This window comes from Amycolatopsis thermalba, from assembly GCF_003385215.1.
GTDB lineage: Bacteria > Actinomycetota > Actinomycetes > Mycobacteriales > Pseudonocardiaceae > Amycolatopsis_E > Amycolatopsis_E thermalba.
The window spans coordinates 1-54,389 of sequence record NZ_PQHW01000035.1 but is presented as its reverse complement, the minus strand read 5'-3'; the positions used below and the strand labels follow the sequence as shown (position 1 = coordinate 54,389).

65 protein-coding genes and 2 tRNA genes (1 of these 67 running past the window's edge) are annotated in these 54,389 nt (G+C 71.8%); 27 read left to right on the top strand and 40 right to left on the bottom strand.

Annotated elements, in window-relative coordinates:
* The 3 genes in view from accD to D0D15_RS16375 are tightly spaced (at most 34 nt apart) and all read right to left on the bottom strand, a layout consistent with a single transcriptional unit that may run on beyond the window.
* Positions 1-1,219, bottom strand: partial view of an acetyl-CoA carboxylase, carboxyltransferase subunit beta gene (gene accD, locus D0D15_RS16385; RefSeq protein ID WP_094008821.1) — the 5' portion only. 464 nt of this gene lie to the left of the window's left edge; 1,219 of the gene's 1,683 nt are visible here — the first part of the coding sequence; its start codon is at positions 1,217-1,219; its stop codon lies beyond the left edge, outside the window.
* Positions 1,216-1,416, bottom strand: a complete 201-nt coding sequence (locus D0D15_RS16380; RefSeq protein ID WP_094008820.1) for a hypothetical protein — start codon at positions 1,414-1,416, stop codon at positions 1,216-1,218. Before D0D15_RS16380 ends, accD begins: the two co-directional genes overlap by 4 nt.
* 34 nt (positions 1,417-1,450) lie before the next feature.
* Positions 1,451-2,608, bottom strand: coding sequence for a nucleotide disphospho-sugar-binding domain-containing protein (locus D0D15_RS16375; RefSeq protein ID WP_094008819.1), 1,158 nt, complete (start codon positions 2,606-2,608; stop codon positions 1,451-1,453).
* 161 nt (positions 2,609-2,769) lie between these two features.
* On the opposite strand from D0D15_RS16375, the gene D0D15_RS16370 reads away from it, so the two are divergent.
* Positions 2,770-3,447, top strand: a complete 678-nt coding sequence (locus D0D15_RS16370; RefSeq protein WP_094008818.1) for an SDR family NAD(P)-dependent oxidoreductase — start codon at positions 2,770-2,772, stop codon at positions 3,445-3,447.
* A 3-nt stretch (positions 3,448-3,450) separates the two neighbouring features.
* Here the strand turns inward: D0D15_RS16370 and D0D15_RS16365 are convergent, their stop codons facing one another.
* The 10 genes from D0D15_RS16365 to D0D15_RS16320 form a co-directional block, all read right to left on the bottom strand.
* Positions 3,451-3,876 (bottom strand): MarR family transcriptional regulator, encoded by a 426-nt coding sequence (locus D0D15_RS16365; RefSeq protein ID WP_094008817.1) that lies wholly within the window; start codon positions 3,874-3,876, stop codon positions 3,451-3,453.
* On the bottom strand, positions 3,873-4,334 hold the full coding sequence (locus D0D15_RS16360; RefSeq protein ID WP_094008816.1) for an anthrone oxygenase family protein: 462 nt from the start codon (positions 4,332-4,334) through the stop codon (positions 3,873-3,875). The genes D0D15_RS16365 and D0D15_RS16360 overlap by 4 nt, the downstream gene beginning before the upstream one ends.
* Before the next feature lie 29 nt (positions 4,335-4,363).
* Positions 4,364-4,825, bottom strand: coding sequence for an SRPBCC family protein (locus D0D15_RS16355; protein WP_094008815.1), 462 nt, complete (start codon positions 4,823-4,825; stop codon positions 4,364-4,366).
* Between the two features lies 1 nt (position 4,826).
* Complete coding sequence (locus D0D15_RS16350; protein ID WP_094008814.1) at positions 4,827-5,087, bottom strand: acyl carrier protein; 261 nt, start codon at positions 5,085-5,087, stop codon at positions 4,827-4,829.
* Positions 5,088-5,181: 94 nt separating this feature from the next.
* Complete coding sequence (locus D0D15_RS16345) at positions 5,182-5,637, bottom strand: anthrone oxygenase family protein (RefSeq protein WP_233157532.1); 456 nt, start codon at positions 5,635-5,637, stop codon at positions 5,182-5,184.
* Positions 5,634-6,476: an NAD(P)-dependent oxidoreductase gene (locus D0D15_RS16340; RefSeq protein WP_233157531.1), complete on the bottom strand. Its 843-nt coding sequence runs from the start codon at positions 6,474-6,476 to the stop codon at positions 5,634-5,636. Before D0D15_RS16340 ends, D0D15_RS16345 begins: the two co-directional genes overlap by 4 nt.
* A gap of 21 nt (positions 6,477-6,497) precedes the next feature.
* Entirely contained in the window at positions 6,498-6,878 is a 381-nt protein-coding gene (locus D0D15_RS16335) for a SchA/CurD-like domain-containing protein (protein ID WP_094008812.1), read from the bottom strand.
* A 17-nt stretch (positions 6,879-6,895) separates the two neighbouring features.
* Positions 6,896-7,753 (bottom strand): LLM class flavin-dependent oxidoreductase, encoded by an 858-nt coding sequence (locus D0D15_RS16330; RefSeq protein WP_094008811.1) that lies wholly within the window; start codon positions 7,751-7,753, stop codon positions 6,896-6,898.
* A 32-nt stretch (positions 7,754-7,785) separates the two neighbouring features.
* Positions 7,786-9,033, bottom strand: coding sequence for an FAD-dependent oxidoreductase (locus D0D15_RS16325; protein WP_094008810.1), 1,248 nt, complete (start codon positions 9,031-9,033; stop codon positions 7,786-7,788).
* 30 nt (positions 9,034-9,063) lie between these two features.
* Positions 9,064-9,801: an SDR family NAD(P)-dependent oxidoreductase gene (locus D0D15_RS16320; RefSeq protein WP_115944542.1), complete on the bottom strand. Its 738-nt coding sequence runs from the start codon at positions 9,799-9,801 to the stop codon at positions 9,064-9,066.
* A 207-nt stretch (positions 9,802-10,008) separates the two neighbouring features.
* Here D0D15_RS16320 and D0D15_RS16315 point away from each other — a divergent pair, with 207 nt between their 5' ends.
* Positions 10,009-11,019 carry a methyltransferase gene (locus D0D15_RS16315; RefSeq protein WP_094008808.1) on the top strand — a complete coding sequence of 337 codons (1,011 nt, stop codon included), beginning with the start codon at positions 10,009-10,011 and terminating at the stop codon, positions 11,017-11,019.
* Between the two features lie 55 nt (positions 11,020-11,074).
* On the opposite strand, the gene D0D15_RS16310 is transcribed toward D0D15_RS16315, so the two are convergent.
* The 5 genes from D0D15_RS16310 to D0D15_RS16290 all read right to left on the bottom strand — a co-directional run bounded on the left by D0D15_RS16310 (position 11,075) and on the right by D0D15_RS16290 (position 16,410).
* The gene (locus D0D15_RS16310) at positions 11,075-11,455 is read right to left on the bottom strand and encodes a SchA/CurD-like domain-containing protein (RefSeq protein WP_094008807.1); all 381 of its coding nucleotides are present in this window, start codon (positions 11,453-11,455) and stop codon (positions 11,075-11,077) included.
* Between the two features lie 19 nt (positions 11,456-11,474).
* Positions 11,475-12,500 (bottom strand): methyltransferase, encoded by a 1,026-nt coding sequence (locus D0D15_RS16305; RefSeq protein WP_158224482.1) that lies wholly within the window; start codon positions 12,498-12,500, stop codon positions 11,475-11,477.
* Between the two features lie 5 nt (positions 12,501-12,505).
* Positions 12,506-13,744, bottom strand: coding sequence for a cytochrome P450 (locus tag D0D15_RS16300; protein ID WP_198958392.1), 1,239 nt, complete (start codon positions 13,742-13,744; stop codon positions 12,506-12,508).
* A gap of 67 nt (positions 13,745-13,811) precedes the next feature.
* A complete protein-coding gene (gene asnB, locus D0D15_RS16295) occupies positions 13,812-15,671 on the bottom strand; it encodes an asparagine synthase (glutamine-hydrolyzing) (RefSeq protein ID WP_094008805.1) in 1,860 nt (619 codons plus the stop codon).
* 100 nt (positions 15,672-15,771) lie between these two features.
* A complete protein-coding gene (locus D0D15_RS16290; RefSeq protein WP_233157530.1) occupies positions 15,772-16,410 on the bottom strand; it encodes a TetR family transcriptional regulator in 639 nt (212 codons plus the stop codon).
* Between the two features lie 99 nt (positions 16,411-16,509).
* Here D0D15_RS16290 and D0D15_RS16285 point away from each other — a divergent pair, with 99 nt between their 5' ends.
* The 4 genes from D0D15_RS16285 to D0D15_RS16270 are packed head-to-tail and all read left to right on the top strand — an operon-like array spanning position 16,510 to position 20,001.
* Positions 16,510-17,958, top strand: a complete 1,449-nt coding sequence (locus D0D15_RS16285; protein ID WP_158224481.1) for an MFS transporter — start codon at positions 16,510-16,512, stop codon at positions 17,956-17,958.
* An 11-nt stretch (positions 17,959-17,969) separates the two neighbouring features.
* Positions 17,970-18,305, top strand: coding sequence for a TcmI family type II polyketide cyclase (locus tag D0D15_RS16280; RefSeq protein ID WP_094008802.1), 336 nt, complete (start codon positions 17,970-17,972; stop codon positions 18,303-18,305).
* Entirely contained in the window at positions 18,302-18,748 is a 447-nt protein-coding gene (locus D0D15_RS16275) for a cupin domain-containing protein (protein WP_369806854.1), read from the top strand. The genes D0D15_RS16280 and D0D15_RS16275 overlap by 4 nt, the downstream gene beginning before the upstream one ends.
* The gene (locus D0D15_RS16270; RefSeq protein WP_094008801.1) at positions 18,745-20,001 is read left to right on the top strand and encodes a beta-ketoacyl-[acyl-carrier-protein] synthase family protein; all 1,257 of its coding nucleotides are present in this window, start codon (positions 18,745-18,747) and stop codon (positions 19,999-20,001) included. The genes D0D15_RS16275 and D0D15_RS16270 overlap by 4 nt, the downstream gene beginning before the upstream one ends.
* A gap of 52 nt (positions 20,002-20,053) precedes the next feature.
* Here D0D15_RS16270 and D0D15_RS16265 read toward each other — a convergent pair whose 3' ends face one another.
* The 14 genes from D0D15_RS16265 to hemW all read right to left on the bottom strand — a co-directional run bounded on the left by D0D15_RS16265 (position 20,054) and on the right by hemW (position 31,072).
* Positions 20,054-20,545 carry an acetyl-CoA carboxylase biotin carboxyl carrier protein gene (locus D0D15_RS16265; RefSeq protein ID WP_198958391.1) on the bottom strand — a complete coding sequence of 164 codons (492 nt, stop codon included), beginning with the start codon at positions 20,543-20,545 and terminating at the stop codon, positions 20,054-20,056.
* Between the two features lie 23 nt (positions 20,546-20,568).
* Entirely contained in the window at positions 20,569-20,871 is a 303-nt protein-coding gene (locus D0D15_RS16260; RefSeq protein WP_094008799.1) for an antibiotic biosynthesis monooxygenase family protein, read from the bottom strand.
* On the bottom strand, positions 20,868-21,218 hold the full coding sequence (locus D0D15_RS16255; RefSeq protein ID WP_255407964.1) for an antibiotic biosynthesis monooxygenase family protein: 351 nt from the start codon (positions 21,216-21,218) through the stop codon (positions 20,868-20,870). The genes D0D15_RS16260 and D0D15_RS16255 overlap by 4 nt, the downstream gene beginning before the upstream one ends.
* On the bottom strand, positions 21,215-21,967 hold the full coding sequence (locus D0D15_RS16250; RefSeq protein WP_094008798.1) for an SDR family NAD(P)-dependent oxidoreductase: 753 nt from the start codon (positions 21,965-21,967) through the stop codon (positions 21,215-21,217). Before D0D15_RS16250 ends, D0D15_RS16255 begins: the two co-directional genes overlap by 4 nt.
* Positions 21,952-23,208, bottom strand: coding sequence for a ketosynthase chain-length factor (locus D0D15_RS16245; RefSeq protein ID WP_094008797.1), 1,257 nt, complete (start codon positions 23,206-23,208; stop codon positions 21,952-21,954). Before D0D15_RS16245 ends, D0D15_RS16250 begins: the two co-directional genes overlap by 16 nt.
* A complete protein-coding gene (locus D0D15_RS16240; RefSeq protein ID WP_094008796.1) occupies positions 23,205-24,707 on the bottom strand; it encodes a peptide MFS transporter in 1,503 nt (500 codons plus the stop codon). The genes D0D15_RS16245 and D0D15_RS16240 overlap by 4 nt, the downstream gene beginning before the upstream one ends.
* On the bottom strand, positions 24,704-26,344 hold the full coding sequence (locus D0D15_RS16235; RefSeq protein WP_094008795.1) for an FAD-dependent monooxygenase: 1,641 nt from the start codon (positions 26,342-26,344) through the stop codon (positions 24,704-24,706). Before D0D15_RS16235 ends, D0D15_RS16240 begins: the two co-directional genes overlap by 4 nt.
* A 144-nt stretch (positions 26,345-26,488) precedes the next feature.
* Positions 26,489-26,560, bottom strand: a tRNA-Val gene (locus D0D15_RS16230).
* Between the two features lie 25 nt (positions 26,561-26,585).
* Positions 26,586-26,658 (bottom strand) — tRNA-Gly (locus D0D15_RS16225).
* Positions 26,659-26,761: 103 nt separating this feature from the next.
* Positions 26,762-27,574 carry a siderophore-interacting protein gene (locus D0D15_RS16220; RefSeq protein ID WP_094008794.1) on the bottom strand — a complete coding sequence of 271 codons (813 nt, stop codon included), beginning with the start codon at positions 27,572-27,574 and terminating at the stop codon, positions 26,762-26,764.
* A 203-nt stretch (positions 27,575-27,777) separates the two neighbouring features.
* Positions 27,778-28,650 (bottom strand): hypothetical protein, encoded by an 873-nt coding sequence (locus D0D15_RS16215; protein ID WP_162830586.1) that lies wholly within the window; start codon positions 28,648-28,650, stop codon positions 27,778-27,780.
* Between the two features lie 11 nt (positions 28,651-28,661).
* Positions 28,662-29,156: a SigE family RNA polymerase sigma factor gene (locus tag D0D15_RS16210; RefSeq protein WP_094008831.1), complete on the bottom strand. Its 495-nt coding sequence runs from the start codon at positions 29,154-29,156 to the stop codon at positions 28,662-28,664.
* 109 nt (positions 29,157-29,265) lie between these two features.
* Positions 29,266-29,730, bottom strand: a complete 465-nt coding sequence (locus D0D15_RS16205) for a GNAT family N-acetyltransferase (protein WP_094008792.1) — start codon at positions 29,728-29,730, stop codon at positions 29,266-29,268.
* A 136-nt stretch (positions 29,731-29,866) separates the two neighbouring features.
* Positions 29,867-31,072, bottom strand: coding sequence for a radical SAM family heme chaperone HemW (hemW, locus tag D0D15_RS16200; RefSeq protein ID WP_162830588.1), 1,206 nt, complete (start codon positions 31,070-31,072; stop codon positions 29,867-29,869).
* 121 nt (positions 31,073-31,193) lie between these two features.
* Between hemW and D0D15_RS37815 the strand changes: the two genes are divergently transcribed.
* The 11 genes from D0D15_RS37815 to D0D15_RS16150 all read left to right on the top strand — a co-directional run bounded on the left by D0D15_RS37815 (position 31,194) and on the right by D0D15_RS16150 (position 40,618).
* Entirely contained in the window at positions 31,194-31,280 is an 87-nt protein-coding gene (locus tag D0D15_RS37815) for a putative leader peptide (RefSeq protein WP_369794296.1), read from the top strand.
* Between the two features lie 132 nt (positions 31,281-31,412).
* Positions 31,413-33,113: a nitrite/sulfite reductase gene (locus tag D0D15_RS16195; protein WP_115944541.1), complete on the top strand. Its 1,701-nt coding sequence runs from the start codon at positions 31,413-31,415 to the stop codon at positions 33,111-33,113.
* Positions 33,110-33,262, top strand: a complete 153-nt coding sequence (locus tag D0D15_RS37020) for an Insertion element protein (RefSeq protein WP_094008790.1) — start codon at positions 33,110-33,112, stop codon at positions 33,260-33,262. Before D0D15_RS16195 ends, D0D15_RS37020 begins: the two co-directional genes overlap by 4 nt.
* The gene (locus D0D15_RS16185) at positions 33,259-33,963 is read left to right on the top strand and encodes a phosphoadenylyl-sulfate reductase (protein ID WP_094008789.1); all 705 of its coding nucleotides are present in this window, start codon (positions 33,259-33,261) and stop codon (positions 33,961-33,963) included. Before D0D15_RS37020 ends, D0D15_RS16185 begins: the two co-directional genes overlap by 4 nt.
* Before the next feature lie 10 nt (positions 33,964-33,973).
* A complete protein-coding gene (cysD, locus tag D0D15_RS16180; RefSeq protein WP_094008788.1) occupies positions 33,974-34,888 on the top strand; it encodes a sulfate adenylyltransferase subunit CysD in 915 nt (304 codons plus the stop codon).
* On the top strand, positions 34,888-36,189 hold the full coding sequence (locus tag D0D15_RS16175; RefSeq protein ID WP_115944540.1) for a sulfate adenylyltransferase subunit 1: 1,302 nt from the start codon (positions 34,888-34,890) through the stop codon (positions 36,187-36,189). Before cysD ends, D0D15_RS16175 begins: the two co-directional genes overlap by 1 nt.
* Before the next feature lie 81 nt (positions 36,190-36,270).
* Positions 36,271-37,275, top strand: a complete 1,005-nt coding sequence (locus tag D0D15_RS16170; RefSeq protein WP_094008829.1) for an ABC transporter substrate-binding protein — start codon at positions 36,271-36,273, stop codon at positions 37,273-37,275.
* Positions 37,276-37,285: 10 nt separating this feature from the next.
* Positions 37,286-38,086, top strand: a complete 801-nt coding sequence (locus D0D15_RS16165; RefSeq protein ID WP_094008786.1) for an ABC transporter ATP-binding protein — start codon at positions 37,286-37,288, stop codon at positions 38,084-38,086.
* A complete protein-coding gene (locus tag D0D15_RS16160; protein WP_094008785.1) occupies positions 38,073-38,960 on the top strand; it encodes an ABC transporter permease in 888 nt (295 codons plus the stop codon). Before D0D15_RS16165 ends, D0D15_RS16160 begins: the two co-directional genes overlap by 14 nt.
* Positions 38,957-39,676 carry a sirohydrochlorin chelatase gene (locus D0D15_RS16155; protein WP_115944539.1) on the top strand — a complete coding sequence of 240 codons (720 nt, stop codon included), beginning with the start codon at positions 38,957-38,959 and terminating at the stop codon, positions 39,674-39,676. Before D0D15_RS16160 ends, D0D15_RS16155 begins: the two co-directional genes overlap by 4 nt.
* Positions 39,677-39,739: 63 nt before the next feature.
* The gene (locus D0D15_RS16150; protein WP_094008783.1) at positions 39,740-40,618 is read left to right on the top strand and encodes a TIGR03854 family LLM class F420-dependent oxidoreductase; all 879 of its coding nucleotides are present in this window, start codon (positions 39,740-39,742) and stop codon (positions 40,616-40,618) included.
* Between the two features lie 3 nt (positions 40,619-40,621).
* Here D0D15_RS16150 and D0D15_RS16145 read toward each other — a convergent pair whose 3' ends face one another.
* Positions 40,622-41,140, bottom strand: a complete 519-nt coding sequence (locus D0D15_RS16145; RefSeq protein ID WP_094008782.1) for a DUF3558 domain-containing protein — start codon at positions 41,138-41,140, stop codon at positions 40,622-40,624.
* Positions 41,137-41,583: a hypothetical protein gene (locus D0D15_RS16140; RefSeq protein ID WP_094008828.1), complete on the bottom strand. Its 447-nt coding sequence runs from the start codon at positions 41,581-41,583 to the stop codon at positions 41,137-41,139. Before D0D15_RS16140 ends, D0D15_RS16145 begins: the two co-directional genes overlap by 4 nt.
* 125 nt (positions 41,584-41,708) lie before the next feature.
* Here D0D15_RS16140 and D0D15_RS16135 point away from each other — a divergent pair, with 125 nt between their 5' ends.
* Positions 41,709-42,482: an enoyl-CoA hydratase-related protein gene (locus D0D15_RS16135; RefSeq protein ID WP_094008781.1), complete on the top strand. Its 774-nt coding sequence runs from the start codon at positions 41,709-41,711 to the stop codon at positions 42,480-42,482.
* Here D0D15_RS16135 and D0D15_RS16130 read toward each other — a convergent pair.
* From D0D15_RS16130 to D0D15_RS16120, 3 genes are read right to left on the bottom strand one after another with little or no spacing between them, the layout of a single operon-like run.
* Positions 42,479-42,835, bottom strand: coding sequence for a barstar family protein (locus D0D15_RS16130; protein ID WP_094008780.1), 357 nt, complete (start codon positions 42,833-42,835; stop codon positions 42,479-42,481). The two genes, D0D15_RS16135 and D0D15_RS16130, sit on opposite strands and share 4 nt — an antisense overlap.
* 10 nt (positions 42,836-42,845) lie before the next feature.
* Entirely contained in the window at positions 42,846-43,229 is a 384-nt protein-coding gene (locus tag D0D15_RS16125) for a guanyl-specific ribonuclease (protein ID WP_198958388.1), read from the bottom strand.
* A gap of 10 nt (positions 43,230-43,239) precedes the next feature.
* On the bottom strand, positions 43,240-43,440 hold the full coding sequence (locus D0D15_RS16120; protein WP_094008778.1) for a hypothetical protein: 201 nt from the start codon (positions 43,438-43,440) through the stop codon (positions 43,240-43,242).
* A 44-nt stretch (positions 43,441-43,484) separates the two neighbouring features.
* Between D0D15_RS16120 and D0D15_RS16115 the strand changes: the two genes are divergently transcribed.
* The 4 genes from D0D15_RS16115 (at position 43,485) to D0D15_RS16100 (ending at position 47,787) form a co-directional block, all read left to right on the top strand.
* Complete coding sequence (locus D0D15_RS16115; protein WP_094008777.1) at positions 43,485-44,450, top strand: quinone oxidoreductase family protein; 966 nt, start codon at positions 43,485-43,487, stop codon at positions 44,448-44,450.
* A gap of 103 nt (positions 44,451-44,553) precedes the next feature.
* Positions 44,554-45,525: an alpha/beta fold hydrolase gene (locus D0D15_RS16110; RefSeq protein ID WP_094008776.1), complete on the top strand. Its 972-nt coding sequence runs from the start codon at positions 44,554-44,556 to the stop codon at positions 45,523-45,525.
* A 270-nt stretch (positions 45,526-45,795) separates the two neighbouring features.
* Complete coding sequence (locus D0D15_RS16105) at positions 45,796-46,269, top strand: carboxymuconolactone decarboxylase family protein (protein ID WP_094008775.1); 474 nt, start codon at positions 45,796-45,798, stop codon at positions 46,267-46,269.
* A 99-nt stretch (positions 46,270-46,368) separates the two neighbouring features.
* A complete protein-coding gene (locus D0D15_RS16100) occupies positions 46,369-47,787 on the top strand; it encodes an amino acid permease (protein ID WP_094008774.1) in 1,419 nt (472 codons plus the stop codon).
* Here D0D15_RS16100 and D0D15_RS16095 read toward each other — a convergent pair.
* Positions 47,772-48,398: a glycine-rich domain-containing protein gene (locus tag D0D15_RS16095; protein ID WP_162830587.1), complete on the bottom strand. Its 627-nt coding sequence runs from the start codon at positions 48,396-48,398 to the stop codon at positions 47,772-47,774. The genes D0D15_RS16100 and D0D15_RS16095 overlap by 16 nt on opposite strands.
* A 134-nt stretch (positions 48,399-48,532) precedes the next feature.
* Here D0D15_RS16095 and D0D15_RS16090 point away from each other — a divergent pair, with 134 nt between their 5' ends.
* The 3 genes from D0D15_RS16090 to D0D15_RS16080 are packed head-to-tail and all read left to right on the top strand — an operon-like array spanning position 48,533 to position 50,426.
* Positions 48,533-49,255, top strand: coding sequence for a DsbA family oxidoreductase (locus tag D0D15_RS16090; RefSeq protein WP_094008772.1), 723 nt, complete (start codon positions 48,533-48,535; stop codon positions 49,253-49,255).
* Positions 49,252-49,728, top strand: coding sequence for a TIGR03618 family F420-dependent PPOX class oxidoreductase (locus D0D15_RS16085; RefSeq protein ID WP_338024669.1), 477 nt, complete (start codon positions 49,252-49,254; stop codon positions 49,726-49,728). Before D0D15_RS16090 ends, D0D15_RS16085 begins: the two co-directional genes overlap by 4 nt.
* Positions 49,725-50,426, top strand: coding sequence for a DsbA family oxidoreductase (locus D0D15_RS16080; RefSeq protein WP_094008771.1), 702 nt, complete (start codon positions 49,725-49,727; stop codon positions 50,424-50,426). Before D0D15_RS16085 ends, D0D15_RS16080 begins: the two co-directional genes overlap by 4 nt.
* A gap of 48 nt (positions 50,427-50,474) precedes the next feature.
* Here the strand turns inward: D0D15_RS16080 and D0D15_RS16075 are convergent, their stop codons facing one another.
* A complete protein-coding gene (locus tag D0D15_RS16075; RefSeq protein WP_094008770.1) occupies positions 50,475-51,311 on the bottom strand; it encodes a helix-turn-helix domain-containing protein in 837 nt (278 codons plus the stop codon).
* 85 nt (positions 51,312-51,396) lie between these two features.
* Here D0D15_RS16075 and D0D15_RS16070 point away from each other — a divergent pair, with 85 nt between their 5' ends.
* Positions 51,397-52,077 carry a TetR/AcrR family transcriptional regulator gene (locus D0D15_RS16070; protein ID WP_115944537.1) on the top strand — a complete coding sequence of 227 codons (681 nt, stop codon included), beginning with the start codon at positions 51,397-51,399 and terminating at the stop codon, positions 52,075-52,077.
* 112 nt (positions 52,078-52,189) lie between these two features.
* Positions 52,190-53,317: an FAD-dependent oxidoreductase gene (locus tag D0D15_RS16065; protein WP_094008826.1), complete on the top strand. Its 1,128-nt coding sequence runs from the start codon at positions 52,190-52,192 to the stop codon at positions 53,315-53,317.
* A gap of 16 nt (positions 53,318-53,333) precedes the next feature.
* Here D0D15_RS16065 and D0D15_RS16060 read toward each other — a convergent pair whose 3' ends face one another.
* The gene (locus D0D15_RS16060) at positions 53,334-53,744 is read right to left on the bottom strand and encodes a GNAT family N-acetyltransferase (protein WP_425266788.1); all 411 of its coding nucleotides are present in this window, start codon (positions 53,742-53,744) and stop codon (positions 53,334-53,336) included.
* Positions 53,745-54,389: the final 645 nt, after the last annotated feature.

Genomic DNA, 54,389 nt, shown 5'->3' with positions numbered 1-54,389 from the left:
GCCCGGGATGCGCCCCCGGCGTGTCCACGAGTGTCACCACCGGGATCCGCAGCTTCGCGGCCAGGCGCATCAGCCGGGCCGCCTTGCGGTAACCGGCGGGCGAGGGCATTCCGAAGCCGCGAGCCACCAGCTCCGGTGTGCCGTGGCCCTTCTGGTGCCCGAGGAACACGACCGCCTGCCCGTCGAGTGCGCCGATCCCGCCCACGATCGCCGGGCTGTCCCCGCCCGACCGGTCGCCCCGCAGCTCGACGAAGCTGTCCGCCCACGCGTGGATGTGGTCCAGCGCCGTCGGCCGGTCCAGGTTGCGCGCGAGCGCCATCAGCTCGCCGGGGGAACGACGGGGCACCACCCGCGGGTCCCGCCACACCGGGTCCTCGATCGCGGGTCGCCACACGGACGGCTCGCCGTGCCGCGCCGCCGCCAGGAGCGTGGCCAGGGTGTGCCGCAGTTCGGCACGCCCGCGGATGGCGTCGATCAGGCCGTGCTCCAGCAGGAACTCGGCGGTCTGGAACCCGTCCGGGAGCCGCTGCGAGATTGTCTGCTCGATGACGCGCCGCCCGGCGAACCCCATGCGGGCGCCGGGTTCGGCGACGATCACGTCGGTGAGCGTGGCGAACGAGGCCGCGACGCCGCCGAACGTCGGGTCGGTGACCAGGGTGATCGTCAGCAGACCCGCCTCGTCCAGCGCGCTGAGCGCGTTGCTGGTCTTGGCCATCTGCATCAGCGACAGCGCGCCCTCCTGCATCCGGGCCCCGCCGGACGCGGTGACGAGCAGCAACGGCTCCGCCCGGGAGAGCGCGGTCTCGGCCGCTGTCGTCACGGCCTCCCCCGCCGCGCCGCCCAGGCTCCCGCCGAGGAACCGGAAGTCCATCACCGCTGCGACGACCGGGTGGCCGGCCACGGTGCCGTGCGCGACGAGCACGGCGTCGTCCAGTCCGGTGCTCTCCCGCGCCTCGGTCAGCCTCTGCCCGTACGGCATGACGTCCACGAACCGCAGCGGGTCACGGACGGCGGGCGGGACCTCCACCGGCCGCGCGGACCCGTCGTCGAGCAGCGCGGCCAGCCGCTCCCGCGCGGTCAGCGGCGCGTGCCGGCCGCACTCCGGGCACACACCGAGCAGGCGGTCGAACTTCTTGCGGTACAACATGATCCGGCAACCGCCGCACCTGATCCAGTCGGCGGGGGCCACTCCGGCGCCGGGAGACGCGGTCGTCGTCATCGCGTCCTCCTCCCGGCCGGGTCCGCCGCCTCCGGGAACGGCGGATCCGCGGGCAGGACGAAACCGGTCATGGCCGCACCGGCGCAGGCGAGCGCCTCCGCGACCACTCCGCCCAGCACGCGCCACCACCTCCGGCGGGGCGCGGCGCCGGCACGGCCGTTGCCGCGCTGGAAGGGAATCCGGTCGTCGTGGAACACTCGACACACCACCTCGATGTCAGTTGCGGATGGGTCAGCTCAGGGCGCGCCGGTTGTCACCGGCCGCGATCAGTTCCAGCTCGGGCACCACGGCCGACGGCGCGGGCATGCGGTGGATCTCCTGCTGGAGCGTCCGTGCCGCCGCCTGCGGCTCCTCCTCCGCGAGCAGGCGGCCGACCGCCGCGCGCACGGCGTCCGGGGTGGCGCCGTCCCGGTCGAGCACGAGGCCCGCGCCGCCCGCGGCGAGCCGCTCGGCGTGCGCCCGGTGATCGGGCAGCTGCGGCACCAGCAGCAACGGCAGCCCGTGCGCCAGGCTGGTCAGGATGGTGCCCGCGCCGCCGTGCGCGACCACCACGTCGCACCCGCCGAGCACGTGGTGCAGCGGGGCGTCGTGCACGACCCGGGTGTTGCGCGGCAGTGGCCCCAGCAGTCCGGCCTGGGCCGCGGACACGGCGACGAGGACGTCGGCCCCCAGCGCGCCGAGGGCCCGCGCGATCTCCCCGGCGAGGAACCTCGCCGGGTCGAGCCTGGCCATCGTGTACCCCCAGGTCACGCACACGGCCGGACGGCCACCGGTCCCGCCGGTGTCCGGCGGGACGGCGCCGCCACCGTTGAAGGACATCCAGCGGATCGGCAACCGCTGGTAACCGGTGGGTATCCGGAGCGCGGGCGGCACCGGGTCGAGGGTCACCGCCCCCATCGGGTCGCACGGATCCACCCCGAACCGCGCGGCCACCCGCTCCAGCACGTCCCGGAGGGCACCGGAGTCCCTGACCATCAGGTCCGTGCCGAACAGGTGACGGACGGCAGGCACGCCGGCCGCGGCGGCCGCCAGCGGCCCGGCGAGGGTGGTCGGATCGGAGACCACCACGTCCGCCCGCCAACGGCGGGTCAGCGCGGTGAGGCCGTCCACCATGGACTCGGCGTGGGCCGCGACCATCTCCAGTGCGCGCGGTCGCCCGGGCGTCCGCCCTGGCCGGTGCCCCGGATCCAGGTACTGCCGGACCAGGGCGACGGTGTCGACGTCGGCCCCTACCGCGACGGACGGCAGCCCGGTGCGCGCGATGTCCGGCAGCGCTGCCGGTTCGCTCGCGAAGAGCACCTCGTGACCGGCGCTCCGGCAAGCCCACGCGAGCGGGACCAGCGCGTAGATGTGGGACGGCCACGCCCAGGCTGTGAACACGACACGCATCGCTCGTGTGCTCCTTCTCCGCGGTCTCGGCTTCGACGTCCCGGAGTCTGGCCGAGCGAGCTCTCGGCAGGCTCGAATGCGGATGGCGGCCGGGGCACCAGCACGGCTCGAGCGCGGGCTGCGACAGTCCCGCCCGGCGCGACGATCCCGAGGAGAGGCGCATGACGACACGACGGGTCGCGTTGGTCACCGGGGCCAACCGCGGGCTGGGGCAGGCCATCGCACGCGAACTGCATCACCGGGGGGTCGAGGTCGTCGTGGGCGCGCGCGACGGGGAGGCGGCCGCGGAAACCGCTTTCCGGCTCGCCGCGCGCGCCGTGACGCTCGACGTGACCGACCCCGGCAGTGTCGCCGAGGCCAGGGCGCGGATCGGCGACGTGGACATCCTGGTGTCCAACGCGGGCGTGCTGCTCGACGGGGACCACGATCCCCTGTCGGTCTCGCTGGATGTCGTGGAACGCACGCTGGCGGTCAACCTGCTCGGCTCGTGGCGGGTGGCGCAGGCGTTCGTGCCCGGGATGGTGCGCCGTGGCTGGGGACGCGTGGTGTTCGTGTCGAGCGCGACGGGCGCGTTCAGCGTCGGCCTGTTCGCCGGAACCCCCGGGTACTCGGTGTCGAAGACCGCGCTGAACGGCCTGACCACGATGGTCGCCGCGCGCACCGAGGGCACCGGGGTGCTGGTCAACGCCGTGAACCCGGGCCGGACCCGGACCCGGATGGTGCCGGCCGCCACGCAGAGCCCGGAGGAGGCCGCCAGGGACGTCGCGCACGTGGCGCTGCTGCCGGATGACGGCCCGACGGGCGCCTTCCTGCGCGGCAGCCGCCGCCTCGACTGGTGAGCGTCACGACAGCAGGTCGAGCCAGCCGCTCAGGTACCGCCGGATCGCGGACAACTCCCGGTCGCCGCAGCCCTCGGCCAGCGACGCCAGCCCGCTCCGCACCGCGCACCAGTCCCGCACCGGGCCCGCGGTCGCCCCGACCGGTTCGACGAGCACCTTGCGCCGGTCGGCCGGGTCCCCGGTGCGGCGGACCTGCCCGGCCCGCTCGAGCCGGTCGAGCACACCGGTCACGGCGCCGGTGGACAACGCCGCCCGCTGCGCGAGCTGTCCCGCCGTCAGCGGACGGCCCGCTCGGACGATCAACCGCAGGCAGCGGTACTCGGTCGGCGACAGGCCCGCCTGCCGGGCGACCCGCGCGTGCCAGTCGGCGAGCGCGCTCTCCACCCGGCGGCTCAGCGCCACCACCTCGCCCGCCTCGGCGGCGGTCACAGCAGCACGCCGGTCGCCGCGCAGTTGAGCACCAGCGCGAGCGCGGACAGCACGGTCCGAGCCCGGTTCCAGGCACCCCAGTGCGGCCGCGGGTCGACCTCCGCGAAGTCCGCGGGCAGATCATCCGGATCCAGCTGGCGCACCCACCGGTTCACCGGCACGTTCTTCGACAACGAGATCGCGATCGTGCCCGCCGCCAGCACGGCCGCCCCGGCGAACAGCGCCGCCGGACCCCAGCGTCCGGCGAGCACCCCGAGGGCCGCGTCACCCAGCACGGTCACCAGCAGACAGGCCGGCATGAACGGATCGAAACGTGTGGTGAAGAACGCGTGCGCGTGCACGTACCGGTCCGGGGGCAGGCTGACCAGCAGCGGCCATCCCCCCATCTGGGTGCCGGCCAGCACGCCGGCGGCGAGACCGCTGGCCAGCAGCACGATGGGCACGAGGATCTCGAACACGGGTACCTCCGGTGCCGGACGCGGCGCGATCAGCGGCTCGCGGTGCGGGCCGCGGCCTCCACCTTGTCCTTGATGAGCTTCATCTGGACCGGTGTGTTCCGGTTCAGACGCTCCTGCATGGCCGCGTCGCCGACCGGGGCCTCCGGCTTCATCTCGAAGTCCTGCACCCACCGCATCCGCACGCCGGCGTCGGTCTCCAGGTACTCCCAGTAGATCCACATGTACTTGAACGGGCCGGTCTCCACCCGCTGCGAGCGCACCGTGCGGGTGGCCTCGTCCGGTGTCCGGGCCGACACCCAGCTCCACACCTTGCCGTGCTCGTCGGGCTGGAGGGACAGCCGGAAGATGATCGTCCCGTCCCGCCGGTCGAGGATCCGCGCGTCGGAGTATTCGCTGAACAACCGCGGCCACGACTCGATGTCGTTGGTCATGTCCCACACCACCTGCATGGGAGCCTCGATCACGATCTCGTTGTCGGTGTGCCCGGCCACGTCACGCCCCCGCCTTCGCCAGCAGTGTGTTGATGTACTCGACGGCCTTCGCCGGAGTCGGCATGTCCCCCACGGCGTCGTCGGAGATCCGCACCCCGTAACGGCGCTCCACCTGGCCACACAGCTCCAGCACGGCCAGGGAGTCGTAGCCCAGCTCGGCGAACTCGACGTCGGCGATGTCACCGTCGAGGTCCGCTTCGTCGGTGTCGCCCACCCGCGTGCGCAGGATCTCCCTCAACTCGTCCAAGTCGAACCGGCTCATTCCGCCTCCGTTCCGTCTCACGGCTTTCGTTGCCCGCACACAGGTTTGCCCGGCGGGCTGGAAGGTTCCTCGAACAACGCTCGACGCCGCCGCCTCAGACCAGCACCACCGCGACCGCGTTCAGCGCCACGCCGATCAGGGCCAGGAGGGTACGCAGCAGGTGCCACCGGCGCCACAGCGGCCGCGGATCCCGCCACCCGTCCGGGATCTCGCCCGGGTCCATCGACTTGACCGCCCGGTTGATCGGGACGTTGCAGAAGTGCGAGACGACCGAGACTCCGAGCAGCACGACCGCGGCCACCGCGAACAGGATCACCGGCGCCGGCTGGTGCACCACCAGCGCCAGCACGACGTCGAGGAGCGTCGACGACAAGACGATGATCGGCATGGTGGGGTCCCACCGCCGCCCGATCAGCTGGTGGGTGTAGACGTAGCGGTCGGCGGGCATGGCCAGCAAGGCGGGCAGCACGCTCAGCGCCACCGCGAACAGCACTCCGGCCACCAGACCGCTGCCGACGAGCACCACCGCGGCCAGCAGGCCGGCAATCACCACGACTCCTCGGCGACGATCGCGGCGTCGTCGTCACCCCGCCCTGCCGCCAGCACCGCGGCGAACCGGTCGAGCGCGCACCGGCTCATCGGCAGGTCCGCCCCGTGCTCCAGCGCCTCCCGATGGGCGAGGTCGAGGTCCTTGCGCATGAGCGCGGCGCGGAACATCGCGGGCCGGTACTCGCGGCGCCGCATGAACCCCGCGCGAAACGACAGCACCGGTGACCGCCAGCCGCTGCCCTCGAACGCATCCAGCAGCAGATCCCGGTCCAGGCCCGTCGCCTCGGCGAACACGACCGCCTCCGCCAGCCCGAGCAGCTGCACGCCCAGCATCAGGTTGAGCGCCAGTTTCAGCACGCTCGCGCTCCCGGTTCCGCCGACGAAGCGAACCTCCTGGCCGATCGCGCCCAGTACCGGGCGTACGAGGTCCACATCGGACTCCGCGCCTGCGGCGAACACGCGGAGCCGTCCGGCGGCGGCCATCTCCGGGTTGCCGATCACGCACGCCTCCACCCGGCGCACCCCCGACTCCGCCAGCCGTTTCGCCGCCTCCCTGGCGAAGGCGGGACTCACGGTGGAGGTGTCCACCACAACGGCACCCGCGTTCAGCCGGCCGTCCAGCTCTCCGAACAGCACCTGGTCCACAGCGTTCTCGTCGGCGAGGCTGAGCAGCACGACCTGGGCTCCGGCGACCGCCTCAGCGGCGGACGGGGCGAGCGCGGCACCGGCTTCGACCAGCGGTGCCGCCCGGTCCGCGCTGCGGTTGTACGCGGTGACGGCCAGCCCGGAGGCGAGCAGGGCGCGGGCCATGCCCGATCCCATCCCGCCCAGGCCGATCACGGAAACCGACGGTGGCACGTGTCAGCCCTCCGCCGGGTGCGTCTCGACCGACAGCTGGGACACGCAACGCATCGTGGCATCGCGGAAGTACTTCGCGAAGGCGGTCTCGTCCCCGGTCTCCCGCTGCTCCTGCAGGTGCGGAGCGAGTTTCGACTCCAGCACGTGCACGCCGCGCTGACCGGCCATGTGGCGGGCGATCGCGGCGAACTCCCCCTCGTAGTGGATCACCCGCACCAGCACGTCGTCCTTGACGAACACGGCGGTGCCCAGCAGCCGGCCCGCCTCGGCGCCGTCGTCTCCGCGCAGCACCGGGCTGTCGACGCGCTGGAAGCCGGCGAAGATCTCGGCGATCTGGTCCTCGTGCCCGGGCTTGATCCGGTAGGTGATGGCCGCGTACGGCATCGCGCGCTCCTTTCGTGTCAGCCGAACGCGACCTTGGCGATCAGGTCCAGCTGGTCGGAGTCGGGGGTGCAGGGGATGAGCATCAGCTCGTCGCAACCGGCCTCGGCGTAGCCGTTGATCGTCTCGCGCAGGCGGCCCTCGTCGGCTATCACGCCGTCGGCCAGCAACTGCGCCTTCTGCCCCAGGTAGGAGTAGTAGTCGAGCAGGTACTGGCCACCGTCGCGCTTGCGGTCGGGGCCGGGCGCGACGTAGGTCAGCGCGCCCAGCTTCGGCGTCCCGTCCCGCCCCGCGGCCTCCCAGGCGGCCTTCACCTCCGCGGCCTGCGCGAGGTACTTCTGCAGCGGACCACCCCCGGAGATCCAGCCGATGCCGTACTTGGCCGCCCTCGGGAAAGCGGCCGCGGAGTTCCCGCCGATCCACAGCGGGATCGAGCCTGTCACCGGCCGCGGTCCGATGCCCGGCACGGCACCCCCGCCGTCCCACACCTGCCTGATCTCGTCGAGCAGTTCGTCCAGCAGCCGGCCGCGCCGGTGGTAGGGCACCCCGGTGGCGGTGAAATCGTTTTCCCGGCCGCCGGCGGCCACACCCACGACCAGGCGGCCGTGCGACAGCCGGTCCACAGTGGCCAATTGCTTGGCCAGCTGCGCCGCGCTCGGCCAGCAGCCGGCGAGCAGGATGGTGGGCGCCAGCGTGATGCGCTCGGTCACCGCCGCCGCGGCCGCCAGCGTCGTCACGGCGTCGTAGCTGTCGTAGACCAGCCGGTCGAGCACGGCCAGCGTGCTGAACCCGAGCTGGTCCGCGCGGCGGGCGAAGTCGGTGATCTCCCGGCCGCTGGTCCGGGGGACGGTGTTCGGCAGGCCGACTCCGATGTCCATGGTGGCTCTCCCTGGTTTCCGGAAATGGTTGTTCACTGGCTCGCGGTCAGTACGGACTCGTCGAAGTCGATCGTCCGGAGCGACCACTTGGCCACCCGCAAGGACATCGCGACAGCCGCGGTGGCGGAGGCGACCATCCCGGTCTGGTACTCACCGACCGCGTCGGCGATCTCCCGTTCGCCCCGGTCGACGGCGAGCAGCGCCCTGGTCAGCGCGGCGGCGTCGCGGACCGCGGTGTTCGCGCCGACTCCGCCGGAAGGCGGCATCGCGTGCGCGGCGTCCCCGAGCGGGACGACCTCGCCCACCGGCCACGGTTCCACCGGCACCGTCGCGCGGACCGCCACCGGGAAGGTCTCCGGGACGTCGGCGTGGCGCAGCACCGTGCGCAGCGCGGGATGCCAGGAGGCGGTGCGCTCCTGCACCAGCTGCCACAACCGCGCCCCGCTCATCCCGAGGAACTCCTCGTCCGGGATGCCGAGGACGGTGCGGTGCATGGAGAACACCGACATGAAGTAGTCGTCGGCGTCGTCGAAGGCGTGCGCCACCGGCGAGCGCGCCGCGGCCGCGGCGGGCCGGGTGCGGAAGACCATCGGCATCAGGCCCAGCTTGTGCCCGTCCGAGCCGATCACCCAGGTGAACCGGTCCTGGAGGACCTTCGGAACCGCCCGCCGCAGCGACTGCGTCATGGGAATCCGCCCGAACACCGTCCGCACCCCGAGATCGCGCGGGGTGCTGGTGATCCCGCACTGGCTCCGCAGCACCGAATTCGCTCCGTCGGCGGCGACCAGCACGTCGGCCTCGGTGGCACTGCCGTCCGCGAAGTACGCGGTGACGCCGTGTCCCGGCCGCCGGGTGAAGTGGGTGAAGCGCTTGCCGAACCGGACCGCGTCGTCCAGCCCGGCGAGCAGCACGTGCCGGAGCGTGACCCGGTCGACGGCGTCCACCTTGTCCGGTGACCCGGCCCTCGGGTCGTCGATTTCCGGCGACCACCCCGGGGTCAGCTGCTCGTCGTAGCAGGCCATCCCGTAGCCGTACCGGCTGTTGGCGGTGGCGACGAGCAGGTCGCACACCGGCGCCGGAAGGCATTCGCGCAGGGCGTCCTCTCCCTCGGGACTGATGTGCAGGCGGTAGCCCTGGTTGCGGCCGCGAACCGCGGGATCGCGCTCGTACACCTCGACGTGGACACCGGACTTGCGCAGCCCCTGCGCGAGGCACAGACCGCCCACGCCCCCGCCGATCACGACGACCCGCAGGCCGCGCCGGTGCTCCCCGTTGCTCATGATGGCTCCTCCGCGTTTCCCGGCCGGTGCTCAGACGCCGCCGTCGACGTTCAGGGTCGTGCCGCTGACGTAGCGGGACGTGTCGCCGGCCAGGAACAACACGGCCCCGGCCACGTCCTCGGGCCGGCAGATCCGGCCGAGAGCGGTCATGCCGACGATCCGCTCGACGGCCTGTGGCGGGAGTCCCGCGCCCGGTTCGGTCTCGGTGAGGCCGGGGGCGACCGTGTTGACGCGGATCCCGCGAGGACCGAGCTCCTTGCACAGGCCTCGCGTGAATCCGATCAACGCCGCCTTGGACGCGGTGTAGTGAACGCCGTTGACCCGGCCGCGCAACGCCACCGACGATCCGATGTTGACCACCGACGCACCATCGACCAGCAGGCCCAGCACCGCCTGGGTGACCAGGTGGGCGGCTGTGACGTTGTGGTCGATCAGCCGGTGCCACTCCGTCTGCGAGATCTCGGCGAACGGCACGGCGCCGTCCACCCCGACGTTGTTGACCAGGACGTCGAGCTGTCCCAGCTCGGCGCCGACGGCGTCGCCGAGCCGGCGGGCGCCGGCCACGCTGGTCACGTCGGTTCGCACCACGCGGTTCTGCCCACCCAGCTCCGCGAGCTCGCGCGCCAGGCTGTCGGCGTGCTGGCTTTCGGTGCGATGGCAGGCCACCACGTGAGCGCCGCACCGCGCGAAGGCGAGCACCGTCGCCCGGCCGATGCCGCGGGTGCCGCCGGTCACCACGACACGTTTGCCCGCCAGTCCCTGATCCACAGACCTGCTCCCTCACTGCCGTGGCCCGATCCGGTGCCCATCCTGGGCGGGCACGCTGGTCCACGACTCGAATCCGGGTGGAGCCCGGCGCTCGTCCACTGTGGACCGAGTCCGCTCCAACCGGTTTCGAGCACGGCTCCACGCGCCGCTGACAGGGTCGCCGTACCACCGCCGGCTGCGCGCGGCGAACGACCAAGGGAGTCTCGAATGACGGGTACCGTTCCGAACGCCACCACCCCGGCCGGGCTCATCCGGCTGTGCAACGCCTTCTGCGACGCCAAGGCGCTGATCACCGCGGTGGAACTCGACCTGTTCACCGTGCTGCACGACGATCCGGCCACCGAGGACCAGATCCGCGACCGGCTTCGGCTGCACGGCCGCGGCCTGCGCGACTACCTGCACCTCCTGGTCGCACTCGGCCTGCTGGAGAAGGACGGCGACCGGTACCGCAACGCCGCGGGAGCGGACCAGTACCTGGTCAGCCACCAGCCGACCTTCATCGGCGGGTTCGTGCGCCGGGCCGGCACCAACCTCTATCCCGCGTGGGGCAGGCTGACCGAGGCGCTGCGCACCGGTGCGCCCCAGACGGGCAGCGACTACGAGCAGGTGATCCGGGACCCCGGGGTTCTCGGCCAGTTCGTGCGCATGATGGACGGGCTGACGCAGGTCCTGGGACCGCAGCTGATCGAGGCGTTCGACGGCTGGCCCGCCGGCGGTTCGGTGCTCGACGTCGGCGGTTGCCGCGGCAACATCGCGGGCCAGATCGTCAAGGCCCACCCCGGACTGACCGGGCACGTGTTCGACCTGCCGCAGATGGGCCCGTTCTTCACCGAGCACATGGCCGCACTGGGGCTGACCGGACAGGTCCACTTCCACGGCGGCAACTTCTTCCACGACCCGCTGCCGGAGGCCGACGTCGTGATCCTCGGCCACGTGCTGCACGACTTCGACCCCGGGCGCCGGAAGTTCCTGCTCGGGAAGGCGGGGGCGGCGGTCAAGCCGGGCGGCTCGCTGCTGGTGTACGACCGGATGCTGGAGGGCGAGCCCCCGCAGGTGGAGAATCTGGTGATCAGCCTGGACATGCTGCTGGTCAGCGACGGCGGCTCGGAGTACCCGGCCGGCGAGGTGCACGAGAACGCCACCGCGGGCGGGCTCACCGTGGTCGAGGACCGGAAGCTCGGCGACTTCGACACCCTGGTGGTCCTGCGCAAGGACTGACGGACGGCGGACGGGCCGGGTGCGGCAGGCACCCGGCCCGTCGGCACGCGGCGATCTACGTGGAGCCCGCCGCGCGGGGCACCGCGAGCTGCGTGACGCAGCGCAGCCGGCTCTTCTGGAACGTGCGGAGGAATCCCTCGACCGTTGCGGTGTCACGGGGTTCGTTCAGGTACGGGACGAGCTTGCGTTCCACCTCGCGAACGCCCGGTTGGGCCGCCATGAAGCGGATGACGGCGTCCAAGTCGCCCTCGTACTCGATGAACCGGACCAGCAGGTCGTCCCGGATGAACACGGCGGTGGCGAGGATCCGCCCGGCCTGCTCACCTCCGTCGCCGGGGACCACGTTCCCCTGGGGCCGCCGGAAGTCCTCGAAGACGGCGGCGACCTCGTCCTCGCACCCGCCCTTGATGTCGTAGGTGATGGCTGCGAACGGCATGCGGCTCCTCCCTGGTGCGTCAGGCCTTGCGGGCGACGACCGCGGTCTCCAGGCCGTCGAACAGGGACAGTTCGGCGACGGGTGCGAACCCCGCGTCGCGCGCGTAGGAGCGGCAGTCGGCCACCGTGTACTCCGACCCGCCCGGCGTGACCACCAGCAGGTTCAGGCAGCCGAGCAGTCCGGTCCTGTTGACCCGGCGGTCGTCGTCGATCATCCGGTCGTAGATCACCACGATGCCACCGGGCCGGACCGCGTCGTAGGCGCGCGCGACCAGCTCGCGGCGCTCGTCGGCGTTCCAGTCGTGCAGGATGTGGCCGAACAGCAGCACATCGGCCTCCGGCAGCGGGTCGGCGAAGAAATCGCCGGTGACGAACCGAACCCGGTCCGCGGTCCCGTGGCCGGCCATGTGCTCGGCGAACAGCGGCGCGATCTCCGGGCGGTCGAAGACGGTGCCGATCAGGTGCGGGTGTGCCTTGGCCAGTCGCGCCGACAGGTTCCCCCGCGCGCCGCCGACGTCGGTGAAGTCGCGGTACCCGCGCCAGTCGAGTCCGGCCGCGAGCTCGGTGGCGATGTGCGTGGTCCAGGCGTCCATGGCGGCGATGAAGCTGCGCCGCTCGTCCAGGTCCTCGTACAGCCGCTCGAAGAAGTCCTGGCTGTCCCAGCCGATGTAGGGCTTGCCGGTGCGCAGGCTCTCGGTCAGCCCGCCCCACGCCCGGAACAGGTGCTTGCTGGCCTGGCGCATCCAGCCGCCGAGGTAGGTGTCCCGGTTCTCGTCGAGGAAGTAGCCGGTGGCGTCGGTGTTGCGGTACCGGCCGTCGTGCCGCTCCAGCAGGTCGAGGGCCACCAGCGCGTCGAGGAAGTCCCGCGCCGAGCGGGGGTGCAGGCCGAGTCCGGCCTGGAGGTCCCCCAGCGTCGCGGATCCGGAGCCGAGCTCGGTGAACAGTCCGATCTCGACAGCGGTCAGCAGTGTCTTCGCAGCCCAGAACGAAGTGCCCAGCTCGATCAACGGCCGGGCGCTCGGTGTGGCGGTGGTCGGTGTGCTCATTGCGGTCAGGTTCCTTCCTGGCGGTGTTCCCGGCCGGCGCGGTCTCCCCACCGCAACGGCAGCGTTTCCGGCCGGCTGAACGCGCGGTCGGTCTTCCATTCCAGCTCGGCCTCGGGCACCGCGAGGGTGACCGCGCCGAAGCGGTCGAACAGCGCGCCCAGCGCAACGGCGAGTTCCATGCGGCCCAGCTGGGCACCGAGGCAGTGGTGTATTCCGTGCCCGAACGCCAGGTGCGGGTTCGGGGTCCGGCCGAGGTCGAGGTTCCCGGGGGCGTCGAACACGTTCTCGTCGCGGTTGGCCGAGTTGATGCTGGGCAGGACTGCCTCGCCGGCGCGGACCAGCACCCCGCCGATCTCCACGTCCTCCAACGCGATGCGGATCGGTCCGACACCGCCCCCGGCCTGCGAGTAACGCAGCAACTCCTCGACCGCGACCGGTAGCTCGTCCGGGTGCTCCACCAAGCGCCGGAGGGCCGCCGGCCGGGCGGTCAGGGTGAGCACCGCGTGCACGATCTCCGACGTGGTGGCGTGGTAACCGGCCATCAGCAGGGTCTCGGCGAAGGCCAGCAGCTCCTCGGTGTCGAGCGAATCGCCCTCGTCCCGCGCGGTGACGAGGGCGGTGAGCAGGTCGTCGGAGGGGTCGCGCTGCTTGGCGGCGATCAGATCGCCGAGGTAGCCCTTGAGCTTGCCGGCCGCCGCGCCGACCTCCGCCGAGGAGTGCGCGCTCACGCTCAGCATCACGTCGGTCCACGCGCGGAACAGTGACTGGTCGGCGGCGGGCACGCCGAGCATCTCGCAGATCAGCGTGATCGGCAGCGGCTGCGCCAGGTGCGCGATCAGGTCGGCGGGCGGCCCCTGCTCGGCCATCGCGTCCACCATGGACGCGGCGAGCTTCTCCACGCGCGGCCGCAGGTTCTCGATGCGCCGGGTGGTGAACGCCCGCCCGACCAGCTTGCGCAATCGGGTGTGCGCGGGCGGATCCATCACGAAGATCGACTTGGAGCCGGCCGCGATCGGCAGCAGGCGCGGCGCGTCCGGCCGGGTGATGGCCTCGCGGCTGAACCTCGGGTCGGCGAGCACCTGCCGGACCTCGGCGTGGGTGGTCACCAGCCAGACCGCGTGCCCGTTGGCGAGCCCGACCCTGGCGACCGGGCGCTCGGCTCGCAGGGCGGCGTACTCCTCCGGCGGCCGTAGCGGGTGCTCGCCGGGGAACGGGAATCTCGGCAGTGCCTCGTGCGTCGGCAACACAGTCCCCTCGCTCTCGCCGGTGCTCCTGGTGTGTGCCAGGTTGGCTGGGTGGGCTCGAAACGGCCTAGAGCGCCAGATCGACGTCGTAGTCGCGGAGCCAGAGGTCGAGCTGGAGCACGAGCTCGATGTTCATCCGGCTGTGCCAGCCGAAGGCGATCTCGGAGGTGTCGGTGATCGCGCGCCGGGCAGCGCCGGCGTCGACCAGGGACAGCACGGGCGAGTCGGCGGCGAGCAGCCCGGACAGCTCGCGTTGCAGGGCCCGGGTGTAGGCGGGGTCCTGGGTGACCGGCCACGGGCTCTTCGCCCGCTGCAGGACCCGCTCGGGCAGACGCCCGGCCAGCGCGGCCCGCAGCAGGCTCTTCTCGCGGCCGTCGAAGGTCTTCATCGCCCACGGGACGTTGTAGAGGTACTGGACCAGGCGGTGGTCGCAGAACGGCACCCGCACCTCGAGCCCCGAGTCCATGCTGAGCCGGTCGTCCCGGTCGAGCAGCATCGGCAGCCACCGCGTCACCTGCAGGTAGCACAGCTCGCGCATCCGGTGGTCGAGCGCGCTCTCCCCGTCCGGGTGCGGCGCCTCCGCGCAGGCCTGCTGGTAGCTGTCGGCGTAGTGGCCGGCCATGTCGACCTTGTCGAGCAGGCCGGCGTCCAGCAGGCCGCGTCCCATCCCGGCGGGACGGCACGCCTCGTGCAGCTGCTCCATCGCCACCCACGGGAACGTCGGCGCCTGCGCGTACTCGTCCAGGTGCAGCCAGATGTAGCCACCGAACGTCTCGTCCGCGCCCTCACCGATGAGCGCCACCGTGTTGTGCTGCCGGATGCGCCGGAAGGTGCGGTGCAAGGACACGTCCATGTCCCCGTAGCTGGTGGCCATGTCCTGCGCGCGCACGGCGGCCAGCCGCGTCGCCGGGTCGGTGAGGTCGGCGGTGTTCAGGAGGATGTCCACGTGGTCGGATCCGACGCGCCGCACGACCTCGGCCGCGTACGGTGCGTCCGGTGCGCTGCGGGTGTCGTCCGCGCGGAAGTTGTCGTGGTAGCCCTCGAAACTCGTGGTGACCGTGCGCACCCGGCGGCCGCCCTGCTCGTCCAGGATGGCGGCGGCGACCGCGGTGAGCGCGCTGGAATCGAGCCCGCCGGACAGGGCGGTGCACAGGGGCACATCGGACACCAGTTCGCGGAGGACGATGTCGTCGAGCAGCGTCCGCACCGTGTCGATCGTGGTCCCCAGGTCGTCGGTGTGCGGCTCGGCCCGCAGCTCCCAGTACCGCTGCTCGCGAAGACCGCGACGGCTCACGACCAGGCTGTGGCCCGGTTTCAGCTCGCGCAGGTCGCGGAAGACCGACCGGCCCGGGGTCTTGGCGGTGGACAGCAGCTCACGCAGCCCCTCGCGATCGACCACCGGCCGGATCAGCGGGTTGGCCAGCAGCGCCTTGGGTTCGGATCCGAACAGCACGCCCGAGGGCAGGGGCGCGTAGAACAACGGCTTGATCCCGAGGCGGTCGCGGGCCAGGAACAGCTCCTCGCGCCGCGGATCCCAGACGGCGATGGCGAACATGCCCTCCAGGCGCCGCACGCAGTCCGCGCCCCATTCCCGGTACGCGCGCAACACGACCTCGGTGTCGCTGTCGGTGCGGAACTCGTGCCCGGCGCGGCGCAGTTCGTCGCGCAGTGCCCTGAAGTTGTAGACCTCGCCGCCGTAGGTGAGCACCGCGGAGGTGCGGCCGCCCTCCTCCGCCACCATCGGCTGCGCGCCGCCGGCGAGGTCGATCACGGCGAGCCGGGTGTGGCCGAGTGCGACGTGGCGGTCGAGCCAGAACCCCTCGGCGTCCGGGCCCCGGTTGCGCAACGCCCGCGTCATCGACTCGACCGTGGGGCGTGCGCTGGTCAGGTCCCGGGCGAAGTCCACCCAACCGGTGATGCCGCACATACGGCCTCCAGCGTGTCGCGGAAAGTCGGTCCACCGCATCGTCGGCAGCGGGCCTCGACGGGGACTCGACAGCTCCTCGACGCGCGGGAGCGGGGTGCGCCTACGCCGGGTCCAGCCCGATCAGCCGGGACACCAGTGCGAGCTGGTCGGCGTAGTGGTGGACGAACTCCGGCGACCGGGGGTCGACCCCGCACAGCCCCTCGACGACGTGCGGCAGCGTCGTGGTAGCCATCGCCGCGGCCATCAGCATGATCGTGAGGCAGGCCGGGTCGACCTCGGCGGGCAAGGCGCCGTTCTCCTGCAACGCGGCGATCTCGTCGACGCTGTGCTGCATCCTGGCCGAGCGCGGGGCGTGGTCGGGGTCGCTGTCGGGGCCGTCGTACTCCAGGCCGCTCCACGCCAGCAACCGCACCTCGTCCGGGTTGCTCAGCGCCTCCAGCACGTACCGGCGCAGCTGCTCGGGCAGCGGGGTGCCGGACGGCACCAGCTCGGCCTCCCGCTGCTGCCACCGCTCCGACATGGCCCGGTAGAGCCCTTCCTTGCCGTCGAAGTAGTACGAGATCAGCTGCTGGTTCACCCCGGCCCGGGCCGCGATCGCGCCGATCCGGGCGCCGGCGTACCCGTTCGCGGCGAACTCGGCCGCCGCCGCGTCCAGGATCAGCTTGCGGGTGCGTGCCGGATCGCGCTGCCGCTCCTGGGGGCTCGGTGATCGGCGGGGCTTCGGCTTCGGCGCAGACACGCCCGCGATCATACCTCCCGGCAGCACATTCAACCGGACGTCTAAGTGAATCAAGCAACTGGTTGACACGGCGCAGCGGCCGCGCTGACGATGAGTCTCGTGGAGAGACATCCGCTCAGGTGGTGGGGACTGGCCGTCACGGTGCTGGCCGTGCTCGTGGACATGGTGGACAACCAGATCGTCACGGTCGCGCTGCCGGCCATCCAGCGGCGGCTGGGCGCGGGCGAGGCCGCGCTGCAGTGGATCTCCGCCGGCTACGCGCTGGGATTCGCGCTCACGCTGATCACCGGCGGCCGGCTGGGTGACCGGTACGGCCGCAAGCGCCTGTTCCTGGTGGGGATGACCGTGTTCATCCTCGCCTCGACCGGCGCCGGCCTCGCCCCCGGTGCCGGGATCCTGATCGCCGCGCGCGTGGTGCAGGGGATCGGGTCCGGGCTGATGGTGCCGCAGGTGCTGTCGTTCATCCACGCCGAATTCGCCGAGGACGAGCGCCCGAAGGCGATGATGTACTACTCGATCGCGTTCCCGGTCGGCGGCATCGGCGGCCCGCTGGTCGGCGGGTTGCTCACCCAGGCGAACCTGTTCGACACCGGCTGGCGAGCGGTCTTCCTGGTCAACGTGCCGTTCGGTGTGCTCGCCGTCGTCGGCGCGCTGCTGGCCGTACCCGATCGCCCCGGCACCTCCGGGCGGCGTCTCGACCTGGCCGGGCTCGCCCTGCTCACCGCCGGGCTGTTCGCGATCTTCTACCCCCTCGTCCAGGGCCGCGAGCAGGGCTGGCCGTGGTGGCTCGTCGCGCTGGTGATCGCCGCGGTGCCGCTCCTCGCGCTGTTCGCCGCCCAGCAGCGCGCCGCGGCTCGCCGCGGCGGCGAACCCTTGATCGCACCCGGGCTGCTGCGCCGCCGTGGCCTGCTGACCGCGCAGGCGGTGACCTTCTGCACGAACACGGCCGTCGGCGTGTTCTTCGTCCTCACCCTCCATCTGCAGCTCGGACTCGCCTACTCGCCGCTGGCGACGGCGCTGGCGTTCGTCCCCGCGGCGGCCGGCATCGTGGTGGGCAACGTCGTCGCCATGCGGCTGGCGCCGCGATACGGCGGGACCTTCACCGCAGCGGGAACCGTGGTGATGCTCGCGGGCCTGGCCCTGATCGCCGTGCTCGTCGTGCGCCTCGGCGGCGGCCTGTCCCCGACGGCCCTCCTGGGACCGACCCTGGTGTGGGGGCTGGGTGTCGGCGGGGTGCTCAACTCCCTGTTCGCCATCTCCATGTCGCAGGTCGGGCCGGAGCAGGCGGGGTCGGCCTCGGGCGTGGTGAACACGACCGTCCAACTGGGAACGGCAGCCGGGATCGCCCTGCTGGGCACGGTGTTCTTCAGCCGGACGGGCGCCGGGTTCGCCGCGGCCGCCGTGACCGCCATGGCCGTCGCGATCGGCGTGCTGGTGCTCGCGCTGCTGCTGACCGCCGCCCTGCCGCGTCCCCGGCGTGGAGCCCGTTTCGAGCCGCGCTCCACCGCGCGCGGCGAGCATGGTCGCCGTCCTTCGTCCCGTCCGTAGGAGGCCCGACCGTGCACCGGACACTGATCGTCGCCAAACTGAGGAATCCCGACACGCGCCCCATCGCGGAGACCTTCGCCGAGTCCGACGCGACCGAGCTGCCGCACCTGGTCGGCGTGACCCGGCGGACCCTGTTCAGCTTCCACGACCTCTACTTCCACCTGGTCGAGGCCGGGCAGGACATCTCGCCGAACCTGTACCGGGCCCGCAGCCACCCGCTCTACCAGGACGTCAACACCAGACTGGCGAGCCTGGTCGCGCCCTACGACCCCGGCTGGAAGGAACCGAAGGACGCGATGGCCACCCCCTTCTACGTGTGGACCGCCGAGCACGGGAGGGTGCGGTGACAGCTCCGCGGCGCTCTTGCGAGGCCGGTGCCCTGAAGGTCAACGCCGAGCAGGCGGTGCCCAACCGCCGGCGGGGCGGCGACATCCGGGTCACCCTCAGCCCGAAGACGGTCGGCTCGACCTCCGGGTTCGGCGGCCTGCTCCACCTCGGGCCCGGTGAGGTGATCACCGAGCACTACCACCCCTACTCCGAGGAGTTCCTGCACGTGGTCGCGGGCGACCTGGAGATGACCCTGGACGGCGCGCCGGTCCGGCTCGGCCCCGGCGACTCGCTCCTGGTTCCGATCGGCGTCCGGCACCGCCTGGTGAACGTCGGCCTGGAGCTCGCGCGCGCCGTCTTCCACCTGTCCCCACTGGCTCCGCGCCCCGACCTCGGGCACGTCGACACCGAGCAGCCCACGGCGCCGGCCGAGCCGGGCCCGGAGATCGGTGGTCCCCGGTGACCGGCGGGACCGCGATCACCGGCATCGGCGTCGTCGCGCCGGGCGGCGTCGGCCGCGAGGCGTTCTGGCGGCTGCTCGCCGACGGCCGCACGGCAACCCGCCGGATCACCCTGTTCGACCCGGCGGGATTCCGCTCCCGGATCGCGGCCGAGGCGGACTTCGACCCCAAGGCCGCCGGGCTGTCGGCGCGGCAGATCAGGCGGATGGACCGGGCCGCCCAGTTCGCCGCGGTGTCCGCGCGGGAAGCGGTGCTCGACAGCGGCCTGGACTTCGCCGCGCTCGACCCGGAACGCACGGGCGTGTCCATCGGCAGCGCGGTCGGCTGCACGATGGGCCTGGAGGAGGAGTACACGGTGCTCTCCGACGACGGCCGTCGCTGGCTGGTGGACCACAGCTACGGCGTGCCGCACCTCTACGGCTACATGGTACCGAGCACGCTGGCCACCGAGGTGGCCTGGGAGGTGGGTGCGGAGGGCCCGGTCACGCTCATCTCCACCGGGTGCACGTCCGGGCTCGACGCCGTCGGGCACGGGGCGGCGCTGATCGAAGAGGGCTCGGCCGACGTGGTGCTCGCGGGCGCCACGGACGCCCCGTTGTCCCCCATCACCTCGGCGTGCTTCGACGCGATCCGGGCCACCTCACCCAACAACGACGACGCCGAGCACGCCTCGCGCCCGTTCGACGCGACACGGGACGGTTTCGTGCTGGGGGAAGGCGCCGCGGTCATGGTGCTGGAGAACGCCGACGCCGCCCGGCGCCGGGGGGCCCGCATCTACGCCTGCATCGAGGGGTTCGCCAGCCGCAGCAACGCGTTCCACATGACCGGGCTGAAGCCGGACGGCCGCGAGATGGCCGAGGCGATCCGCGTCGCGCTGGACCAGGCGCGGCTCGCCCCCGCCGACGTGGACTACATCAACGCCCACGGCTCCGGCACCAAGCAGAACGACCGCCACGAGACCGCGGCCTTCAAGCGGAGCCTCGGTCACCGCGCCTACGAGGTTCCGGTCAGCTCCATCAAGTCGATGGTCGGCCACTCGCTCGGCGCGATCGGCTCGCTGGAGGTCGCGGCGTGCGCGCTGGCGCTGGACCGGCAGGTCGTCCCGCCCACCGCGAACCTGCACCACCCCGATCCGGAATGCGATCTGGACTACGTGCCGGTCATCGCGCGCGAGCACGAGATGGACGTGGTGCTCAGCGTCGGGAGCGGCTTCGGCGGGTTCCAGAGCGCCATGGTCCTGGCCCGTCCCGCCTAGCGGGCACGACGGCGCCGGGGACGCATCCGACGTGCGTCCCCGGCGTCGTCGTTCAGTCCTGTTCGCCGGGCTCGAGCACCATCAGCGGCTGGTCGTACTCGACGGACTCGGCGTCGCCGGCGAGGATCTCCACCACCCTGCCCGCCGCACCGGCGCACACCGGGTTCATGAGCTTCATCGCCTCCACGATGCCGACCTGCTGGCCGGCTTCGACGAAGTCCCCCACCTCCACGAACGCCTTCGCGGCCGGCTCCGGGGCCCGGTAGAACGTGCCCACCAGCTCCGACCGCACCACGAAGCGGTTGCCGGTGCCGGTGGCCGGTGCGTCCGCCGCTGGTGGCTCGACGTCCAGCCGCTCGTCCGGCGCATCCGGCCATTCCACCTCGATGCTCGCGCAGCCGAACCGCACGGACGCCCGGCTCGGCAGGCGTGGTGCGGCGGCGACGGCGTCGGCGAGCCCCCGGCAGAGTATGTCGATCGCCCCCTCGGCACCGAGCTTGGTCATCTCGGCGTCCCAGGAACTCATCTGACGTGCCTCGGTCATGCGCAGCCCCTTTCCCTGTCCGGTCACTGGTGCGACGCCGTCACCCGGTAGACGCCGAAGGGGCGGCTCATCCGGGTGTCCCGGTACGGGCGCAACGGCGCCGTCTGGTTCTTGTGGTCCGGTCCCCGTTCCCACTCCTGGAACTCGTCCAGGCCGGCCCATGAGCTGACCACCACGAAGCCGGCGGGGTCGGCGACCGATCTGAGCAGCTCGTTGGAGAGCAGTCCCGGCACCCCGGCGAGCCGGGCACTCGCCTCGTGGTAGGCCGCTTCGATGCCGGCGACGTCGTCCGTCGCGTGGTACAGCAACACGCGCACGCCGCTCACCGGGCCGCCTCCCAGTCCCGGTGCGTCGGCGCGGTCGCCGCTCCCGGCACGTGGGCGACCACGTGCATGGTGCTCATCGATCCGCCGGTGCGGTACGGGTGGAGTTTCCGCCGGTGCTCGATGTGCCGCCGGCTGGTTTCGAACTCGCGGAACCGCGGCTCGTCCACCCAGTCACTGGTGATGTAGTAGACGCCCGGATCGTCGGCGTCGCGCGCCAGCCACTGGCCGAGGCTGGCCGGGTGGGTGGTCACCGAATCCCCGATCTCCAGCCACACGCGTTCGAAGTCGCGCTCCATCCCCGGTTCGATCTCCATGCGCAGGACGACCCGGAACACGCTGCCGCTCACGAGATCCCCCCGTCCACCGGGATGACCGCGCCGGTGACGTAGCGGGACAGGTCGCTGGCCAGCCACAGCACCGCGCCCGCGACGTCCGACGGCGTGCCGAGCCTGCCGAGCGAGGTCATGCCGCTGTACTTGGCCAGCATCTGCTCGCGCTGCCCGGCGGGCATCTCGTCGACCGCCTCGGTGTGGATCATGCCCAGCGACAGCAGGTTGAACCGGATGCCCTTCGAGCCGAACTCCCTGGCCAGGGTGCGGTTGAGACCGTGCAGCGCTGCCTTGGTCGCGGTGTACTGGGCCCGCAGCGGGATGCCGACCTCGATGGACTTGGAGCTGATACCGACCACCGAGGCCCCCTCGCCCAGCAGTGGCAGCGCGTGCTGGACCACGAGGTGCACGGCGGTGAGGTTCGTGTCGATCGTGCGCTGCCACTCCTCGAGCGGCAGCTGGCCGTAGGGCACGTGCTTGATCACGGCGGCGTTGTTGACCACCAGGTCCAGCCGGCCGAACCGGGTGCGGCACTCCTCGACCAGCCCGGCGATCTGCGCGGGGTCGGTGAGGTCCGCACGCAGCACCGCGTGCCGGCCGGCGGTCTCCTTCAGATCGCGTTCGAGCGAACCGACGTTTTCCCCGTCCTGCCGGTAGCAGGTGATCACGTCGGCGCCCGCCGCGGCGAGCGCCAGCACTATTCCGCGTCCGACGCCGCGGGTTCCGCCGGTGACGAGCGCCTTCTTGTCCTTCAGTCCGAGATCCATGTTCTCCCTCCCTGTCGCTTCCGGAGCACTACCGCTGCGGTGAATCCCCCGTGTCCACGGGCGAGCACGAGCGCCGTCCGCGGCCTCGTGTCACGGGGCTGGCCGAGCACCAGGTCGATGTCACACCCCGGTGCCAGCCGGGCGGGGCCGAAGGTCGGCGGCACGATCCCGTCCCGCAACGACAGCAGCGCCGTGGCCACGTCGAGTGCCGCGCCACCGGCGTACAGCCGGCCGGTCAGCGTCTTGGGTGCCGTCACGGGCACCGCGCGCGGGCCGAACACGGCGCTGATGGCTGCGGCCTCGGCGAGGTCGTCGGCGGGCGTCCCGGCCGCGTCGGCGAACACGACGTCCACATCCGCCGGTGTGGCGCCGGCATCGGCCAGGGCGCGCTCGATGGTCCGGCGCAGGGCCGGCGGGCGGGACGAGCCCGGCGGCGGATCGAAGCCGGCGGCATACCCCGCGAGGGTCGCGTAACCGTCCGCGCCGCGTTCCTCGGCGGCGGCAGCGCTCTCGACGATGAGCATCGCTCCCCCCTCCCCCGGAAGGTAGCCGGATGCGTCGACGTCGAACGGCAGGTACGCCCGCGCAACATCATCCACAGTGGACAATCGTCCGGCGGCGAGCTGCGCGACCAGGCCGTACGGGCACAGCGAGGCGTCGGTGCCGCCGGTGACCACCAGGCGGGAGCCACGCCGCACCAGCCGCCGGGCCTGCCCGAGCGCGTCCAGGCCGCCCGCCTGCTCACCGCAGAACACACCGCACGGTCCGCGCATCCCGTGGCGGATCGACACCTGACCGGTGGTGGCCGCGTAGAACCACGCGATCGACTGGTACGCGCCGACCCACGAGGGACCCTTCTGGTACAGCCGCTCCATCTCGTGCTGACCGAACTCGGTGCCGCCGGACGAACTCGCGGTGACCACCGCCATCTCGTACTCCGGCAGATCGGCCGGGTTCACCGCGGCGTCGGCCAGCGCCGCCTCCACCGCCGCCAGTCCCAGATGGGTCCAGTGGTCGGTCTGCGGGATCAGCCTGCCGGGCAACCGCTCCGCGGCGACGAAGCCGGGCACCTGACCGGCCACCCGGACCGGGTACCCGGACGCGTCGAACCGGCTGATGCGGCTGATGCCCGACTTGCCTGCGAGCACCGCCTGCCAGTGCGGTTCGACGCCGATCCCGGTCGGCGCCACGACGCCGATGCCGGTCACCACCGGGGTGGCGGTGGCGGTTGTTCCGTTCATGCCGGCCCTTCCTGCCCTTGTCTGTCCGGAGTGGACGCGATCTCGCCGCGGCCCGCGGTCAGCCCGGCGACCAACGCGCGGCGACCCGCGACGAAGGCGAGCCCGCACGCGATCGCCACGACACCGAGTCCGAGGAAGTAGAGCCATTCCGGGATCACCGCGGCGAGCCGCACCAGGGCACTGCCCAGGCCCCCGCCGAGCCCGGCGAACAACCACAACATGCCGAGCGTGCGCCCGAGGAAGCCGGGCGGGAGCACATCGGCGGCGGCCGAGATGGTCACCGCGGCGATGATGATCTCGCCGCACGCGTGGGTGAAGTAGACGACGACCAGCCACAGCGGTGACACCCGGGTGCCCGGTTCGGTGAGTGCCATCGCGACCGCCATCACCAGGAACCCGGCTCCCACCAGCAGGAGCCCGGTGGCGAGCTTGACCGCGACGTGGTGACGGCCACCGAGCGCGGGCAACGCGACGGCGAGCACCGGCGCCAGCAGCAGCATCAGCAACGGTGTGGCGGCCTGCATCCAGCTCGCCGGGATCTCCACCCCGAGCACGTTCCGGTCCACGTGGTCCCGCGCGAACAGGTTCAGCAGGGACGCGGCGTGCGCGACGATCATCCAGAACAGCGTGGCGCCGAGGTACACGGCGAGGAACGCCCGCAGCCTGCGCCGGTCGTCGCCGTCGAGCGCCCGGTTCCGGTACAGCAGCACGTAGCCGACGATCGGCACGATCACGCTGAGCACACCGACCAGCGCGATGGCCTGCCCGGCGCCGAGCAGGCCGGCCAGCCCCAGCACGATCAGCGCCACCACGAGCAGGACACCCGCGATGCCGTACCGCCGAACGACGTGCCGGCGCTCGTCCGGTGTCAGCGGGCGTCCGGGGCGCCGCCCGACGTCGCCGAAGGACCCGGCACTCGCGGTGAGCTGGACCGCGGTGACCAGCAGGACGAACGCCGCGACCGCGAACCCGAGGCTCCAGCTGACCCGCTCGCCCAGGTACCCGACCACGACGGGGGCCAGCAGCGCGGAGACCTGAGTCGCCAGGTACATCAGGGAGATGCCCCGTTCGCGGCCCGCGCTGCCGCCGAACATCAGGTTGATCATCGCCTGGTGGTTCGGCTTGTACACCGCCCCGCCGAGTCCGACCAGCGGCAGGCCGATCACGGCGCCCCACCCCGCGGGCACGGCCAGGCACAGGTAGCCCACCACGTTGACCACGCAACCGGCGATGAGCGCTCGCCGGTTGCCCAGAACCCGGTCGCCGAGCCAGCCTCCCGCGAGGGAGAGCATGAACATGAAACCGATCCAGGCGCCGAACAGCGATGCGGCGTCGGCGGTACCCAGACCGAGACCGCCCTCGGCCTCCGGCGCGGAGGCGTACAGCACGAGCGTGGCCTGCAACCCGTAGAACCCGAAGCGCTCCAACGCATCACTGGTGAACAGCGTCCGGTACCAGCGGGGCATCCGGTGCAGCGAGACGGTGCCCGCCGCGCTCATCGCGGCGCACCCGGCGACGAAAGCCCGCAGGCGCGCGCGAGCACGCCGGTGAGCACGCCGGTGAGCACGCCGCGCCGGTCCGGCACCGGTCCCGGCGCACGCCAGGCCACGAACGCGTCCGGACGCACCAGCACGGCACCCCGGTCGGTGACGCCGTAGGCGTGCGCCCAGTCCCGTCCGGCGCCGGTGAGGTCACCGCCGTCGCCGATCAGGTAGGTCCGAAGTGGAACGGACAGGGCTGTGGCCGCGTCCCGTGCGGCCCGCGCCCACTCCGCACCGCCGGCGCCCGTCAGGAGGACGAAGTCGTCCCAGAACAGGTCCGCGGCCGCGACGCGCTCGTCGTCCCGGTGGAACCAGACGTGCGGAGCGCGCGTGCCGGGTTGCCCGGTCAGCTCGAGTTTCGGGGTGAGCACGGGCGCGGCAGCGTCGCCGCCGGTGATGACGCCGGACTTGTACCGGTACCCGAGGGTGATGATGATGTCGTCCACCATCGCCGCCCGCGTCTTCTCGTCGGCGTGGCCGTGCCGGATCCGGTTGCGCACCATCGCCTGCTCCGCCATCGCCTCGCCGACCAGGCGCCGCTCGGCGTCGTAGCTGTCCAGCAGGGCCTCGCCAGCCCAGCCGCGCAGCACCGCGGCGAGCTTCCACGCGAGGTTGTGCGAGTCGTGGATCCCCGTGTTGGCCCCGAATCCGCCGGCGGGCGGGTGCAGGTGGGCGGCGTCCCCGGCGAGGAACACCCGGCCGCGCCGGAAGGTCTCGGCGACCAGTTGCGCGCCGTGCCACGGCACCTTGGCCACGATCTCGACCTTCATGTCGGCCTTGCCCGCGGCCGTCCGGACGATGCCGGCACACCGCTCGTCGGTGTAGTCCTCCGGCGTCTCCCCACGCTCCGGGTAGTACAGCGGCGCGGCCAGCCAGGGGTCGACGCCGTGCAGGCGGGACAGACCCATCAGCGTCCCGGGCGCGGCGGTGGCGTAGCACAGGATGAACTTGCGCCCCTTGAGCAGCTCCTCCAGTTCAGGGGCGCGGAAGTAGATGCTGAGCGCGTTGAAGACGGTTCCCCGGCCGGAACGGCGCAACCCGAGCACTTCGCGGGTCCGGCTGCTCGCCCCGTCGGCACCGATCAGGTAGTCGGCGAGCACGGTGGTCTGCTCACCGGTCCGCGTGTCCTGCACCACCGCGGTCACACCGTCGTCGTCCTGGCCGAACGACAGCAGGCGCGTGCGGAACCGGACGTCGGCGCCCGCGTCCCGGGCCAGTTCGACGAGCACCCGCTCGTACCGGTCCTGGCCGCAGCCCATCACCCGCTCCGGGCTGATGTCCGGCCCGTCCAGCGAAGGCTTTTCGAGAACCACGGCGTCGTCGATCTCGGCGAAGGTCCGCACCTGCAGGATGCCGCCCTCGAAGTAGGCGTGCGAGTCGCCCACCTCGAGCGACCTGATCGCGTCGCTCACCCCGGCGGCGCGGAAGAACTCCATGGTGCGGGCCTGAAGTCCGGGCGCCCGCGGCAGCTGGGAGGTCGCTTCCCGTTTCTCGACCAGCATCGTCGGCACACCGTGACGGCCGAGGAACAGCGCGCTGGACAACCCCACCGGCCCGCCGCCGACGATCAGCACGGGAACTCTCACGTGGTTCATGTAGGTCTTCCTCAGTTTCGGCCAAGAGACGACCTCAACTGAGTAGTGCGCGCCACTCGAAGTTCCCTGGCGTCCCGGGCAGGAAGAACCGCGACGTGCACGAACCAGGGGGCGCTGCCGACGGGCCGGCGTGGAAGAAGGGGGTGCGCGATACTGGGATCGAACCAGTGACCCCTACCGTGTCAAGGTAGTGCTCTCCCGCTGAGCTAATCGCGCGGAATGGACCCGGGTGGGTCTCGAGAGCGGACGACGGGATTCGAACCCGCGACCCTCACCTTGGCAAGGTGATGCGCTACCAGCTGCGCTACGTCCGCCTGCGCCGGGGATCCGGCGCGCTGGAGAAGACAATAACGGATCGCGAAAACGCGCTCGCAAGCACCCGGGGTGACCGGCCGGCACGGCCAGTCACCCCAGCCATCAGCGGGCGGCGGCCTCCTCGGCGGCGCGCTCCGCCGCCTTTTCCGCTCGCCACTCCTCGTCCGTCTTGCCGCGGCGCCAGTAGCCCGAGGTCGACAGCAGGTCCTTGCGCACACCACGCTCGCCGAGCAGGTACCGGCGCAGCTCCTTCACGAAACCGGCCTCGCCGTGGACGAAGGCCTGCACCGTGCCCGGGAGGAACTCCAGCGCACGCACCGCGGCCACCAGGTCGTCGCCCGCGGAGCGGTGCAGCCACCGGATCTGCGCGTCGCCCTTGGTGGCGAGCGGCTGCTCCTCCGCCGGGTCCGCCACCTCGATGAACACCTTCACCGGCACGCCCGCCGGCATCATCTCCAGCGCCACCGCGATCGCCGGCAGGGCGCTCTCGTCGCCGGCCAGCAGGTGCCAGTCCGCCTCCTCGCCGGGCGCGTAGGCCCCGCCCGGCCCGAGCAGCAGCAGCTCGTCCCCCGGCCGCGCGGCCGCCGCCCACGGGCCGCCGAGCCCCTGGTCGCCGTGGTGCACGAAGTCCAGCGCCAGCTCCCCAGCGCGCGGGTCGTAGTAGCGCACGGTGTAGGTCCGCATCACCGGCCACTGCTCGCGCGGCATCTCGGCGCGGATGACACCCATGTCGAACGGCTCCGGGTACTCCACACCCTCCTGCAGGAACAGCATCTTCACATACGCGTCGGCGAACTCGTTCGGCTGAAAACCGGCCAACCCGGGCCCACCGGCGACGATGCGGATCATGTGCGGTGTCAGCCGCTGGGTGCGCAGCACCCGCAACCGGACCGCCGGCCGGGACTTGCCTGCCATACGCCGCTCCTCACTCCGTCCACCACGTGCGCGGTTAGGCTACCCTAATCCGGCGGGAGTAACCGGCGATCTCGCGGCGCAGCCGCTCGGTGGGCCGACACCCTGCTCCGCGCGCCGGGTATCCAGGAACTCGCTCCGGTAATCACCGCATCCTCGCGCGCACCGGCCCCGTGTCCGGAGTGGACGGTCCTGCGGGATCCGGTTCAGCTGCCCACCGCGGACGTGGAGATCGCCTCCATCACCGCCTCCGCGCCCAGCTCCGTGCTCACCGTGAGCACCGTGCCGCCGTTGAGGAGCCGCCGCACCGTCTTGCCCGGCGGCAGCGGCGTCAACGCCTTGGTCGTGATGGGCACGGGCGCCCCGGCACTGGTCACTGTGATCTCGTAGCACCGCCCGTCCGTGCGCGCCGGCGTCTTCAGCGGCACCTCGGCCGGGCACAGCGTCAGGTACTCGGCCTCCGCGCCGCCGCTCCACTGCCGCACCGTCAGCCCCGCCGGCGCTCGCAGCGTGCGCAGCATCGAATGCACCGGCGTCGGCACGAGCCGGACCGACTTCACGATCTCCAGCAGTCCCGCTTCCGGAAACTGCCTGCTCCCCGTCACGACCGTGACCACCTTGCCGGGCTCGATCCGGAGCTGCGCCCGCGCCGCCCCACCGCTCAGGTACGTCACGGTGCCCGTGTCGGCGACGTCCGGTCCGGCCTCGGAGACGCTGATCTCCATGGTCGTGCCGTAGTACCCCTCGTAGCGACCGCTCGCCGAGCCGCCGGCGACGGTCCAGCTGCTCAGTTCGAGGCTGGGCGGCAGGTTGTCCACCGTGAAGGGCAACGCCGGCGCCGGCACCGGAAGGTCGGCCGCCCCGGCGGCGGCCTCGATCGACTCCGGCTCGCCGGAGGGGCGCAACAGGCTCATCCCGGCGCCGGCCCCGGCGATCACCACCGCCACCGCGGCCGCCGCGCCGGCCACGCGCCGCTGGGTGCGCCGGCGCCGGATCCGGCCGTGCGCCCCGGCGAGCACCGCGTCGGGATCGGGGGCGAGCGCTTCCCGCGTCTTCAGCGCTTCCCTCAGTTTCCGCATGTCGGACATGGTCAGGCCACCTCCATCTCGGCGCCCAGGCGGACCCGCAGCACGGACAGGCCGCGGGAGATGTGGCTGCGCACGGTTCCCACGGCGCAGCCCAGGACCGAGGCGATCTCGTCGTCGTCCCGGTCTTCGTAGAAGCGGAGCACGATGGCGGCCTGCTGCGACCGGCTCAGCCCCGACAGCAGCTCCTTCAGCTGCGCACCGTCGGCGATCCGGCCGGCCGGATCGGCGGCGTGCGGTTCGCGGAACCACGTGGGGTCCGCCACCGGCCGCACCGCCCGCTGGTACCAGCGGCGCCGCCACGACAGGTGCCCGTTGACGACCATCTTCCGCAGGTAGAGGTCCGGCCGGTCGGTCTCGGCGACCCGGGCCCACTTCTCGTGGGCCCGCACCAGCGCCTCCTGCACGAGGTCCTGCGCCAGGTCCGCGTCCCCGGTCAGGACCGCCGCGAACCGCACCAGCCCCGGCAGCTGCTCGCGGGCGAAGTCGTCGAAGTGCACGAACAGCAGATGCGCGCACCGCGCGTGCCGGTTGCACCCGGATCGCACTTTTTCCGGAATGCGATCCGGGTCACACCGCGACGGTTGGAGACCGGTCAATGCGCCGAGGTCACGCGCGACTGCTGTAGCGGAGCACGTCCCCGTCGTCGGAGACGCACGTGAACCCGGCCGCTTCCAGCACCCCCACCGACGCCGGGTTGGCGCGCTCGACCCGGGCCGACACGCTGCGCACCACCGGCGAGGTGAGGGCGAACCGGGTCAGCGCCGCCGTGGCCTCCACGGCGTAGCGGCGTCCGCGGCGGCTGGGCACGATGCCGTAGCCGATCTCCACGACGCCGTCCTCGGGCGGCCAGAACAGGCCGATCGACCCCACGACGAGCCCACTGGCCCGCTCGACGATCAGGTGGTGCCCGAACTCGGCGAGCCAGTCCGGGCGCTCGGCGAGCAGCCCGGCGATCACGACGTCACCCTCCGCGGGGAAGTCGGCGGCCCAGTCCGGCAGGCGGTCACCCGCGCGGACGGCGGCGGCCTCCGCCGAAGTCCACGGGCGCAGCAGCAGACGACCAGTGCTCAAGGACAAGGAAAACTCCTGGTGAGAGAAAACGGGCAGGCGAAGGACGGCCGCTGACAGCCATATTCCTCGACCTCCCGAAGTCACCAGGTACCGCGAAAAGCTAGCAGCGCCGCGACGATCGCCGCGAGCGGATACTTCAGGCCGCCAGGCGCCGCACCAGCCCGACGGCCAGCAGGCGGCCGCGGAAGGTCAGCACGCAGCGCCCCTTGTCCGCGAAGGCGACGGCGTCCAGCAGCCCCTCCGCCACCGCCGTCTCGGCCTCGCGCACGCCGGCGGCGTCCAGCGCGGACAGCGGCAGCCCCTCGGCCAGCCGCAGCTCCAGCATGATCCGCTCGAACGCCTGTTCCTCGGGCGTGAGCACCTCGCGATCGGCCTCCGCCGACCCGCCGGAAGCCAGCGCCGCGGCGTAGCGCGCCGGGTGCTTCACGTTCCACCACCGCACGCCGCCGACGTGGCTGTGCGCGCCCGGCCCGGCGCCCCACCAGTCGCCGCCGCGCCAGTAGCCCAGGTTGTGCCGGCACGCGGCGGCTTCCGACGCCGCCCAGTTCGACACCTCGTACCAGGTCAGCCCCGCCGCCGACAGGACCGAATCGATCAGCTCGTAGTCCGCCGCCAGCACGTCCTCGTCCGGCGCGGGCAGCTCGCCCTTCCGCACGCGCCGGGCCAGCGCGGTGCCGTCCTCGACGATCAGCGAGTACGCCGACACGTGGTCCACCCCGGCCGCCAGCACCGCGTCGAGCGAGGCGCGCAGGTCGGCGGTCCGCTCCCCCGGCGTGCCGTAGATGACGTCGAGGTTCACGTGCTCGAACCCCGCGGCCCTGGCCTCCTGCGCGGCGGCCACCGGGCGGCCCGGCGTGTGGGTGCGGTCCAGGATCCGCAGCACGTGCGGGGCCGCCGACTGCATCCCCAGCGAGATGCGCGTGTACCCGGCCGCGCGAAGCCCGGAAAAGAACTCCGGCGAGGTCGACTCCGGGTTCGACTCCGTGGTGACCTCGGCACCGGGCGCCAGGCCGAACGCGTTCCGCACCGCGTCCAGCACGTCGGCCAGCCCGGACGCGCCCAGCAGCGACGGGGTGCCGCCGCCGACGAACACCGTCTCGGCCGCCGGCGCGTTCCCCAGCGCCCGCGCGCCCAGGTCCAGCTCGCGCCGCAGGCCCTCCAGCCACGACTCGGGCGAGGCGCTCGTGCCCAGCTCACCGGCGGTGTAGGTGTTGAAGTCGCAGTACCCGCAGCGGGTCGCGCAGAAGGGCACGTGCACGTAGACGCCGAAGGGCCGCGTCCCCAGCCCGGCCAGCGCGTGCTCCGGCAGCGCGAAGGCCGCCGGGGCGGAAGTCTCACTCACGGTTCCAGTGTCCCTGATCCATCCCGCGCGCCAGTGTGCCGGAGATTTTTTCAGCGTGATGCGTATCCCAGCATGCGGTGCGGGCTGGACCACATCGTGAGCAGCGTGGCACGCTGTCTTGGTGACTTATGCCGGAGTGCTCCTCGTGGTGCGTCGCCACGTCGACTTCCGGCGTGTCGCCAGCGCCCTGTGCCGCGAGACGAACTGACGCCGCCACCGCCACCCAGCTAGGACCAGCGGGCGCCGTCACGCCGCGGACTGCCTACCCCCTCACCACGGGTTCGACCAGGGCATATCCGTGCGCGCGGCGCCTTCGCGAAAGCCCCGGAAGGACTCGAACATGGCTTCGCCGACGCGCGACAACCCTGCCGCCGCCCGAACCCCGCGCGCCCGGCAGCGTCGTGGTGAGGGCCAGTGGGCCCTCGGCTACCGCGAGCCGCTGAACCCGAACGAGCGCTCGAAGAAGGACGACCACCCGCTCAACGTTCGATCGCGGATCGAAAACATCTACGCGCGGGGCGGCTTCGACTCGATCGATCCGGGCGACCTGCGTGGCCGGTTCCGCTGGTACGGCCTCTACACGCAGCGCAAGCCCGGGATCGACGGCGGCCGCACCGCGACGCTGGAGCCGGAGGAGCTGGACGACGAGTACTTCATGCTCCGCGTCCGCATCGACGGCGGCGACCTGACCATCGAGCAGCTCGCGCTGATCGGGGAGATCTCGCAGACCTACGCCCGCGACACCGCCGACATCACCGACCGGCAGAACATCCAGTACCACTGGATCCGGATCGAGGACATGCCCACGATCTGGGAGAAGCTCGAAGGCGCCGGCCTGACCACCATGACCGCGTGCGGCGACAGCCCGCGGGTCATCCTCAACTCCCCCGTCGCCGGGATCGCCGCGGACGAGGTCATCGACGGCACCCCGGCCGTGGACGAGATCAAGCGCCGCTACCTGGGCAAGCCGGAGTACGCGAACCTGCCGCGCAAGTTCAAGACCGCGGTGTCCGGGCTGCCGGACGTGGCCCACGAGATCCACGACGTCGCGTTCGTCGGCGTCGTGCACCCCGAGCACGGTCCCGGGTTCGACGTGTGGGTCGGCGGCGGCCTGTCGACCAACCCGATGATCGGCCAGCGGCTGGGTGCGTGGGTGCCGCGCGACGAGGTCCCCGAGGTCTGGGAGGGCGTGATCAGCGTCTTCCGCGACTACGGCTACCGGCGCCTGCGCTCGCGCGCCCGGATCAAGTTCCTGGTCAAGGACTGGGGCGCCGAGAAGTTCCGCCAGGTGCTGGAGGACGAGTACCTGAAGCGGAAGCTGATCGACGGCCCCGCGCCCGAGGTGCCCGCGGTGCAGCACGACCACGTCGGCGTGCACAGGCAGAAGGACGGCAAGTTCTACGTCGGCGCCGCGCCGATCGGCGGCCGCGTGTCCGGCTCGACCCTGATCAAGGTGGCGAAGGCCGCCGAGCGCGCCGGGTCGAACCGGGTGCGGCTCACCCCGCTGCAGAAGCTGCTGGTGCTCGACGTCGCCGAGGAGGACGTGCCGGGCCTGCAGGCGGAGCTGGCCGAGCTCGGCCTGCCCACGCAGCCGAGCCCGTGGCGCCGCGGCGTGATGGCCTGTACCGGCATCGAGTTCTGCAAGCTCGCGATCGTGGAGACCAAGCAGCGCGCCAAGGAGCTGGTGACCGCGCTGGAGGAGCGGCTGGCCGACATCCAGGACCAGGTGGAGAACCCGGTCACGGTGCACATCAACGGCTGCCCGAACTCGTGTGCGCGCATCCAGACCGCGGACATCGGCCTCAAGGGCCAGATCGTGACCGACGACGACGGCAACCAGGTCGAGGGCTTCCAGGTGCACCTGGGCGGCGGGCTGGGCCTGGACGCCGGGTTCGGCCGGAAGCTGCGCGGCCACAAGGTGACCGGCGACGAGCTGATCGGCTACGTCGAGCGGGTCGTGCGCAACTACCTGGGTCAGCGGGAAGAGGGCGAGCGCTTCCCGCAGTGGGTGGCCCGCGCCGACGAGGCCGATCTCCGATGAGTGAGCGGGCGACCCCGTTCCACTGCCCGTACTGCGGGGACGAGGACCTGCGTCCCGAGGAAGAGGGGGCTTGGCTCTGCGGCGCCTGCCGCCGCGTTTTCACCGTCAAGTTCATCGGGCTGCGCTTTCCGGAAGGAGCGAGCAAGTGACCACCGCGACGAGGACCGAAGAACTGAAGGCACTGGCGGAGAAGGCGTCCGCCGAGCTGGCCGACGCGACCGCGCTGGAGGCCCTGCGCTGGACCGCGGAGACCTTCGGCGACGACTTCATCGTCGCCTCCAACATGCAGGACGCGGTGCTCATCGACCTCGCCACCAAGGTGAAGTCCGATGTGGACGTCCTGTTCCTGGAGACCGGCTACCACTTCGCCGAGACGATCGGCACCCGGGACGCGGTCGCGACCGTGTACCCGGACGTGACGATCGTCAACGCGGCCGCCGAGCAGACCGTGGCGCAGCAGGACGCCGAGTACGGGCCGAAGCTGCACGAGCGGGATCCGAACCTGTGCTGCCACCTGCGCAAGGTGGTGCCGCTGCGCAAGACGCTGTCGAACTACTCCGCGTGGGTCACCGGCGTGCGCCGGGTGGACGCCCCGACCCGGGCGAACACCCCGATCGTCACCTGGGACGACCGCAACGGCCTGGTCAAGGTCAACCCGATCGCGCCGTGGACCGACGAGGAGTTCAACGCCTACATCGACGAGCACGGCATCCTGCAGAACCCGCTGGTGGGCGAGGGGTACCTGTCGATCGGCTGCGCCCCGTGCACCGCGAAGGTGGCGCCGGGCGCCGATCCGCGCAGCGGCCGCTGGGCCGGCAAGTCCAAGACCGAGTGCGGCCTGCACGCGTAGGGAGAGGGAAGTGACCACAGCCGCGACCGACGCAGCGACCGACAACCTCGCTGCTCTGGAATCCGAGGCCATCCACATCTTCCGGGAGGTGGCCGGCGAGTTCGACCGGCCGGTGATCCTGTTCTCCGGCGGCAAGGACTCGACCCTGCTGCTGCACCTGGCGATCAAGGCGTTCTGGCCGGCGCCGGTGCCGTTCCCGCTGCTGCACGTGGACACCGGGCACAACTTCGACGAGGTCATCGCGTTCCGCGACGCCGTCGTGGAGAAGTACGGCCTGCGGCTGATCGTCGCGAACGTGCAGGACTGGATCGACGACGGCCGCCTGACCGAACGTCCCGACGGCACCCGCAACCCGCTGCAGACGCAACCGCTGCTGGACACCATCGCCGAGCACAAGTTCGACGCGGTGTTCGGCGGCGGGCGCCGCGACGAGGAGCGCGCGCGGGCCAAGGAGCGCATCTTCAGCCTGCGCAACGCGTTCGGGCAGTGGGACCCGCGCCGTCAGCGTCCCGAATTGTGGAACCTCTACAACGGACGGCACCGTCCGGGGGAACATGTGCGGGTGTTCCCGCTCTCCAACTGGACCGAAGCCGATGTGTGGAACTACATCGCGCGCGAGAAGGTGGAGCTGCCCTCGATCTACTACGCCCACCAGCGCAAGGTCTACCAGCGCGACGGCATGTGGCTGACCGAGGGACCGTGGGGCGGTCCGCGTGACGGCGAAGAGGTCAAGGAGCTGACGGTGCGCTACCGCACGGTCGGTGACGGCTCCTGCACCGGCGCCGTGGAGTCGACGGCGTCGACCGTCGAAGAAGTGATCGCCGAGGTGATGGCGAGCCGGCTCACCGAGCGCGGCGCCACCCGGGCCGACGACCGCCTGTCGGAGGCCGCCATGGAGGACCGCAAGCGGGAGGGGTACTTCTGATGAGCTCGTTGCTGCGGCTCGCCACCGCCGGGAGCGTCGACGACGGCAAGTCGACGCTCGTCGGCCGTCTGCTCTACGACACCAAGTCGGTCCTGGCCGACCAGCTGGACGCGGTCACCCGCGCCAGCGTCGACCGCGGTCTGTCCACTCCGGACCTGTCGCTGCTGGTCGACGGCCTGCGCTCGGAGCGTGAGCAGGGCATCACGATCGACGTCGCCTACCGCTACTTCGCCACGCCGAAGCGGTCGTTCGTGCTCGCCGACACCCCGGGCCACGTGCAGTACACCCGCAACACCGTCACCGGCGCCTCCACGGCGCAGCTGGCCGTGCTGCTGGTCGACGCGCGCAAGGGCGTGATCGAGCAGACCCGCCGCCACGCCGCGGTGCTCGCGCTGCTCGGCGTGCCGCGCCTGGTGCTCGCGGTGAACAAGATCGACCTGGTGGACTACGACGAGGAGACCTTCCGGGTCATCGCGAAGGAGTTCACCGACCACGCCACGTCGCTGGGCTACGCCGAGGGATCGGTGCTGGCGATCCCGGTGTCCGCCCTGGTGGGCGACAACGTGGTGGAGCGCTCGGCGCACACCCCGTGGTACTCCGGCCCGACGCTGCTGGAGCACCTGGAGACCGTGCCGGTCGCGCCGGACCCGCACGACGCCCCGTTCCGCTTCCCGGTGCAGTACGTGATCCGGCCGCGCACGCCCGAGTACCCGGACTACCGCGGCTACGCGGGCCAGGTCGCGGTGGGCACGGTGCGGCCGGGCGACGAGGTCGTGGTCCTGCCCGCCGGCCTGCGCACGACGGTCGAGCGGATCGACACGCCGGACGGTGAGCTGACCGAGGCCGCCGCCGGCCGCTCGGTGACGCTGGTGCTGGCCGACGACCTGGACATCGCGCGCGGCGACGTGATCGCCGCCGCCGCGACCGCCCCGGTGCCCACCGACCTGCTGGACGCGACGCTGGCCTGGCTGTCGGAGAAGCCGCTGCGCCCGGGCGCCCGCGTGCTGGTCAAGCACGGCGCGCGCACGGTGCAGGCGTTCGTGGACGAGCTGGTCTCCCGCTTCGACGAGCAGAAGCTATCCACAGTGGACTACCCGGAGACGCTGCAGCTCAACGAGATCGGCCGCGCGAAGGTCCGCGTCGCGGAACCGCTGCCGGTCGACGAGTACGAGGTGAGCCGGCGTACCGGCGCCTTCCTGGTGATCGACCCGGCCGACGGCACCACGCTGGCGGCCGGGATGGTCGGTGCGCCGCTTCCCGTGCTGCGCAGCGACCGGGACGTGGTCTCCCCCGGCCCGTAACTCCCCATCCCCCAACCGAAAGGTCCGCCCGTGAAAACTCGCGTTCTGGCTCTGGCAGCAGCAGCGTTGTCGGTATTGGCCGTGGTGAGCGGGTGTACGCGGGCGGACCGTTCGGACGAGTCCGCGAACGCGACGGACCAGGGTCCGGCCGCCGAGGTGCGCCTGGGGTACTTCCCGAACGTCACGCACGCCTCGGCGCTGATCGGGCTGGACCAGAACCTGTTCGCCCAGCGACTCGGCGGCACCAAGCTGGTCCCGACGAAGTTCAACGCCGGCCCCGAAGAGGTCAACGCGCTGCTGGGCGGGTCGCTGGACATCGGGTTCATCGGCTCCGGCCCGGCGATCAACGCCTACGCCCAGTCCGCGGGCGAGGCCGTGCGGCTGATCGCGGGCGCCACCTCGGGCGGCGCGCAGCTGGTCGTCAAGCCGGAGATCAACACACCGCAGGACCTGCGGGGCAAGACCGTGGCCTCGCCGCAGCTGGGCAACACGCAGGACGTCTCGCTGAAGAAGTGGATCTCCGACCAGAAGCTGACCGACGTCAAGGTGCAGAACATCGACAACGCCCTGACGCTCGACCAGTTCAAGTCCGGCGCGATCCAGGGCGCGTGGCTGCCCGAGCCGTGGGCGTCCCGCCTGGTGCTGGAGGCCGGCGCGAAGGTCCTGGTCGACGAGAAGGACCTGTGGCCGGGCGGGCAGTTCCCGGCCACCGTGCTGATCGTGCGCACCCAGTTCCTCAAGGAGCACCCGGCGACCGTCACCGCGATCCTGCAGGGCCTGCTCGACGCGAACGAACTCGCCGCGGCCGATCCGGCCAAGGCGAAGACCGCGGTGAACAACCAGCTGCAGCAGCTCACCGGCAAGGCGCTGGCGCCCGGCACGCTCGACCGCGCGTGGCAGGGCATCCAGCTCACCACCGACCCGCTGGCCGGGCAGTTCCCGCAGCTGGCCCAGGACCAGGTGACCGCCGGCGTCAAGAACAAGGCCCCGGACGTCGCCGGGTTCGCCGATCTGACCCTGCTCAACACCGTGCTCGCCCAGGCCGGGAAGCCGGCCGTCAGCGCGTCCGGCCTGGACAAGAAGTAGGAGGTTGGTCATGACCGCCACGCTGGGACGTCCGCCGGTGGAGCCCGCGACCGGGCACGCCGTGCGGCTGTCCGGGGTGCACAAGAGCTTCGGGCAGGGCCGCGACGCCGTGACCGCGCTCGCCGGGGTCGACCTCGATGTCGCGCCGGGGGAGTTCGTCTGCCTGCTCGGCGCCTCGGGCTGCGGCAAGACCACCCTGCTGAACCTGATCGCGAACCTGGACCGGCCGACCGCGGGCGAGATCGAGCTGACGACGTCCCGGCCGGCGGTGATGTTCCAGGAGGCGGCGCTCATGCCGTGGCTGACCGCCGCGGCGAACGTCGAGCTGCCGCTGAAGCTGGCCGGCATGGGCCGTGCCGAGCGCCGAACCCGCACCGGCGAGCTGCTGGAGCTGGTGCGGCTGTCCGGGGCCGGCGCCAAGCGGCCGCACGAGCTGTCCGGTGGCATGCGCCAGCGCGTGGCACTGGCCCGCGCGCTGGCCTCGGCCACCTACACCGAGGACGGCGAGGAACGGCCGTCGCTGCTGCTGATGGACGAGCCGTTCTCCGCGCTGGACGCCATCACCCGCGACGTGCTGCAGGCCGAACTGCTGCGCATCTGGGAGGCGACCGGCAGCGCGGTGGTGTTCGTGACCCACGACGTGCGCGAGGCGGTGCGGCTGGGGCAGCGGGTGGTGCTGCTGTCGTCGCGGCCGGGCAAGGTCGTGCAGCAGTGGCGCGTCGACGGGCTGGCCGGGCAGGACGAGGTCAACGCGGTGGACGTCATCAACCGCCGCCTGCGCGAGGTGATCAGCAGCCATGCCGCCGCTTGAGGGCTCGACCGCCGAACCGGACGCCGCGGCGGTCGAAGCGGGTCTGGACGCCCTCGACACGCCCGTCCAGCCGCCCGCGAAGAAGGGCGGCTGGAGCCGGTTCGTGCGCTCGGTGCTGCCGCCGGTCGCGTTCCTGGTCCTGGTGATCGCGATCTGGCAGGCGCTGTGGGCGGCCGCGTTCTGGCCGGAGTACCAGCTGCCCGCGCCGCTGGCGGTGTGGAGCGAGCTGTGGGGCCGGTTCACCAGCGGGGACGCGTTCGGGTTCGTGTGGACGTCGGTGCACCGCGCGGTGCTCGGGTTCCTGGTCGCCATCGTGATCGCCACGCCGCTCGGGCTGCTGGTCGCGAAGGTCAAGCTGGTGCGGGCCGGGATCGGGCCGTTCCTGTCCGGCCTGCAGAGCCTGCCGTCGGTGGCCTGGGTGCCGGCGGCGGTGCTGTGGTTCGGTGTCGAGCCGGCCGCGATGTACGTGGTGCTGCTGCTGGGCAGCGTGCCGTCGATCGCGAACGGCCTGGTGGCCGGCATCGACCAGATCCCGCCGATCCTGCCGCGCGTGGGCAAGGTGCTCGGCGCGGGACGGCTGGCGACGGCTCGGCACATCCTGCTGCCCGCGGCGCTGCCGGGCTATCTGGCCGGGTTGAAGCAGGGCTGGGCGTTCTCGTGGCGGTCGCTGATGGCGGCGGAGATCATCGCGACGTCGCCGTTGCTGGGCAAGGGCCTCGGCGCCTACCTCGACGACGGCCGGTTCCTCAACGACATGTCGACCGTGATCGCGGCGATCTTCCTGATCCTGCTGGTCGGCGTCGGGATCGAGCTGCTGGTGTTCCGGCCGCTGGAGCGGGCCGTGCTGCGGGCGCGCGGGCTGGGGTCGCTGTGATCCCGCTGGTCGCCGTCGCGCACGGGAGCCGGGACCCGCGGTCCGCGGCGACCGTGCGGGCGCTGGTGGACCGCGTCGCCGCCGTGGCGCGCGAGGTGGACGTGCGGGTGTCGTTCCTGGACCTGTCGGCGCCGCTGGTGACGGACGTGCTGCGGGACCTGGTGCGGTCCGGCCACCGGTCGGCGGTCGTGGTGCCGTTGCTGCTGGGCAGTGCCTTTCACGCGCGGGTCGACCTGCCGGCGCTGGTGGCGGAGGTGCCGGGGCTGCGGGTGACGATCGCGGACGTGCTGGGGGCGGACCTGGAGGCGGTGGCGTTCGACCGGCTGGCTTCGGTGGCGGATGTCGCGGATCCCGGTCTGGGCGTGGTGCTGGCGGCGGTCGGTTCATCGCGCCCCGCGGCGAACGAGGCGGTGTCGGCGCTGGCCCGCCGATGGCAGTCCCGGCACGGTTTCCGCGCCGTGGCGGCGTTCGCGAGCGCCGCGAAGCCGGACGTGCCGGCCGCGGTGGCGAAGCTGCGGGCCCGGGGCGCGTCGCGGATCGCGGTGGCGTCGTGGTTCCTCGCGCCGGGCCTGTTGCCCGACCGCATCTCGCGGCTGGCGCTGGAGGCCGCCCCTTCGGCGGCGGTGGCCGCTCCGCTGGCTGACGACCCGCGGGTGGCGGAGCTGGTGCTGCAGCGGTACGCGGCCGCCCTGGCCGGAGCAGTCCGCACCGCCTGACTCGCGGCTCCGGCGCTCGCCCGGCAGTGCCATCCGGCCGCCCGGACCCGTAACGTGGGTGGGGTGAAGATCCGGATCGGGGTGGGGCTCGGGGCGGACATGCCGCCCGCGCGGCTCCCGGCAGTGGTGGACCGTCTGGAGGCCGCCGGGGTGGACTCGGTGTGGTTCTCCGAGCAGGTGTACTCGGACGCGGTGGACCCGTTCGTCGGGATGGCGCACGCGCTGGCCCGCACGTCGCGGCTCAAGGCGGGCACGTCGGTGGCCGTGCTGCCCGGCCGGCACCCGGTGCTGGTGGCGAAGCAGATCGCGTCGCTGGCGGCGCTGGCGCCGAAGCGGGTGCTGCCGGTGTTCGGCCTGCGCCCGGCGCGCCGCAGCGAGTGGGACCTGTTCGAAGTCCCGGCCGGCGCGCGGGCCGCGGTGTTCGACGAGTCGCTGCGGCTGCTGCGCGCGGCGTTGTCCGGTGAGGGCGAGTTCGCGGGCGAGTTCTGGAAGCTGGCGGACGTGTCGCTGGGGCCGCGGCTGGAGCGCCCGGTGGACATCTGGCTGGGCGGCAGTGCTCCCGCGGCGTACCGCCGGATCGGCCAGTACGCCGACGGCTGGCTGGGAAGTTTCCTGTCCCCGGCCGAGGCGCGCCACGCCCGCGAGGCGATCGAGTCAGCGGCTGCCGCGGCGGGCCGCTCGATCGAGCCGGACCACTACGGAATGAGCCTGCTGCTCGCCGAAAACGGCCCGACGCCCGAACTGACCGCCGCGGTGCGCCAACGCCGCCCGGAGACCGACCCGGCGGAGGTGATCGCTGCGGACTGGCCAGCGCTGCACCGCCTGCTGGACGCCCACCTGGAGGCCGGCCTGACGAAGTTCGTGATCTACCACCAGGGCGGTTCGCCGTTCGAGGCTTTCCTGGACCGTTTCACGGAGGAGCTGCTGCCGCGGCAGAACTGACGCTCACCGCACCTTGGGCAACAGGGGTTCCAGCTTCTCGGCGAGGGCTTGAGCGTCCACGCAAGCCTGCGGATCGCGGGGGCCCGTGATCAGCGTTGCCAGCACAACCGCTCGGGCGTGCTCGCCGACTTCGACGGCGATCGCGCATCCGCCCGTGGGTATGTCGGCCTGCATGGCATCGCGTCCATTCACCGACACACTCTGCACCGCGTCGTTCGTCTGGGCGAATTCGCCGAGGCCCTGCGTGGGATCCAGCGCCAGGCCGTAGGTCCCGAATTCCCGTTTGGTCGCACCGCACTCGTTGCGCCGGCTCTTGTTCTCTCCCGGATTGAAGCCCTGTCCAGCAACGAGCTGATCGAGAACCTGACACGCGTTGAAACCAGCGAAGACATCGGAGTTCGCCACGCTCGCACTCGGCGCTGGCGATGCGGTGCCCACAACCGTGGTCGTGCACGCGGTCGTGGCCAACGCCAGACACACGCCACCTGTGATGACCTGGGCCATGCGTACGTTGATGTTCAACGGGTTTCCTGGTCCTTGAACGTAGTGAGAACTTGATGGGCCGCCTCGTCCGAGGCATCGTACTGGCTGATCGCGATCTCGATGGCCTGGCTGAGGCTGGCAAGCATTTCTTGGGCAGCGAGGAACACGCGAACGAGCGATCGGTCGTCCGAATCCATCGCAGTCAGGAAGTGCATCGCTGCTCTCTTGGCGTATTCGTCATTGCCGAACTTCGGCACCTGCTGGAGCAAGTAGATCCGTTGGCTGAGCGCCGACATTCGCTCCTGCATCTGCGTCACCGCTCGCCGGAGGTGGGTGCCTGTCTCCTCGTCCACCGCCCAGCGGCCGGCCTTCGCGTCGGCCAGCATGCGCTTTGCGTCCGCGTGCATCTTGTGCAGGTTGTCCTCGCCGCCGAACATACCGGCGATCTGCGCGGCACCCGACGTCGCACCACCCTCGGCCACGGCCACCCCTTCCCGATCGGTAGCACCGTAGCGTGCGGTCTCACGCGCTGTCACAGCTTCGCCCCGATGCGCAGCCGCTCACAACCAGGCGCCTCGGCAGCACCACCCCAACTATGGTGACCCCCGTGACTGATGAACTGGTGCATTACTCAGTGCGGAGTGGTGTCGCGACCATCACCCTCGACTCGCCGCACAACCGGAACGCCCTGTCCGCCCAGCTGCGCCGCGAGCTGTCCGGCTCGCTGGCCGAGGCCAACGACGACGACGCCGTCCGCGTGATCGTTCTCACCCACACGGGCAAGGTGTTCTGCGCCGGCATGGACCTCAAGGAGGCGCGCGGCGCCGGGGCCGGCGATCAGGGCGTCAACGAGTTCCCGCGGATCCTCGAGCAGATCTGGACCAGCCCGAAGCCGGTCGTCGCCAAGCTGGCTGGGGTCGCCCGCGCCGGTGGGGTCGGCATGGTCGCCGCCGCGGACATCGTCGTCGCCACCACCGACGTCACCTTCGCGTTCTCCGAGGTCCGCATCGGCGTCGTGCCGGCCGTCATCTCGCTCACCGTGCTGCCCCGCGTCAACCCGCGCGCCGCGCAGGAACTCTTCCTCACCGGTGACGTGTTCGACGCCGCGCGCGCCGCCGAGATCGGCCTGATCAACAAGGCCGTCGACCCAGCCGACCTCGACGAGGCGACCGACCGCTACGTCCGTTCCCTCACCCTCGGCGGCCCGGCCGCGCTCGCCGCCACCAAGGAACTCCTCGCCAGCCCGCGCCCGGCCACCCCGGCCGACGGCTTCCCGGACATGCTCGGGCTCTCCGCCCGGTTCTTCGCGAGCGAGGAGGGCCAGGAAGGCATCCGCGCCTTCGCCGAGAAGCGCAAGCCGAACTGGGTGCCGCAGGACTAGTCGTCGGTGAGGGCGACCGTCAGCCGGCGGCTGTCGGCGCGGTCGCCGCCCGGCGCCAGCGCGCGCTCGGCGTCCGACAGCACGCTGCGGATCGCCAGGTACGCCTTGGGATCGGCCTCCTTGAGCAGGTCCGACCCCGCCCACACCAGGACGTGCTCACCGTAGGGCAACCAGGACAAATCGGTCAGGCAGTCGTACAGCGCGTCCAGGTTGCGGCCGAACCAGTCCGGAAAGGACAACGCGGACGCGATGGCGTCGAGGGCGGACATCTTGTCCGCCGGCCGGCTGCCGATGAGGTGCGAGTAGGCGCCGCGGGCACGGGCCTGCTCGACGATCGTCTGGGAAGAGGACATGGGGTTCTCGCTACTTCGACGGGTCGACCTGGACGAAGGAAGCGTAGTGATCACCGGTGTAGTACAGCTCGGTCTGCGCCCCGGTGATCAGCCGCCGGGCCCCGCGGTCGGGGCTCCCGGGCGTGGGCACCGTGTATTCGTGGTAGTAACCGCTCTCCCTGGCGGGGAGCCGCTTTTCCCGGTTCTCGAACACGGTCCCGTCACTGCGGTACGGGAACGGCCCGCCCGCCTGGATGAGGCGCCACGTCTGGCCGGCTTCCGGGGGCAGGCTGGACAACGCGGTCAGCCCGGCCACGGGCTCGGTCGACGTGGTGGTTTCGCGCACGATCCACCCACCGAACACGAGCACGATGAGCCCGACGAGCGCGACGGTGATCCGCCTCCTGCTTGACACCAGCGACACCTTAGGACCGGCTCGAAACGTCCTCGTCGCGGCCCGGCCGCAACCACGCGGCCACCCGGTCGACGATCCGGTCGATCAGCCACGCCACCCCGACGCACAGCGGCGCCAGCACCGCGATGACCAGCAGGAACTGCAACGGGAACCACAGCTGCGCGAGCCACAGCTCCACGTTGTCCCACCAGGTGGCCAGGCCGTCGAACACCTGACCAGGGTACGCCAGCGCCCCCGGCGAGGTACGTTGCAGGCATGTTCGCCGTCTACGCTCGTGAACCGAACCCGGAAAACCCGCTCGACGCGCTGACCGTCGGCGAGCGGCCGGACCCCGAGGTGCCATCCGGCTGGGTGAAGGTCGCCGTCAAGGCCGCCAGCCTCAACATGCACGACATCTGGACCCTGCGCGGGGTCGGGATCAAGCCGGACCAGTTCCCGATGATCCTCGGCTGCGACGGGGCCGGCGTGCTGGAGGACGGCACCGAGGTCGTCCTGCACTCCGTGGTCAACGCGCCGGGCTGGCAGGGTGACGACACCCTCGACCCGAAGCGCACGCTGCTCACCGAGAAGCACCAGGGCACCTTCGCCGACTACGTGATCGTCCCGGCCCGCAACGCGGTGCCGAAGCCGGCCGGGTTGTCGTTCGCCGAGGCCGCCACGATGGGCACCGCGTGGCTGACCGCGTACCGGATGCTGTTCGTGAAGTCGGGCCTGCGTCCCGGGCAGACGATGCTCGTGCAGGGCGCCTCCGGTGGCGTGTCGACCGCGCTGATCCAGCTTGGCCGGGCCGCGGGTCTGCGGGTGTGGGTGACCGGCCGGTCCGAGGAGAAGCGGGCGCTGGCCGAGCAGCTCGGGGCGCACCAGACGTTCGAGACCGGCGCGCGGCTGCCCGAGCGGGTGGACGGCGTGTTCGAGACCGTCGGCAAGGCGACCTGGGGCCACTCGCTGAAGTCCCTGAAGCCGGGCGGGATCGTCGTGGTGTCCGGCTCGACCAGCGGGCCGGACCCGAGCGCGGACCTGCAGCGGGTGTTCTTCCTGCAGCTGCGGGTCGTCGGGTCCACCATGGGCACCCGCGACGAGCTGGAGGACATGCTCCGCTACCTCGACCTGACGGGCATCAGGCCGCAGATCGGCAAGGAGCTGCCGATGTCGGAGGCCGCCGAGGGCTTCCGGCTGATGCAGGAGGGCGCGACCGCGGGGAAGATCGTTTTCACCCGCTGAATCGCTCCGACCTGCGCAGACGCCTTGTTGACACGCTGCCGATACCGGTTTGTGACCCACGTCTACTGAGCGGAACCCGAGATTTCCTCGCTAATCTGGGTACATGACCGCAGTGCAGCGGGAAATCGAGGCGGCGCCGGGCTCACGGCTCGCCGGCCCGGAGGACATCCGGGCCGGCCACCGGAGTTTCGCCGGCGTGCGCACCAGGGTGCTGGAAGTGGGTCCCAAACCCAAGCGGGGCACCGGAAGACTCGTCCTGCTGCACGGCTACTGCGACAGCGCCGACACCTGGCGCCCGGCGCTGACCGAGCTGGCCGCCGCCGGCGTCCCCGCGGTCGCGGTCGATCTGCCCGGCTTCGGTGAAGCCGATCCCCTGCGCTCCGGCGCGATGCTCGCCCAGCTGGACGCGTTCGTCGCCGAGGTCGTGCGGTTCTACTCCGACCGCGGCAAGGTCGTGCTGGGCGGCAACTCGCTCGGCGGGACGATGAGCCTGCGCGCGGCCTGCCGCGACGAGCTGCCGATCGCCGGGGTGGTGTCCATCGCCGCGCCCGGGTTCGTCGACTCCTGGCTGGTCCGGACCGTCGGGAAGTACCCGCTGCCGTTGCGGCTGGCGGCGTCGCTGCCGTTGCCGGTGCCCGGGTTCGTGGTGCGGACCATCGCCGGGTTCGTGGTGCCGCGGCTGCTCTACGCCGACCGCGCGGCCGCCGACATCGCCCACGTCTCGCGGTTCACCGGGCTGTTCCCGGACTTCCGCTCGACGACCACTCGTCTGGACCAGGCCCGCCAGCTGGTCGCCGAGCTGGCCGAGGCCTACGACGGACTGGAGTCGATCAAGGTCCCGCTGCTGGTGGTCGCGTGCGGCAAGGACCGGCTGGTGAGCGCCGCCGCGGGCCGCCGGCTGCACGCACTGGTGCCGCACAGCCGGCTGATGCTGCGCGAGGAGTGGGGGCACTGCCCGCAGCTGGACGACCCGGTCGCGATCGCCGAGCTGCTGAGCTACTTCCGGGCCGGCGCGGTGCACAAGAAGTCGCGCCGCCGCGCGGCCGCGCTCACGCAGAAAGCCGCCGCGGGCTAGGCCGTGTCACAATGCGTTGGTCCAGGTGATGTGTTCGGACATCGGTGAATCCCCGGCCTGGCCCGGTGTGGCCCAGTCGCCACGGGAGCGGCCGATGTTCGTGGCGTGCTGATAGGCGCGGGCGATGGTGGAAACCACCGACACCGCGGCACGACCAGCAGCATCCCAACCAACCACCGCAATCTTCGTCAGAGCCGCCGGCCGGCTGTCACATCTCGTCGGGCTGTTCCGTCAGGGAAGTGGAAACCCCAACCGGAACAGGAGTTCATCGTGGACGCTCGGATCAACCTCTTCACCAGCCCGACCGCAGGCAAGTTCGTCAAGCACCTCTTCGGGGCGGGCAAGGTGCTCGCCGAGTCCACACTGCCCGCCCGCACCCAGGAGCTGGTGAAGCTGCGCGCCAGCCAGATCAACGGCTGCGGCTACTGCACCGACATGCACTTCAAGGACGCGGTGGCGGCCGGCGAGGAGCCGACTCGGCTCAACCTGGTGGCGGCCTGGCGCGAAGCCACCGTGTTCACCGAGGCCGAGCGCGCCGCCCTGGAGCTGACCGAAGAGGGCACCCGTATCGCCGACACGGCCGGTGGGGTCAGCGACGAGGTGTGGGCCAACGCGGCCAAGCACTACGACGAGGAGCAGCTCGCCGCGCTGGTCGCCGCCATCGCGCTCATCAACACGTGGAACCGCATCAACGTCATCATCCGCAACCCGGCCGGCGACTACCGGCCCGGCCAGTTCGCCTGACCCGGCGAACAGCCCCGGGACCTTTCGCAGGGTCCCGGGGCGGGCTCCTCCCTAGTACCGTGATCCGGTCATTACCCGGACGAGTGATTGGGGAGTGCGGTGGCCGTACACGAGCTGTTCCGGCGCAAACCCGTGGAACAGATCGAGGCCGTGGAGGGCGGCGGGCTCCAGAAAACCCTGGGCCTGTGGCAGCTGACCGCGATCGGCGTGGGCGGGATCATCGGCGCGGGCATCTTTTCGCTCGCGGGCGCGGTGGCGAACCAGACGGCCGGACCGGCCGTGCTGATTTCGTTCCTGGTGGCCGGGATCGCCAGCGCGGCGGCGGCGTTCTCCTACGCCGAGTTCGCCGGGCTGATCCCGCGCGCCGGATCGGCCTACACCTACGGTTACGCGGTGCTCGGTGAGCTGGTCGGCTGGCTCATCGGATGGGACCTGCTGCTGGAGTACACCGCGATCGTCGCCGTGGTCGCGATCGGTATCTCCGGCTACTTCAACGACCTGCTGGGTTTCCTGGACATCCACCTGCCACTGTGGATGTCCGGCGCGCCGGGCACCGAGCCGGAGGGCGTGGCGGCCGGTTCGTACAAGGTGAACCTGTTCGCGGTGCTGCTGTGCCTGCTGATCGCGTTCGTGCTGAACCAGGGCATGCGCTCGGCCGCGCGGTTCGAAACCCTGCTGGTGTACCTCAAGGTCGCGCTCGTGGTGCTGGTGGTCGTGGTCGGCGCGTTCCACATCAACACCGGCAACTGGTCGGACTTCTTCCCGTTCGGCGTCGGCGGCGCGTTCACCGGCGCGGCGACGGTGTTCTTCGCGGTGTTCGGCTACGACGCCATGTCCACCGCGGCCGAGGAGTCGCGCGACTCCCAGAAGCACATGCCGAAGGCGATCCTGTACTCGCTCGGGATCTCGATGGTGCTGTACGTGCTGGCGTGCCTGGTGCTGACCGGAATGGTGCCCTACACCGACATCGACTCGGAAGCCGCGTTCTCCAGCGCGTTCGAGTCGGTGGGGCTGCGCTGGCTCGGCGGGGTGATCGCGGTCGGCGCGATCCTCGGCATCCTGACCGTGTTGTTCACGTTCCTGCTGGGCGCGACGCGCGTCGGGTTCGCGATGAGCCGCGACGGGTTGCTGCCGAAGTGGTTCTCCGGCACGCACCCGGTGAAGAAGGTGCCGAGCCGGATGACGTGGGTCCTCGGCGTGGCGGCGGCGGTGATCGCCGGGCTGCTGCCGATCGGGGAAGCCGCGGAGCTGACCAACATCGGGATCCTGCTGGCGTTCGTGGTGGTGTGCGTGGCGGTCGTGGTGCTGCGGTACCGCCGTCCGGACCTGCCGCGCACGTTCCGCTGCCCATGGGTGCCGGTGGTGCCGGCGATCGGGGTGGCGTTCTCGATCTGGCTGATCACGTTCCTGCACCCGGAGACGTGGCTGCGGTTCGCGATCTGGTTCGCCATCGGGCTGGTGGTGTACTTCGCCTACAGCCGGCGGCATTCGAAGCTGGCGGATCACCACCAGAGGTAGACGTACCCGGGCGCCCCGGGCATGCCGGCGGCGCCACCGGCGCCGATCCCGCCCGGCGGCGCGCTCGGGATCACCCCCGCCGCGCCGGGCCGCTCCGCGGTGGCGTCGCTGCCGGGCGCGGCGAGGCCGGGCGAGGTGCCGCAGTCGGCGGTGCCTCCCCGGCCGGCCGCGTCGGCGGTCCCGGGCGCGCCGCCACGGGCCACGACGAGCGCCGGGCTGCCGGCGACGCCCAGGCTGGAGTCGCTGCCCGGCGCCCCGGGAAGCCCGCCCACGCCGACGGTCACGGTGTACTCGGTGGCGGGGGTGACCGCGACGGAGCACCACGCCGCTCCCCCGCCACCACCCGCGGTTCCGGGCGGCGGCGGCGCTTCCGGCGGTGGCGCTTCCGGTGGCGGCGGCGCTTCCGGCGCTTCGGGGGTGCCCGCGGGCGGTTTCGCGCCCCCACCGCCCGCGCCCCACAGGGCGACGAACACCGAGGTGACCCCCGCGGGCGCGGTGAACGTGCCGCTCACGGTGAAGGCCTGCTCCCCGTGCACGGGTTCGGCCCCGGCCACCGGCGCGGCAGCCGTGATCAGGACAGCCGCCACGGCAACGGCTTTTCCGAACGCCATGCCCGAAAGGGTGCGCTCTCCAGCGCGGTCGCGCACTTCTTTCAGCCGATGGGGTGAGCTCGTCTGTCGGTAAAATACATGTGTGCGCACGCACTCATTTAAGGTACGCTGCGGCAGAACGGAAGGAGCACACGATGATCCCCTCGGTCGACGTCCCGCCCGGCGATCCGCGATTGCCCACCTCACCAGACGTGATCGTGGTCTATTCGGACCTGAACTGCTCGTTCGCCCACGTCGCCGTGCACCGGCTGCACGAGACGCGGGACCGGCTCGGTCTGACCGGCCGGGTGCGCTTCGACCACCGGGCCTTCCCGCTCGAACTGTTCAACCTCGGGGTCAACGAGCGGCCCGGGGTCGACTCGGAGGTCGCCGTGCTCGGTGCGCTGGAGCCGGACGCCGGGTGGCAGCTGTGGCAGGAGAAGGACTGGCGGTACCCGGTGACCATGCTTCCGGCGCTGGAGGCCGTGCAGGCCGCGAAGCACCAGGGCCTGCACGTTTCGGAGCAGCTCGACCGTGCGCTGCGGAAGGCGTTCTGGGCGCAGAGCCGGTGCATCTCTCTGCGCAACGTGATCCTGGACGTGGCGGCCGAGACCGGTGTGGTCGACGTGCCGGACCTGGCCGGACGGCTCGACCGGGGCGAGGCGCGCGCGGCGGTCATCGAGCAGTTCGAGTCGGCGCGCGACGACCGGGTCGTGTGCAGCCCCCACCTGTTCCTGGCCGACGGCACCAACGCGGCCAATCCCGGTGTCTCGGCGCGCTGGGTGAACGGTGACTTCGGCGTCGGCTTCCCGGTGATCGACTCCGACGAGCCGGACATCTACCGGACGCTGCTGGAGAAGGCGGCGAGCCTGGCGTGATCACCACCGCCGACGGCCTCCGGATGGTGGCCGGACTCGCCCGGCCGGAGCGCTGGCTCGCCGTGCTCGTGACCGCCCGGGCCGACGGGCGGCCCGGCGTCTCCGTGGTGAACGCGGGAATCCTGCCGCACCCGGTGACCGGCGAGACCGTGGTCGCGTTCGTGTCCCGCGGCCGCACCGCGAAGCTCGCCAACCTGCGCGAGCGTCCACACGCGACGCTGGTGTTCCGGTCCGGCTGGGAGTGGGTGTCGGTGTCCGGCCCGGTGGAACTGGCCGGCCCCGACGACGATCTGCCCGGCCTGCCGGACCCGCGCCTGCTGCTCCGCGACATCTACATCGCCGCCGGCGGGGTGCACCCGGACCTGGACGAATACGACCGCGCGATGGCCGAGGACCGCCGCACCGCGGTGCTCCTGCGGCCGGAACGCTTCACCACCAACCCACCTGGAACCGAGCACGAGGAACCGGAATGACCAACGCACCGTCCACCGTCCACCGTCCCGCGGCCGCCGCGGGCACCATCCAGGTCTGGTCGGACCTGCTCTGCCCGTTCGCGCACGTGGCCCTGCACCGCCTCCGGGTGGCCCGCGAGCGGCTGGGGCTGCAGGACCAGGTCCGGATCGACCACCACGCGTTCCCACTGGAACTGTTCAACGGTCCGCACCCGAGGCCGGGTACCGACAGCGAGGCCGTGGGTCTCGGCACGATCGAGCCGGCGGCCGGGTTCCGCCTGTGGACCGCGGCGGACTGGCTGTACCCGAACACCGTGCTGCTCGCCAACGAGGCGGTGGCCGCGGCCAAGGCGCAGGGGCTGGGGCCGGCCGAGGACCTGGACCGCGCGCTGCGACGGGCGTTCTGGGTGGACAACCGCACCATCGGCCATCGCACCGTCATCCTGGAGGTCGCCGCCGAGACCGGCACGGTCGACGTCGACGCGCTGACCGAGGCGCTCGACTCCGGCCGGCACCGCGCGGACGTGATGACCGACTACGCCATCGCGTGCACCGACGAGGTGACCGGCAGTCCGCACCTGTTCACGCCGGACGGTACCGGTGTGCACAACCCGGGCATCACCGTGCACTGGGAAGGCCCGTGGGCGTCCGGCTTCCCGGTCGTGGACGAGCACGACCCGGACTGGACCGAAACCCTGCTGAAGAAGGCCGCCGGGTAACGCCGGGGCCCGGGCCGGGAGGGCGCGAGCCGCGAGTCTTCGTATCGATCAGGAAGCCGACCGGGCGGGCAGGGCGGCGGAGGCGAGCAACGCGAGCTTCTCGGCGTCGCTGCTCCCGGCGTCGGCGTGGTACACCACGAGCATCATCCCCTCGGTGCCGGTGGTGACCTCGAGCTTTTCCCGGTACAGCACCAGACGGCCGACCTGCGGGTGGTCGAAGCGCATCAATGCGCCCTGCCGCGGCTGCACATCGTGCCGCGCCCAGAGCTGCCGGAAGCGGGGGCTGGCGAGGGACAGCTCACCGACCAGCTCGACGAAGCGGGGGTCGTCGATGTCGGTGCCGACCGACTGGCGGAAGCCCGCGATCAGCGCTTCGGTGGCGGCCTCCCAGTCGGGGAAGAGGTCGCGCTCGCCCGGGTCGAGGAACACGTCACGCAGCCGGTTGGCGCCCGGGGTGAGGCGCGGCGAGAGCGCCGTGGCCAGGGCGTTGGCGGCGAGGACGTCCAGGTAGCGCCCCTCCACGAACGCCGGCAGCGGGAGCGTCCCGAGGAGCTGGACGATGCTGGGCGGCACGACCTCCTGCCGCGGCCGCCGCTTGCGCCGGGGCCGGTCGGCGGCGAGCCCGGCCAGGTAGGCGGTCATCTCGTCGTCGAGCTGGAGCGCACGGGCGATCGATTCGAGGACCTGCACCGACGGTTTGCGGTCGCGGCCCTGTTCGAGGCGCAGGTAGTAGTCTGCGCTGATGCCGGCCAGCATTGCGACCTCCTCGCGGCGCAGGCCGGGCACCCGGCGCACGCCGTGGACGGGGATCCCGGCCTGTTCGGGGGTGACGAGTTCGCGGCGGGCGCGGAGGTAGTCGCCCAGCAGGTTCCGATCGTCGGCCACGTTCCCACGGTAAGCCGCCGGGCGGGGACCGTGCCTGGTCCTGTCATCCCCAGTCGGGCACGAACACGTTCGTTACCATCGCCGGATGTCCACCAGCCCGGAACCGGTCAGCCGTCGTGATCGTCCCGCCAAACCCGCGCTCAGCCGGCGCTGGATCATCGACACCGCGGTGCGGATCATGCGCTCCGAGGGGCTGGAGAAGGTGACCATGCGCCGCCTGGCGAAGGAGCTGGACACCGGCCCGGCCTCGCTGTACGTCTACGTCGCCAACACCGCCGAACTGCACGCGGCCGTGCTCGACGCGCAGCTCGGCCAGGTCGACCTGGCCGCCGAGACCGCCGGGCCCGAGCCGCGGGACCAGCTCGTCGCCGTGCTCACCTCCTACACCCTCGTCCTGTTCGAGCACCCGCAGCTCGCCCGCTCGGCTCTCGTGGCCCGCCCGAACGGCCCGAACTACCTCGCCCTCCTCGAGCGCGTCCTGCAACTCCTCGCCCGCAGCGGCGCGCCCCGGCAGCAGGTCGCCTGGGGAGTCGACAACCTGCTCCAGTACGCCACAGCCACCGCCGCGGAGCACGCGACGCAGGAGCAGGACCCGAACGCCGAGCGCGACTGGCATGCGCTCAGCCGGGCCGTGCACGAAGTGGACGAGAGCACCCACCCGGCGATCAAGGCGCACCTGCCCGAGCTGCTCACCGGTGCGGAAGACCGTCTGACCTGGGGTTTCCACGTGCTGATCAACGGGATCACGCACACCCCGCTCCCGTAGCGGCCTCGCGCCGCCGCCTCCCTCGCCACGCTTCACCTTTGCCGAACTCGTTCGTGACGAACATGTTCGCTACGCTGGACGTGTCGCCGCACCCGAGGCATTGGAGAAGGCCGTGAGCAGCCACCACCCCATCGCGATCATCGGTGCAGGTCTGGGCGGTCTCACCGCCGCCAGGGTCCTGCACGTCCACGGCATCGAGGCAGCCGTGTTCGAACTGGAGACGTCAGCGAGGGCACGCACCCAGGGCGGAATGCTCGACATCCACGAGGAGAGCGGGCAGGACGCGCTGCGGGCGGCGGGCCTCCACGACGAGTTCCGCAAGATCATCCACGAGGGTGGCCAGGCCCTGCGCCTGGCCGGCCCGGACGGCACCGTCCACGTGTCCCACCCGGACGACGGCACCGGCGCGCGGCCCGAGGTGGACCGCGGCGACCTGCGTGACCTGCTCCTCGGCTCACTGCCGGACGGCACGGTCCACTGGGGCCGCAAGGTCACCGCGGCCCGCGCGCTGGACGGCGGACGCCATGAAGTGACCTTCGCCGACGGCTCCGCCACCACCACCGATCTCCTCATCGGCGCCGACGGGGCCTGGTCGCGGATCCGGCCCCTGGTCTCGGCCGCCGAGCCCGCCTACACCGGCATCTCGTTCGTGGAGACCGACCTGCTGGACGCCGACAGCCGTCACCCGCGCAGCGCCGCCGTCGTCGGCGGCGGGCTGTTCCTCGGGCTCGGCGACGAGCGGGGTTTCCTCGCCCACCGCGAGACCGACGGCAGCCTGCACGTCTACGCCGCGGTCAAGGCCGGCGAGGACTGGCTGGACACCATCGACTTCACCGATCCCGCGGCGGCCAAGGCCGCGGTGCTGTCCCGGTTCGACGGCTGGGACGAGGGCCTGCGCGGCCTGATCGCCGACGCGGACACCATCGCGCCGCGCCGCATCCACGCGCTGCCGGTCGGGCACCGCTGGGACCGCGTCCCGGGCGTGACCCTGCTCGGCGACGCCGCCCACCTGATGTCGCCGTTCGCCGGGGAGGGCGCGAACCAAGCCATGCTGGACGGCGCCGAACTGGCGCTGGCGATCGCCGCCGACCGCGGTGACGCCGAGAAGGCGCTGACCGCCTACGAGGAGGCGCTGTTCCCGCGCAGCGCGGCCATCGCCGCCGAATCGGCCGCCAGCCTGGAAACCCTGTTCGGCGGGCGCGGGCTGGAGGAGATGATCGCGTTCTTCACCGCGCGGTGACCCCGTCCCGCCCGGGTCAGCCTTCCGCGGCCAGGTGGATCAGCCCGGCATCGGTGGGGCGGAAGCCGCAGGCGTCGAAGTAGAAGCGGCGCAGCTCCGGCCGGAAGTCGACGTGCAGCCACTCGCAGCCCGCCGCCCGTGCCTGCTCCGCCGCCAGGCGGACGACCGCGGTGCCGATCCCGCGGTGCTGGTGCGAGCCGCGAGTCTTCGTGTCGATCAGGAAGGCGTGGTCGCCACCGTCCCACGCCACGTTTACGAAGCCGACCAGGACCCCGTCAGCGTCACGGGCACCCACCCAGCCGAGGCTGTGCTGCCGGACCTGGCTCCACCAGCCGGGAACGGAGTTGCCGCCGTGCGACCGGACGAGGTCGACCATCTCGTCGTCGGTGATGGTGTCCCGCCAGACGCACGAGATCTGTTCGCTCACTCCGCAGCATCTCCCCCGAAACCAACGGCCTGCCGGCGACTCCGCCGGCAGGCCGTGTGAGTGGGCGATACTGGGATCGAACCAGTGACCTCTTCGGTGTGAACTATGTCCGCGATACCGCGCTGACCTGCAAAAACACGACTCCTGCAGGTCAGCGCGGAGCGTTCAGGGCTGTTGGGCCTCGTTCCGGACGGTTCAGCGCGCGGTCCTGCTCCCAGCTTGCTCCCCACGGTGCTCCCCGTCTGGGCATCGAACACCACAACCACCTCACCCAATTAACCGAAGAAGATGCTCGATAGGCCTCGCCGGCAACGTGACCCTCGGTGATCAGGGGGCAGAACCAGGACCGCGGAGCTACTCAGCAAGCCTCGGCACCCCACCAATTGCCCACATGGGACAGCCGCAACGGTCCCAGCCCAACCCGCCGCCACGACAACGCGAGTAGGCACGGCGCTCCAAGGTTCACTCCTCGTCGGCCGCCAGTTGAGGTCATACACACTCACACGACCCCCACACTGTGAGCTTGCCCCCGTTCGCCGGACACTTCGGGTGTGGGGTCAGTGATCTTGGTCTGACTCCGTGTGCAGGGCTTCAAACGTGACGGGGCTGTGCATTCCGATTTTGGAATGTCTCCGTTTCGGATTA

Bases quoted from the DNA above. Each gene is read 5' to 3' on its own strand.
- D0D15_RS16265 (WP_198958391.1), bottom strand. From the start codon at position 20,545: ATGACCGAGGCACGTCAGATGAGTTCCTGGGACGCCGAGATGACCAAG.
- D0D15_RS16250 (WP_094008798.1), bottom strand. From the start codon at position 21,967: ATGGATCTCGGACTGAAGGACAAGAAGGCGCTCGTCACCGGCGGAACC.
- D0D15_RS16080 (WP_094008771.1), top strand. From the start codon at position 49,725: ATGACCAACGCACCGTCCACCGTCCACCGTCCCGCGGCCGCCGCGGGC.
- D0D15_RS16330 (WP_094008811.1), bottom strand. From the start codon at position 7,753: ATGGACATCGGAGTCGGCCTGCCGAACACCGTCCCCCGGACCAGCGGC.
- D0D15_RS16220 (WP_094008794.1), bottom strand. From the start codon at position 27,574: ATGGCAGGCAAGTCCCGGCCGGCGGTCCGGTTGCGGGTGCTGCGCACC.
- D0D15_RS16175 (WP_115944540.1), top strand. From the start codon at position 34,888: ATGAGCTCGTTGCTGCGGCTCGCCACCGCCGGGAGCGTCGACGACGGC.
- D0D15_RS37020 (WP_094008790.1), top strand. From the start codon at position 33,110: ATGAGTGAGCGGGCGACCCCGTTCCACTGCCCGTACTGCGGGGACGAG.
- D0D15_RS16195 (WP_115944541.1), top strand. From the start codon at position 31,413: ATGGCTTCGCCGACGCGCGACAACCCTGCCGCCGCCCGAACCCCGCGC.
- D0D15_RS16325 (WP_094008810.1), bottom strand. From the start codon at position 9,033: ATGAGCAACGGGGAGCACCGGCGCGGCCTGCGGGTCGTCGTGATCGGC.
- D0D15_RS16090 (WP_094008772.1), top strand. From the start codon at position 48,533: ATGATCCCCTCGGTCGACGTCCCGCCCGGCGATCCGCGATTGCCCACC.
- D0D15_RS16070 (WP_115944537.1), top strand. From the start codon at position 51,397: ATGTCCACCAGCCCGGAACCGGTCAGCCGTCGTGATCGTCCCGCCAAA.
- D0D15_RS16240 (WP_094008796.1), bottom strand. From the start codon at position 24,707: ATGAGCGCGGCGGGCACCGTCTCGCTGCACCGGATGCCCCGCTGGTAC.
- D0D15_RS16245 (WP_094008797.1), bottom strand. From the start codon at position 23,208: ATGAACGGAACAACCGCCACCGCCACCCCGGTGGTGACCGGCATCGGC.
- D0D15_RS16310 (WP_094008807.1), bottom strand. From the start codon at position 11,455: ATGCCGTTCGCAGCCATCACCTACGACATCAAGGGCGGGTGCGAGGAC.
- D0D15_RS16305 (WP_158224482.1), bottom strand. From the start codon at position 12,500: ATGAGCACACCGACCACCGCCACACCGAGCGCCCGGCCGTTGATCGAG.
- D0D15_RS16375 (WP_094008819.1), bottom strand. From the start codon at position 2,608: ATGCGTGTCGTGTTCACAGCCTGGGCGTGGCCGTCCCACATCTACGCG.
- D0D15_RS16110 (WP_094008776.1), top strand. From the start codon at position 44,554: ATGACCGCAGTGCAGCGGGAAATCGAGGCGGCGCCGGGCTCACGGCTC.
- D0D15_RS16315 (WP_094008808.1), top strand. From the start codon at position 10,009: ATGACGGGTACCGTTCCGAACGCCACCACCCCGGCCGGGCTCATCCGG.
- D0D15_RS16165 (WP_094008786.1), top strand. From the start codon at position 37,286: ATGACCGCCACGCTGGGACGTCCGCCGGTGGAGCCCGCGACCGGGCAC.
- D0D15_RS16350 (WP_094008814.1), bottom strand. From the start codon at position 5,087: ATGAGCCGGTTCGACTTGGACGAGTTGAGGGAGATCCTGCGCACGCGG.
- D0D15_RS16335 (WP_094008812.1), bottom strand. From the start codon at position 6,878: ATGCCGTACGCGGCCATCACCTACCGGATCAAGCCCGGGCACGAGGAC.
- D0D15_RS16160 (WP_094008785.1), top strand. From the start codon at position 38,073: ATGCCGCCGCTTGAGGGCTCGACCGCCGAACCGGACGCCGCGGCGGTC.
- D0D15_RS16370 (WP_094008818.1), top strand. From the start codon at position 2,770: ATGACGACACGACGGGTCGCGTTGGTCACCGGGGCCAACCGCGGGCTG.
- D0D15_RS16130 (WP_094008780.1), bottom strand. From the start codon at position 42,835: ATGTCCTCTTCCCAGACGATCGTCGAGCAGGCCCGTGCCCGCGGCGCC.
- D0D15_RS16215 (WP_162830586.1), bottom strand. From the start codon at position 28,650: ATGCGGAAACTGAGGGAAGCGCTGAAGACGCGGGAAGCGCTCGCCCCC.
- D0D15_RS16095 (WP_162830587.1), bottom strand. From the start codon at position 48,398: ATGGCGTTCGGAAAAGCCGTTGCCGTGGCGGCTGTCCTGATCACGGCT.
- D0D15_RS16115 (WP_094008777.1), top strand. From the start codon at position 43,485: ATGTTCGCCGTCTACGCTCGTGAACCGAACCCGGAAAACCCGCTCGAC.
- asnB (WP_094008805.1), bottom strand. From the start codon at position 15,671: ATGTGCGGCATCACCGGTTGGGTGGACTTCGCCCGGGACCTGACCAGC.
- D0D15_RS16235 (WP_094008795.1), bottom strand. From the start codon at position 26,344: ATGAACCACGTGAGAGTTCCCGTGCTGATCGTCGGCGGCGGGCCGGTG.